This is a genomic window from Streptomyces sp. NPDC057137 (genome assembly GCF_042670825.1).
In the GTDB taxonomy this organism is placed as follows: domain Bacteria; phylum Actinomycetota; class Actinomycetes; order Streptomycetales; family Streptomycetaceae; genus Streptomyces.
The window spans coordinates 1-55,619 of sequence record NZ_JBHUUW010000011.1 but is presented as its reverse complement, the minus strand read 5'-3'; the positions used below and the strand labels follow the sequence as shown (position 1 = coordinate 55,619).

Here is a 55,619-nt window from a genome sequence, read left to right as displayed (position 1 = left end):
GCCAGAGTAGGTGAGCGATCTGCCGTCGTGCTCGACGCGGATGCCGAAGGTGTCGACGGGATGGGCGAGCTTCTCCGTACGGACCGAGAAGGGCCCGATCTCGAAGGAGCCCGGCTTGAGCGTGTGGAAGTCGAAGACCTCGCTCATGGACTTGTCCGTCGGGGTGTCGGCGTGCGCGGTGGTGAGGCGCTGTTCGGTGCCGTCGGGGCCGTAGACGGGGATGGTGTCGCAGCGTCCGCCGTCGTGGCGGTAGTAGCGGACGACGAAGTAGCCGCACATGTCGATGCAGTGGTCGGCGTGGAGATGGCTGAGGAAGATGGCGTCGAGGTCGTAGAGACCACAGTGACGCTGCAACTCGCCGAGGGCACCGTTGCCCATGTCGAGGAGCAGCCGGAAGCCGTCGGCCTCTACGAGGTAGCTGGAGCAGGCCGATCCCACGGAGGGGAAGGAGCCCGAGCAGCCGACGACGGTGAGCTTCATGGAGCGTGAACCTCCGTGGCGTGGAAGGGGGGCGACGGGGGTCGTTCGGTCTGTCGAGCGTAAGGCGCTAAACGGCTGGTCGCTCCTCCACACCGGCCTGTTGTGGGGGAACTCACCTGCTCTGTCACCGGTTCGGGCGGACCTTGTCGCCGGGCGGCGGGCCGGGGATCGCGCCGCGCGGACGCGAGGCGCGGCGGTACGGTCTGGGGCATGGACACGACCTGGTGGGTGGCTCTGATCGTCGTGGTGGTGCTGGCGATGGTCGCCACCCTCGTGGACGGGCGCGGCCGCAGTCCCCGGCCGCCGGGCGCGCGCTTCGGGCGCTCCCGGGAGCGGGGCCGGACGGACCGCAGGCCGCCGCGCGGGCCGGCCGGGACGAAGCCCGGGGGCAAGGCCGGCGGCCGGGGGCCGAAGCCGGGCGAGATCTGGTGGGCGATGGTGCCGTACGAGGACGGGGCCGGGGCGAAGGACCGGCCGTGTCTGGTGCTCTCGGTACGGGGCCGTACGGTGCTGGTCGCGAAGATCACCAGTAAGTTCCACGAGGAGCGTCCCGGCGTGATTCCGCTGCCGCCGGAGGCGGTGGGTGACACGGAAGGACGCCGGAGCTTCTTGGAGACGGACGAGTTGCGGCGGGTGGACACACGGGCGTTCCGGCGCCGGGTGGGACCTGCGGATCCGGGGCTGTGGCGGCAGGTCAGGCATCTGGCGCGCTGATCCACGAAGACCGGCCACCCTCTAGGGCAGCGGCGCCGTCGGGTACTGCGGTGTGACGTACGGGCGTGGATCGTGGCGGGTCAGGGCGATGGCCACCAGCATCGCCGCGCCCGCCGCGAAGGCACTGGTGATGCTCCAGCCGACGGTGGTGTCCTCGTAGTAGTACGAGAGCTGGTCGTACTGGATGCCCGCGAGGTCGCGGATCTGGAGGTACACCGCCATGCCGAGCAGCGCGAGCGCCGCGCCCCGGGCGGCCGGGGTGCCTGCCAGCAGCAGGACGCCGACGACGAGGAACGCCGCGATGAGCGCGCTGTGGTAGTAGGTGAATCCGGCCGAAGTGCCGTACCCGCCACGGGCGTTGATGTTCAGCGCTTCGTGCCACCACTCGCTGAAGGCGCCCCGGCCGCCGCCCGGCACGGCGGCCTCGCTGAACTCCCGCAGGCCGCGGGCGTACCAGAAGCCCTGCAGCGCGCCGATCAGGATGAGCAGGACGCCCGCGGCGCGCCGGCGGCCGGGCACGGGCTCGCGCGGAACGTCGCGCTCGCGGGCCACCAGCAGCAGGATGATCACAGTGACGGCGGCGAGGAACGCGAACACGTAGGTGAGCACGATCAGCGTGCCGTGCTGACTGGCGAACATGACGTCGCGGTACTCGGCCCTGGTCAGGCCGTTGAGCTGGCGGGCGCCGACGCCGAGCAGCACGAACGCGAGGAGCAGGGCGGCGCCGCGCGCGGTACGGCGCAGGGAGAGGGCCGCGATGCCGACGACGAGCAGGGCGACCGTGAGGGCCCATTCGTGGGCGGTGAAGACCAGCAGCGGACGGCGACCCTCGTTCTTGATGAGGCTGTTGATCAGTTCGTCCACGTCGGCCTGCGCGTTGATCGCCGTGTAGACGATCCAGGCGGCGAGGACGCAGGCGAAGACGATGAGCAGGATGCCGGAGGTGACGTACGCGCCGAGGTGGCGGCGGGACGCGCGCCCGTCGGGTTCCGGCGGTGCGAAGGGCTGGGGCGGGCCGAAGCCCGGCGGGCCGTAGCCGTAACCGGGGTCGTGACCAGGGGGGTTGGGGGAACCGGGTGCGTGTCCCGGAGCACCCGGAGCACCCGTGCCGCCCGGACCACCCATACCGCTCCAGCGCTCGTCCATCTCTGTCCCCCGTGGTCGGTGTGCGCGTCGCGTACGTCGATCGGCACCGATCGTCACTCTCGGGAGCGGTGGTGCAACAGTCCCGGGCGGGGACTGTTGCACCACTGTTGCGCCACGGTCAGTGCGAGTGCGGGGGTGAGGGGCTCAGGCCCAGAGCTGGCCCTGAAGGGTCTCGATGGCCTCTTCGTCCGTGGCCGCCGTGTAGACGCCCGTGGAGAGGTACTTCCAGCCGCCGTCGGCGACGACGAAGACGATGTCGGCGCTCTCGCCCGCCGTGACGGCCTTCTTGCCGAGGCCGATGGCGGCGTGCAGGGCGGCACCGGTGGAGACTCCCGCGAAAATGCCCTCCTGCTGGAGGAGTTGGCGGGTACGGGTGACGGCGTCGGCCGAGCCGACGGAGAAGCGGCTCGTGAGGACGGACTCGTCGTACAGCTCGGGTACGAAGCCCTCGTCGAGGTTCCGCAGGCCGTAGACCAGGTCGTCGTAGCGCGGCTCGGCCGCGACGATCTTGACGTCGGGCTTCTGCTCGCGCAGGTAGCGGCCGACGCCCATCAGCGTGCCGGTGGTACCGAGGCCGGCCACGAAGTGGGTGACGGACGGCAGGTCGGCGAGGATCTCCGGTCCGGTGGTGGCGTAGTGGGCGCCCGCGTTGTCCGGGTTGCCGTACTGGTAGAGCATCACCCAGCTCGGGTTCTCGGCGGCCAGCTCCTTGGCGACGCGTACGGCGGTGTTGGAGCCGCCCGCCGCCGGGGACGGGATGATCTCGGCGCCCCACATGGCGAGCAGCTCGCGGCGTTCCTGCGAGGTGTTCTCCGGCATCACGCAGATGATCTTGTAGCCCTTGAGCTTCGCGGCCATGGCGAGCGAGATACCGGTGTTGCCGCTGGTGGGCTCCAGGATGGTGCAGCCCGGGGTGAGCCGGCCGTCCTTCTCGGCCTGCTCGACCATGCGCAGCGCCGGGCGGTCCTTGATGGAGCCGGTCGGGTTGCGGTCCTCCAGCTTGGCCCAGAGCCGGACACCGTCCGACGGGGACAGCCGTGGCAGCCGTACGAGAGGGGTGTCGCCGACGACAGCGAGCGGGGAGTCGTACCGCATCAGAGCGTGGCGGACACGTCGGGCATGGGCGTGTGCCCCGCGCCACCGGCGACGGCCGGGAGGATGGTGACGCTGTCGCCGTCCGCGAGCTTGGTGGAGATGCCGTCCAGGAAGCGGACGTCCTCGTCGTTCAGGTAGACGTTCACGAAGCGGCGCAGCTGGTCGCCGTTGGCGCCGTCGACGATGCGCTCGCGGATGCCCGTGTGGCGGGTTTCGAGGTCGGTGAGCAGGGCCGCGATGGTGTCACCGCTGCCCTCGACGGCCTTGGCTCCGTCGGTGTAGGTGCGGAGGATGGTCGGAATGCGGACCTCGATGGCCATGGCGTGGGCTCCTGTCGGAAAAGAGGCGTGACGGGCGCGCGGCTCTGCCCCCGCGCGGGGGGTGGTGCTCGGGATGGGCGTCCTGCCGCGACTCAGGCGGCAGCGCCGGCCGTACACATGGCGCTGGCGAGTCGGCACAGATCGACGTGCAGGCGCGCCACCAGGAGATCGCCTGGGGTCTTGTCGCTCACGTCGTGGGAAACCATGGGGTCATCGTATCGATTCCCGGTCCGCATCCCGGTATGTGATCTCAACTGATGGACGTTCGGTGTTCGTCAGGTGGACTGGGCCGTCACCCGGGCAGTCGCTCGGGCCGGTGCTCGGGCAGATAGACGACGGTGGGGGCGCCGGTCCGGGGGTGCGGCGTGACCTCCGCCTCGACCTCGTAGACCGTGGCCAGAAGGGCGGGGGTCAGGACCTCCGCCGGGGTTCCCGAGGCGACAACCGTACCCGCTTTGAGTACGTAGAGGCGGTCGCAGTAGTACGCGGCGAGATTCAGGTCGTGCAGGGCCAGCAGATTGATCGTCCCCAACTCCCTTATGAGGGAGAGGACTTCGAGCTGGTGGCGGATGTCCAGATGGTTGGTCGGCTCGTCCAGGACGAACAGCGCGGGCCGTTGGACCAGTGCGCGGGCGACGAGGGCGCGCTGGCGTTCGCCGCCGGAGAGGGACGGGAAGGCGCGCTCCGCGAGCGGGGCGATGCCGACGCGCTCCAGCGCGGCGTCGGCCAGTGCGGTGTCCGCCGCCGTGTCCGCCTCCCAGAAGCGCCGGTGCGGGGAGCGGCCCATGGCGACGACCTCGCGGACGGTCAGTTCGAAGTCGGTCTGTCCGTCCTGCGGGACGGTCGCCACGCGCCGGGCGCGCGCCTTGGCCTTCATGGTGTGCAGGTCGTCGCCGTCCAGCAGCGCCCGGCCGTGGGTGGGGCGCAGCGTGCCGTACACGCAGCGCAGCAGGGTGGTCTTGCCGCTGCCGTTGGGGCCGACGAGGCCGACGGTCTCGCCGGGGGCTGCGGTCAGGTCGACGGCGTCGACGAGGTGCCGGCCGTCGCCGATCCCGTACGACAGCCCCTCGACGCGCAATGCCGCTTTACGAGGGCGCGTAGCGGCGCTCGTACCGGCACTCGTATCGGGGCTCATACCGGGGCTCCTTCGGGGCGGCGGCGCATCAGCCACAGGAAGAACGGGCCGCCGATGAGCGCGGTGAGGACGCCCACGGGGATGTCCTGCGGCGCGGCGACGGTACGGGCGGCGAGGTCCGCGACGACGAGCACGACCGCCCCGCCGAGCGCGGCGACCGGCAGCAGCGGCCGGTGCGACGCCCCGACCACCATCCGCGCGGCGTGCGGCACGAGCAGCCCGACGAAGCCGATGGCGCCGCTCGCGGCCACCATCACCCCGGTGACCAGCGAGGCGAGGACGAACACGGCGGCGCGGAAGCGCGCGGTGTCCAGCCCCAGTACGGTCGCGCCCTCCTCCCCCACCAGCAGCAGGTCCAGCGGCCGGGCGAGCGCCATCAGGACGGCGGTCCCGGCGACGAGGACGACGGCCGGGACGACGAGCGAGCCCCAACGGGCGCTGCCGAGGCCGCCGAGCGACCAGAACAGCGCCTCCTGGAAGTGCTCGGGCCGCGCGGAGACCACCAGGATCAGTGTGGTGAGCGCGGACAGGATGTACGAGACGGTCACCCCGGCCAGCACGAGCCGCCCGCCGGTCATCGTGCCGCCGCGCCGGGCGAGCGCGTAGACGACGGCCATCGCGAACAGCGAGCCGGCGAAGGCGGCGGCCGGCATGGCGACGGTGGTGGTGATCCCGCCGCCGATGCCACCGCCGATGCCGAAGACCAGGACGAGTACGGCGCCGGTGGACGCCCCCGAGGAGATCCCGAGCAGGAACGGGTCGGCCAGCCGGTTGCGTACGAGGGCCTGGAGGACCGTACCGACGACGGCCAGCCCGGCGCCGACGACCGCGCCGAGCAGCACGCGCGGCAGCCGTACGTCCAGGACGATCGTGCGGAAGGGGCTGGGCTCGGCGCCGCCGGTGAGGATCGTGACGACCTCGCCGGGCGGGATGCGGACCGAGCCGAGCGCGAGCCCGGCGACGACGGCGCAGGCGAGGGCCGCGATGAGGCCGCCGAGGACGAGCGCGTGCCTCAGCCGCCGCCGGGCGGGCGGGGTCTGACAGCTCATCGCGGCGCGCCTACTCGCCCGCCTCCGGGTGGAGTTGGTAGGCGAGCCGTTGGACGGCGGCCGGGGCGCGGACGCCGAGCACGGCGTCGGAGAGCGGCAGGACGGCGAAGCGCTTGTTCCTGATCGCCGGGACGTCCTTCAGTACGGGGTCCTCCAGCAGCCGCTTCTTCTTCTGCGCGACGGTGGTGGAGCCGTAGTCGTAGATGACGATCGCCTCGGGCCCGCGCGCCACGACCTGCTCCCAGGTGGCGTCGCCGAAGGACTTGTCGAGGTCGGCGAAGACGTTGCGACCGCCGGCCCGGTCGATCATCTCGTTGCCGATGCCCTTGCCGCCCGCGGTGAACGCGGTCTTGTCGCCGCTGTCGTAGACGAAGACCGAGACCGGCTTCACGTCTTGGAGACCGGCGGCCGTGGTGGCGAGGGTGGTGCGTGCCTCGGCGGTCCACTTCGCGGCGCGGTCGGCGACGCCGAAGGTGCGGCCGACCTCTTCGACCTCGCGGAAGACGTCGTCCATGGAGGTCCTGCCCTCGGTGCAGTTCTCCAGGTTGAGCCGGGTGTCGATGCCGGCGCCCTTGAGGTCGTCGCGGGTGCGGCCGTCCTTGGCGGCGAAGGCGCTGGCGTAACCGCCGTAGACGAAGTCGGGGTTGACGGCGAGGAGTTTCTCCTTGGAGGGGTACTCCTTGGCGACGACCGGGACGCTCTTGTACGCCTTCTCGTAGGCGGGCAGGACCTTGTCGTCCAGCCAGGCGGTGCCGACGAGGGACTTGGTGAGTCCGAGTTCGATCATGATCTCGGTGACGTGCTGGTTCATGGTGACCACGCGCTTCGGGGGTGCCTCGAAGGTGGTCTTCACACCGCAGTTGGTGACGGTGTACGGGAATCCGTCGGCCGGGGCTCCGGCCCTGCGGACGGGGTCCGCGCCGGCTGAGCAGGCGGCGAGCGGGAGCAGCAGCGGAAGCAGGACCGCCGGTATGAGGGCGTGGCGCCGCGAGGACATGACTGGGCCTCCTCCGGGGGATTTCCGCGTCCCCTGGCATGGTGGGAGAAGGGCGACAGGTCAGTTCCTGGCTTCCGGGGCCCCGCTCGCGCGAAGGCCCTGGTCACAGTGGCGGGACCGTGCCGGATTCACACCGGCTTCCTGGGTCCTGCCGCCCTGGATCGCGTCATCTTCTCAGACGACCTCGACCTCTTCCTCCGTGACCTCGCCGTCCACGATGCGGTACGAGCGGAACTGGAAGGGGCCCGCGTCGTCGGTGTCGGCGGTGGAGACCAGGACGTAGTGGGCGCCGGGCTCGTTGGCGTAGGTGATGTCCGTGCGGGAGGGGTAGGCCTCGGTCGCCGTGTGCGAGTGGTAGACGATCACCGGTTCCTCGTCCCGGTCGTCCAGGTCCCGGTAGAGCTTGAGCAGGTCCGCCGAGTCGAACTCGTAGAACGTGGGTGAGCGGGCCGCGTTGAGCATCGGGATGAAACGCTCGGGCCGCCCACTGCCCTCCGGGCCCGCGACCATGCCGCACGCCTCGTCCGGATGGTCCGCGCGTGCGTGGGTGACGATCTGGTCGTAGAGGGCCTGGGTGATGGTCAGCATGAGGTGAAGGATAAGCAGGTGGCCTCCGCGTCTGAGACACGGAGGCCACCTGGTGAGACAGTGCGTGAGACGGCATGTGGGACCGCCGCCGTAAGTGCCCGGCGTCGGCGTCGGCGTCAGTCGGAGACCTTCGCGTACTCCGGCTCGTGCGGGCCCTCCGGATCACGCGGCTCCCGCGCACCGGCCGCCGCGAGTTCCGGGTTACGGCGCTTGAGCAGCGCCCAGCCGCCGCCGAGGAACACCGCCCAGATCGCGCCGACGTACAGCGACACCCGGGCCTCGGAGTCGTACGCGATCAGACAGGTCACGAACGACAGGAACACCAGCGCCACCCAGCTCAGCGCCGAGCCGCCCGGGGCCGGGAACGAGGAGGCGGGCAGCCGCCCGGCGACCACGGCGGAGCGGTACTTGATATGGCTGACGAGGATCATCATCCAGGTCCAGATACCGGCGGCGGTGGCGACCGAGGTGACGTAGAGGAACGCCTTCTCGGGGACGATGTAGTTGAGGACGACGCCGATGCCCATCAGCGCGACGGACGCGGCGATGCCGAACGCCGGCGTCCGGCGGGAGTTGAGCTTGCCCAGGACCTTCGGCGCCTCGTTGTTGGCGGAGAGGTCGCGCAGCATCCGGCCGGTGGAGTACATGCCGGAGTTGCAGGACGACAGGGCCGCCGTCAGCACGACGAAGTTGACGATTCCGGCGCCGAGCGGGATGCCGATCTTGGCGAAGGCGTGTACGAACGGGCTCTCGCCCTCGCTGAATTCGGTCCACTTCACGACGGCGAGGATGACGGTGAGCGCGCCGACGTAGAAGACGATGATGCGCCAAGGCAGCGTGTTGATCGCCTTGGGGAGCGTCTTCTCCGGATTCTCGGACTCGCCCGCCGTGACGCCCACGAGTTCGACGGCGAGGTAGGCGAACATCACGCCCTGGAGGGTCATCAGGCTGGAGCCGATGCCGTTGGGGAAGATGCCGCCGTGCTGCCAGAGGTTGCCGGTGGTGGCGGTCTCGCCCGCGTCCGAGAAGCCGAGGGTCAGCACGCCGAGGCCGATGACGATCATGCCGATGATGGCGGTGACCTTGACCATCGAGAACCAGAACTCGACCTCGCCGAAGATCTTGACGGAGATCAGGTTGACGCCGAAGAGCACCACGAGGAAGACGAGGGCGCTGACCCACTGCGGGATCGAGGGGAACCAGAAGTGGATGTAGATCGCCGCCGCCGTGAGTTCGGCCATGCCGGTCACGATCCACATGAGCCAGTACGTCCAGCCGGTCACGTATCCGAAGAACGGGCCGAGGAACTCGCGGGCGTACTCCGCGAACGAGCCGGAGACCGGCCGGTAGAGGAGCAGTTCGCCGAGTGCCCGCATGATGAAGAAGATCACCACGCCGGCGAGGGCGTACATCAGGATGATGCTCGGCCCGGCCTTGGCGATGTTCGCGCCGGCGCCCATGAACAGGCCGACGCCGATGGCGCCGCCGATCGCGATCATCTGGACCTGGCGGCTGCCGAGTCCGCGTTCGTAGCCCTCCTCCGAGGTCTTTCCGGAGGGGCTTTCCGAGGTGTTGTCGACCTGTGGGGAGGTCATGGTGATGCGCCCTTTCTCCCTGCCTGTGCCGGTGGTCGTGAAGATTTACCACGGGCGGGGCGGCGATCCGCGCAGGCCGCTGTGGCGCGGCCCACAGGAAGAAGGGGACGAATCACACCCCGAATCGCAAAGCATGCGGAGGCGGAGATCCGATCGTTATGCGGAGTTGAGCCTCAATTGAGGAAACGGAAGGTGTCCGTCCGAAGATGATGTGAGGGCGCCGTGGAGGCCCTGTGACGGGCCTCCCCCACGTGGCCGGCGGACCGTCAGGGCATCATCGTCTCGACGAGCGACTCCTGGAGCGCCCCGAGCCACAGGTACGCCATCACCATCGGCTTGCGCGGGTCGGAGTCCGGCAGCCGGTACAGGCCCTCGCCGTCGTCCTCGTCGGAGACGTCCAGCCTGTTGCCGATCGTCAGCCGCAGGTCGTTGAGCGCGCCGAGCCAGTGCCTGCAGTCGTCGGGCGCCAGCTTCAGTACGGCTCCGCCCTCGCCGGCGGCGGAGAGCGCGTCCAGTGTGCGGACGAGCGCGATTCCGTCCTCGCGCTTGCGGGTCCGCAGGTCGTTCTCGGTGAAGCGTCTGAACTCGGAGGCGTACTCGCGCAGTTCGTCGTCGGTGTCGTCGCCGAAGCCGTACGCGTCCGGGAAGAGCCGGGCGAGCGCGGGGTCGGACGGCGGCTTGCTGGGGCCCTCCGCGAAGAGCGCGGCGAGGGGGTCCTCGCCCTTGGCCGGTTCCTCGCCGGGGCCGATCAGCTCCAGGAGTTGTACGGCCAGGGAGCGCAGGATGGAAATCTCGACCTCGTCGAGCGCGACGGCGGCGCCACCGCCGGGGATCGCCTCGAACTGCCCGGCCATCAGTTGCGGTCCTGGGAGAGCGTGGCCCACAGGCCGTATCCGTGCATCGCCTGCACGTCGCGTTCCATCTCCTCGCGGCTGCCGCTGGAGACGATGGCGCGGCCCTTGTGGTGGACGTCGAGCATCAGCTTGTGCGCCTTGTCCTTGGAGTAGCCGAAGTACGTCTGGAAGACGTACGACACATAACTCATGAGGTTGACCGGGTCGTTGTGGACGATCGTCATCCACGGCACGTCAGGATCCGGGACGGTGAACGTCTCCTCGGCCGACTCGGGAAGTTCGATCTCTGTCGGGGCAACACTCACGGTTCGGGACGACCTTCTTCTCCGCCGGGGGCCCCGGGGTGCGCCCCGGGATGCACAGCCTCACAGCCCCATGCTGCCACCAGGTGGGGCCTGTCGCACAAACGGCGGTCTGAGCGCTCGTTAGATCTCGTCAGTTTGACGAGATCTCCTGTAGCATCGTCGGCATGAACTCTGCGGACCTTGAGAAGGGCCTGGCGAAGGACGAGGGCGGCCGTAGGCTCGGCGTTCCGTCGACCGCGCTCTTCACCGACCAGTACGAGTTGACGATGCTCCGGGCGGCACTTCGGGCGGGGACGGCCGAGCGCCGCTCCGTCTTCGAGGTCTTCACCCGGCGCCTGCCCGAGGGACGGCGCTACGGAGTCGTCGCGGGCACCGGCCGGGTGCTCGACGCCGTCGAGAACTTCCACTTCGACGAGGACGTCATCGGCTTCCTGCGCGAGCGGGGGATCGTCGACGGGCCGACGCTCGACTGGCTGGCCGACTACCGCTTCGGCGGCGACATCTGGGGTTACCGCGAGGGCGAGATGTACTTCCCCGGGTCGCCGATCCTGCGCGTCGAGGGCTCCTTCGCCGAATGCGTGCTGCTGGAGACCGTGATCCTGTCGATCCTCAACCACGACTCGGCGATCGCCGCCGCCGCGTCCCGGATGTCGGCCGCGGCCGGCGGGCGACCGCTGATCGAGATGGGCGCGCGCCGCACCCACGAACTGGCCGCCGTCGCCGCCTCGCGCGCCGCGTACGTGGGCGGCTTCGACACCACGTCCGACCTGGCGGCCGGGTTCCGCTACGACATCCCGACGGTGGGCACCAGCGCGCACGCCTTCACGCTGCTGCACGACAACGAGCGGGACGCGTTCCAGGCACAGGTCGACGCGCTCGGCAGCGGTACGACGCTGCTCGTGGACACCTACGACGTGGCCGAGGCGGTCCGTACCGCCGTGGAGGTCGCCGGGCCCGAGCTGGGCGCGGTGCGTATCGACTCCGGCGACCTGCTGCTCGTCGCGCACCGGGTGCGGCAGCAGCTGGACGAGCTGGGCGCGGTGAACACCCGGATCGTGGTCACCTCCGACCTGGACGAGTACGCGATCGCCTCGCTGGCCGCGGCGCCCGTGGACGCGTACGGGGTCGGCACCCAGCTGGTCACCGGCAGCGGGCACCCCACCTGCTCGATGGTGTACAAACTCGTCGCCCGTGCCCACTCCGCCGATCCGAAGGCGCCGCTGCACGCGGTGGCGAAGAAGTCACTCGGCGGCAAGACGTCGATCGGCGGCCGCAAGTGGGCGGCGCGGCGGGTGGACGCCGAGGGGTACGCGGAGGCCGAGGTCGTCGGCACCGGTCCGGTCCCCGCCGACCTGCTGGACCGGCAGCTGCTGGTGGAGCTGGTCAAGGGCGGCGAGGTCGTCGCGCGCGAGCCGCTGGACGCGGTCCGCGACCGGCACGTGGCGGCGCGGGCGGGGCTGCCGATGTCGGCGATCCAGCTGTCGCGCGGCGAGCCGGTCATCCCGACGGTCTACATGTGACCGGCGGGGGTCCGCATGTGACCGGCGTGCCGGTGATTCACGGACGTGAGGTGTGGGAGGCATGAACGGACAGCGACCGGGAACGCCAGGCTGCGAGAGGCCAACCACAGCGGGACGCCCTAGGCTCGGTCGCCCCCGCACGCTCCCCACCGAAGGACACCCGCCATGCACCGCGCACTGATAGTCGTGGACGTTCAGAACGACTTCTGCGAGGGCGGCAGCCTCGCGGTGTCGGGCGGCGCCGACGTGGCCGCCGCCATCACCGATCTGATCGGGCAGTCGACGGCCGGTTACCGCCACGTGGTCGCGACGCGTGATCACCACATCGACCCGGGTGACCACTTCTCCGCGCGCCCCGACTTCGTGCGCTCGTGGCCGGTCCACTGCGTGGCGGGCACGGAGGGGGTGGGTTTCCACCCCAACTTCGCGCCGGCCGTCGCCTCGGGGTCGATCGACGCCGTCTTCGACAAGGGCGCGTACGCGGCGGCGTACAGCGGCTTCGAGGGCGCCGACGAGAACGGTGTGACGCTCACGGACTGGCTGCGGGCGCGCGAGGTGGCCGAGGTGGACGTCGTCGGCATCGCGACCGACCACTGCGTACGGGCGACGGCCCTGGACGCGGCGCGTGCGGGGTTCACCACCCACGTACTGCTGGACCTGACCGCGGGCGTCGCCGAGGAGACGACGGAGCGGGCCCTGGAGGAGATGCGCGCGGCGGGCGTACGGCTGACCGGCAAGCCGGTGGTGTAGGGCCTACCTGTAGGCCCTACCGGTAGAGCGTGCCGGTCCCCGCGAGGTGCCGGCTACGCGGCGCTCATGTCGCTCCCGCTGCCCGTCCGCCGCTCCGGTCGCGGCGCCGCGAACAGCCCCGGCAGGGTGGCCGCCGAGGGCGCCGCAGGGAGGCCTGTGAGGCCGTGGCGCGGCTCGGGTGGCCCGTACCGCCGCGCGGGGCGCAGCAGGGCCCGTATGGGCTGCCAGAGCTCTTGCGCGCACTCCGGTGTGGCCCGCCAGAGCAGGCCGTCCGGATGGTGCAGCACCGCCGTGATCTCGTCCGGTGTCGGCGGTTCCGCGTTGCCGCGGAGATAGACGGCGCGCAGTCCGAGATTCCGCAGCCTGGTCAGGGCGCGGGCCCGGTTCATCGCATGGACCAGAATCCGGACCGTACGGCCTTCGGCCGCCGGGCTGGGCACGGTCAGTGCCACCACCACGGTGCCGTTCGGGAGCCTGCTGAAGCCTCCACCTGCCATGTGTCCTCAATCCCCCCGTGAGACGTCGTGTCAATAAGAGTCGGTAGGACGCACCTAAACACGATCGGCCGCCGCCCCGCTAGGGGGCGACGGCCGATCATGGCTTGACCTGCGACGATGTCCGTTACTTGGTCGAGCGGTCGACCTTCACCGTCATCGTGGAGCCACTGAGCGGCTCGCTCACGATGGAGATCTTGGTGTTGGTGTCAGGAACGACGACACCACCGGTCGGGTTCTCCTCGTACCAGTACGTGCCCTTGCGGTCGTCGAAGACCGACTTGCCGGCCTGCGGCAGGATCCACTGCGCCTTGTCGGCGTTGTGGAGCCGGAAGAGGTCGGTCGGGAACTTGCTGAACGACGAGTCGAACGTCTGGATCTTGTTACGCATCACCGTGCCGTCGGCCCACTTCAGGGGCTTGGCGTGCGCGTCGACCGGCAGGATCAGACCCTTGCCGGGGTGGGCGCTGGTGTTGTTGTCCTTCTGCGAGGTGTCCCAGAGCCAGACCATGAGGCCGTTCTGGTACGCGTAGTGCTCGACCCAGCCGTCCTTCGGCGCCTTGAAGCCGAAGTTGTACGGGCCCGACTTGAGGGTCTTGTCGTAGCTGACGTACTGCCGGTTCTCCGCGATGTAGAACTGGTCGTAGTCCTGGGTGAACGACTCACCGATGCGCGAGAAGCCCTTCGCCGTCCAGCCGGCGTCGTCCGCCTCGGCGTTGTCGCTGAAGACCGGGGCGCCGTCGGCGACGACACTGATCGTGTCGGCCGCGAAGCCCTTGCCGCCCGCGCCGCCGTCCGTCTGGTAGCGGAAGCGGACGTCGACCTTCTTGCCCGCGTAGGCGTCCAGCGAGTAGACGAGCTTCTTGTGGCCGCCGGACGGACCGGTCAGGGCCGGCTTGTCGCCCGCGTCACGCGTGATGGCCTTGCCGTCGGCGGTGCCGTCGACCGGGGTCCAGTTGGCGCCGCCGTCCTCCGACACCTCGGCGTACAGGTAGTCGTAGTTGGCCTCGATGTCCCACCAGCCGTCCAGTTCCAGCGACGCCTTGGCCTTGCCGGTGAGGTCGACGGAGCGGGTGAGGGTGTTCTTGAGGTCGTCACCCATGTCGCTCCACCACTGCTTGGAGCCCTCGGCGGGCTTCACGACAGTCGTGGTGACCGGCTTCTTCGGCAGCTCGACGACGAGTGCCTGCGGGTTGTCCGTGTTGTACGCGGACACGCCCAGCTTGTGGGTCGACGCCGTCGCGGCCTTGGCCTCGTCGTAGTCGAGCCAGCCCAGCTGAAGCTTGTCCCAGGCGGTCATGTCGCCCGGCAGGTCGCCGATCTCGCCCTTGCCCCGGCCGAGCCAGGAACCGGCCGACATCAGGGTCCAGAAGCCGGTGGAGTTCTCGCCGCCGCCCGAGGTGTCGTACAGGTCGGGCAGGCCGAGGTCGTGGCCGTACTCGTGCGCGAAGACGCCGAGTCCGCCGTTCTCCGGCTGCATCGTGTAGTCGCCGACCCAGATGCCGGTGTCGCCGATCTGCGTGCCGCCGGACTTGTTCTCCGCGGGGCCCGTCTTGCCGGCGTCCGTGCCGTAGGCGTACCAGCGGTGCGCCCACAGGGCGTTCTCACCCTCGGCGCCGCCGCCGGCCGACTCGTCCTCGCCCGCGTGGACGATCTGGAAGTGGTCGATGTAGCCGTCGGGCTCGTTGAAGTTGCCGTCGGCGTCGAAGTCGTAGCGGTCCCACTCGTCGTACGACGCGAGGTCGGCCTTGATCTCCGCGTCCGTACGGCCCTTGGCCTTCTGGTCGGCGGCCCAGGCGGTGGTGCCGTCGCGTACCGCGTCCCAGACGTTGGCGCAGTTGGAGTCGCCGCAGTAGTTGGAGCCGTAACGGGCCTCGTTGTACTTGACCTTGACCCAGTCGGAGACCTCACCGTCGACCGAGTAGCGGCCGGACGAGGTCTTCTCGTAGTAGGTCTTCAGCGACTCCTTCGGCTGGCCCTTGGAGTCCTTGCCCTCACCGAAGTAGAGGTCCTGGAAGTGCTGCTGGTTGTAGTCGGCCTGCCAGGCGGTGGAGTTGTCCACCTTCTCGTCGGGCTCGGCTATCTCGTTGTGCTGCGGGCCGGGTTCGCCACCGTACTTCGTGATGGGGGCCTCGGGGCCGTCCGCGCCGTCCGGGTCGTACGTGGTGGTGTCGTCGACCTCGTCGCCGAACTCCACCAGGATCGTGAAGATCTTGTCGGTCTTCTCGCGGCCCAGCTCGACGTACTTCTTGTCGTCGAGCTTGACGACGTTGGAACCGCCGCGCTTCATGATCTTGGCGTCACCGGCGACGACCTGCTCCAGGGCGGCCTTGCGCTGCTGCTCCTGCTGCTTGCTGAACGGACCTTCGAGGTCGTGCTCGACATGGCCCTTCTGCGGCGCCGGATCGCGGCGCTCGATGCTCGCCGGACCTGCTGTGGTGTTGCCCTCGGCCTGCGCCGGGGCGAGCGTCGAGGCCGTCGCGGCCGCCGTGGCGAGGGCCACGAACACCGCGGACGCTCTGATCGCCCGTCGATTGATGGTCACTTGATGTTGTCCTCTCCCCGCACCCGGTGTCCGCGGACCGGATGTGTGGGGATCCGCGCGCGGGGTGCGCGTCACAAGTGACGACATTCGACCGGAGTTGAAGGAGAAAAGACAGCCCTTGACTTGCACAGGCCAAGTGCACTATGCACGAGTTCAGTTCCGGTATCCGGACGTCACGCTGATGTATCGGTGGGTGTCCCGCGGACCGGACGGTGGGCGCACCGATGTGTCATATAGCGGGGGCGTGTGACTCCGTGCGCCCCCCATGCTCCGGCGTCGTGGGTTAGGTCACGCTTACTGTCGGTTCCTGCCGGGCATTCACCGTCGTAGGGTCGTTTGACAGTGCGACTCAGCGCAGACACGCGAGACACCCCCAACACCCCCGAAATCACTCCCGATTGCCCCGAGGGACGGATACAGCCATGCCGCGTCCGACTGCCGCACAGCTTGCCTACGGTTCCGCCACCGTCGTCCTCGCCACACTCGCGATGCTGCTGCTCTCCGGCGTCACGTCGGTCGTCGGCATCGCGGTGATCGCGCTCGTCGCCCTCTGTTTCGGCCTTCTGGTGTCGGTCAAGGCCGTGCGGCCACGCCGTTCGCAGGTGGCACACCCGGTCGGTGCGAGCCGTACGGATCACGCCGGCGCCTCCTCTGTCTCGTCCGTCCCGGGCCCGGCCAGGTCGGCGTCCGCCGCGGAGGCCCGGATCCCGGCGTCACTGCGCCGCTGACACCACGACCGTCTTCGCCGCCTTGTCGTGCAGCCCCTGCCGGTAGGGGCGGTCGAGCAGGATCAGGATCAGCAGGAGCAGCGGCCAGAAGCAGGCGCAGCAGACCAGTGCGGGGACCCACAGCACGACGGCCCGCAGGAACGAGGCACGGGATTCGGGCACCCGCCCGTCGTTGAGCATCGCAACGCGGGTCTTGAACAGCTTTTTACCAAGGGTCTGGCCGCCCCACTGCGTCATCACCGTGTCGTAGCCGACATACGCCACGATCGTGATGATCCGGAACACCCACTGGCCGCCGCCGTTCATGCCGTTGACCGTGTCGTCCCAGCTGTTGGACTCGTCCGACCAGCGGCCGTAGACATTGAACGGGATGCTGATCAGGGCGAGCGGGATCGCGACGATGATCCAGTCGACGATGCGCGCGAGGATGCGCTTGCCCATGGACGCGAGCGGCGGCATCCCGCGGAGCGGATCGTTTCCGCCGTACGGGTCACCGGGGGGTGGTGGAGCCGATCCGCCGTACGGGTCACCGGGGGGTGGTGGAGCCGATCCGCCGTACGGGTCACCCGGGGGTGGCGGGTTGGCGCCGCCGTACGGGTCACCGTGACGAGGCGGCGTACCGCCACCCGGAAGCGGGCCACCGGGCGAGGGCGGCCCGTCGGGCGGCGGCTGCTTGCGGAACGGGTCGTCGTCGGGCGGCTGACCGGGCGTCGGCTGATCGTTACTCATGGGGGCAGTGCACCGCGCCGTACGGATGCCCGCAACGGATCAACGGCCGTTCGGAGGAGCCGCCGCCCACGCCCGCCGTCCCATGGGTGACCCGGTGTCAGCCCCTCGGCGCCTTCGCCGCTCCCGCTCAGCCCCGCCGGCTCAGTCCCTCCCGCTCAGCCCGCGACGAACGTGTGCGCCACCTTGTCGTGCCAGCACTGCCGCCACGGCCGGTCGAAGACGCACCACAGCACGTTCAGTACGCCGACGACGAGCACGCCGAGCACCCCGTACACGAGCCAGCGGCGCAGTGCCGAGCCGAAGGACGGGGCCTCGAACGACTCGATGTCCCGCACCTCCAGACCGCACAGCTTCTTGCCGAGCGTGCGGCCCCACTTGGCGGTGGGCAGCGCCTCGTACAGGACGCCGATGACCAGCAGAGCGGCGAGCACCCCGCCGAAGTAACCGGCCGTCGTGCCGTCGATCAGCCAGACGGTGACGGTCTCGCCGGTCTGCTTCGCGGCCTCGACCTTGTCGTCGATGTGCGCGAGCGCCTTGGACACCAGAGGTACGGAGACGGCCCCGACGATCCCCAGGAGGACGACGCTGTCGATCAGCCGGGCGGCGAACCGCTTGCCGAGCGCGGCGGGGCGGGCCGCCGCCTGGGCCTGGGCCGCCCGCAGGAACGGGTCCTCGACCGGCGGCTTCCACGGCACGACCGGCTGCCCGGCGGCGGGGTCGCCGGCGGACGGTCCGGACGGCGAGTGCGGTGCGGGCTGGGCGAGTTGGTGCACCTGCTGCGCCCAGGAGGGCGAGCCACCGCCGGGGCCGGGGGCGAGCGGGCCCGCGGCGGGGGGCTGCATCGAGCGGGACGGGAGGTTGTCGGGCTGCTGCGGGGCCTGAGGCGCGTGAGGTTGGGGTGCCTGGGGTGCCTGGGTCTGCGGCGGGACGGGTGCCGGGCCTGCGGCGCGGGGCCGCAGGGCGCGGATGGCCATGGTGCCCTCGGTCTGCCCCGTACGCCCGGTGGCCTGTCCGCCCTGCGGGGCGCCGCCGACCGGGCGGATGGTGACCGTGCCGTCGGTGGGCGGCTCGCCCTCGTCGTTACGGGGGGTCCGGCTCTCGTCCCGGTCCCCGCGTCCGGGCCGCGGGAGGCGGATCGCGACCGTGCCCTCCCTGGGAGGTGAGTCGTCGTCACCCCGGCCCGCCCCCGGGCCGGGTCCCAGGGACCGTACGCCGGGCAGCGCGCCGCCCGTGGGATCGGCCGACGGGTCCGACGCCTGGCCGGGCACCCGGGGGTCGCGCGTGTCACGGGCGTACCGGGGGTCCCTGGCGTCTTCCGGTTCCGGCGCGCCCGTGGGACCAGGTTCCTGCCGGCCCTCGCCCCAGGAGACCCGGGCGTCGCGCTCGCCGCCGAAGCCGGTCTGCCTGCGGGTGTCGGCCTGCCAGACGGAGGCCGGTTCCTGCCGGGGCTCCTCGGCGGGGTCCTCGTCGAAGAACATCGGCCCGGTCTCCTCGACCGCCGGGGTCGCCGGTTCCGGGGTCCGCCGGGCCGCCGGCGGAGGGGCCGCCGCGGGCACCCCGTGGGGCGCCTCCGGCATGGCCTCACCGGCCCCCGGCGCCGGCCGGCTGGTACCGGGTACCCAGGACCCGCCGTTCCAGTACCGGACGTATCCGGGGATGGACGGGTCCGGGTAGTAGCCGGGGGAAGGGCTGCCGTCTCCGGTTGCCGAGGTCGGGGCGCTCATCACCGTGGTCCCGTATCTCTTCGATGGGCTCAATTCAAGGGTCCACATCTATCAGACCACCGCATGGCCCAGGGTCCATCCGGCCGTTTGGACCTCGATTCGGTCACGAAAGAGTCACGGTAAGTCGCGGGAGCAAGTTCTTGCCCGAAGTCGCGTAATGGCGGCGGGAGTCGACGCTCTCCATCGGTACGGCCCACTCCCGGGCGTCGTACGAGGAAGGGAAGCACCTGATATGCACACCGTGGTGGAACGCGAGCTGGAGCTCAATCTGGTGCTCTCGCCCGAGCGCAGCATCCCCGTCCCTGCCCGGCTGACGTACCGCACGGAGGATCCGTACGCGGTGCACATCAGCTTCCACATCAGCTCGGACACCCCGGTCAACTGGACGTTCGCACGCGAACTGCTGGTCGAAGGGGTGTTCCGGCCGTGCGGTCACGGTGACGTACGGATCTGGCCCACGAAGGTCGACGGCCGCAGCGTCCTGTGCGTGGCGCTCTCCTCCCCCGACGGCGACGCGCTCCTGGAGGCCCCTTCGTCGGCGGTGTCGGCGTGGCTGGAGCGGACGTTGCGGCTGGTGCCACCGGGCACCGAGACGGACCGGCTGGGGATCGACGACGGGCTGGCGCGGCTGCTCGCCCCGATGCCGGCCGACGATCTGTGGCTGCGGGACCCGTGGCCGTCCGACGAGTCCGCGGACGGCGAGTCCTGACGCCCGCCGCCGGAGCCGCTTCTCGTGCTCTCAGTCGATGACGTAGGTGCGGGTGATGAATTCGATCGAGTGGCCGTCGGGGTCGTCCAGATAGACCCCGCGGCCGCCGAAGAGATGGTTGATCCGCTGCGGCTTCTCGTGCATCGGCCCGGCCCAGTAAGGGAGTTCGCGCTCCTTCACGCGCCCGAAGATCTCGTCGAACTCGTCCTCGGACACCAGGAAGGCCAGATGCTGGCTGACTATCTCCGAGGGCGCGTCGAGATAGTCGAGGGTGACCCCGCCGTCGAGCGGCAGGCTCGCGAACGGCCCGAAGGACTTGGGCTCGGGCTCGCCGATCAGCTCCGCGAGGAAGCGCGCGGAGGCGAACCGGTCGCGGCTGTGGACGATGGTGTGGTCAAGACGGGCGGGCACGGAAACCTCCCGGGTCGAAGTGCGGTCACCTGCGACCGACGTCGCTTTCACGGTAGGCCGCCGCGCCCGGCCGGGCCATCGGACTTTGGCCGTACGACGTGTGTCGCCCGACGTACTCCGCACGCCGTACGACCGGCCCGGCCGGAACTCGCCGGATCAGAACAGCTTTCCGGGGTTCAGGAGGTCCAGCGGGTCGAACGTCCTCTTGATGCCGCGCTGCAACTCCATGCCGACCGGCCCCAGTTCGCGGGAGAGCCACTCCTTCTTCAGGACACCGACACCGTGCTCGCCCGTGATGGTGCCGCCCAACTCCAGCCCCAGCGCCATGATTTCGTCGAACGACTCGCGGGCGCGCCGGGACTCGTCCGGGTCCGAGGCGTCGAAGCAGACCGTGGGGTGGGTGTTGCCGTCGCCCGCGTGGGCGCAGACGCCGATCGTGAGGTCGTACTTCTCGGCGATGCGGTCGATGCCGGCGAGGATCTCGGCGAGGCGCGAGCGCGGGACGCACACGTCGTCGATCATCGTGGTGCCCTTGACCGCCTCCAGCGCGACGAGCGCCAGCCGCCTTGCCTGGAGCAGCAGTTCGGACTCGGCGGCGTCGTCGGCGGGGACGACCTCGGTGGCGCCGGCCGCCGTACAGAGTTCGCCGACGGCGGCGAGGTCGGCCACCGGGTCCGCGGTGTCGAAGGCGCAGAGCAGCAGCGCCTCGGTGGTCTCGGGAAGGCCCATGTTCGCGAGGGAGTTGACGGCGCGGACGGTGGTGCGGTCCATCAGCTCCAGCAGGGACGGGGTGTGGCCGCGCTCCATGATCTGGCAGATGGCGTCGCAGGCGTCGGACGCGGAGGCGAACTCGGCCGCCAGGACGAGCTGCCCAGGCGGCGCGGGCTTCAGCGCGAGAACGGCCTTGACGACGATGCCGAGGCTGCCCTCCGAGCCGACGAACAGCCGGGTGAGGTCGTATCCGGCGACGCCCTTGGCCGTGCGGCGGCCGGTGGTCAGGAGACGGCCGTCGGCGAGGACGACGTCCAGGCCCAGCACGTACTCGGCGGTGACGCCGTACTTCACACAGCACAGCCCGCCGGACGCGGTGCCGATGTTGCCCCCGATGGTGCACGTCTCCCAGCTGGAGGGATCCGGCGGGTAGTAGAGCCCGTGTTCACCGACGGCGCGGGAGAGCACCGCGTTGATGACGCCGGGCTCGACGACCGCGATCCGGTCGACCGGGCTGATCTCCAGGATCCGGTCCATCTTGATCAGGGACAGCACGATGCAGCCGTCCGAGGCGTTAGCCGCGCCCGACAGTCCCGTACGGGCGCCCTGCGGCACCACGGGGACGCGCAGGGCCGTCGCGGTGCGCATCACGTGCTGGACCTGCTCGACGGTGCGCGGCAGTACGACCACCGCCGGGGAGCCCGCCTCGCAGAAGCTCGCCATGTCGTTCGCGTAGGAGGCCGTGATGTCGGGGTCGGTGATCAGGGCTTCGGCGGGCAGACCGGCTCGCAGCTCCGCGAGGAGGTCGCCGGTGGCGACGGGGGCCGGAGAGACGGGGGGCGCGTCCGCGACGAGATCATCCATGGTCCCAGCGTGGCACTCCGGGGCCATCGGTGTGAACCCGTCTGCGATCCACATCCACAAGGCCGGGTGTGGTCTTCGTATTGACGCACAGTAATCACATGAACGCCAAGAACACCATGAACACGCAGCACATGAGGCACATCAGAAGGGCCGCGCTGGCCACCGGTGTGGGGGCGGTCCTCGTCGCGGGCGTCCTTGTGTTCGTACCGGACAGGGATCAGGGGCCGGGCCCCGAGGCGCGGGCCCGTGCCGCCGTCGGCGCGGGCGCGCCCGCCTCGCTGCCGGACGTGGCGGCGCTGATCAGGGACCGGGAGGCGTGGCTGCGGGAGAACCCGAAGGACGCGGGGTCCTGGGCGGTGCTGGGCGCGGCGTACGTGGAGCGCGGCGGGCTGCGGGCGGACACGGCGTACTACCCGAAGGCCGAGCAGGCGCTGCGCCGCTCGCTCAAGGTCACACCGGGTGAGCGGCGCAACCCGGCGGCGACGACGGGCCTGGCCTCGCTGGCGAACGCGCGGCACGACTACGCGGCGGCCAGGAAATGGGGCGAGGCGGTACGGAAGGCGGACCCGGCCCGCTGGACGACGTACCCGGTCCTGATCGAGGCGTACAACGGGCTCGGCGACTACCCGGCGGCGGGCAAGGCCCTGGACAAGCTGCGGGCGCTGCGCCCCGGCACGCCCCGGGTGCTCTCCGTGTCCTCGGCGGTCTACCACGACCGGGGGTGGCGCGAGGACGCGGCGGCCAAGGCGGACGAGGCGCTGACGAAGGCCGGCACGCCCGCCGAGAAGGCGGGTGCGCTGCACGCTCTCGGCGGGCTCGCGTGGGAGCGGGGCGAGCCGAAGGAGGCGCTGCGGTACTACGACGCGGCGCTGAAGGTGGCGCGGGACCACCATCCGTCGCTGGCGGGCCGGGCGCGCGTCCTTGTCGCGCTGGACCGGGCGGACGAGGCCACCCAGGACTACCAGGCGGCCATCGCGGAGCGCCCGCTGCCCGAATACGCCCTGGAACTGGGCGAGTTGTACGACTCGCTGGGGCTGGACGGGGACGCGCGGAGCCAGTACACGCTGCTCCGGGACCGTACGACGCGGGCGCGGGCCGACGGGGTGAACGAGGAACTGCTGCTGGCCCGCTTCGAGTCCGATCACGGGAATCCCCGGGCGGCCGTGGAGCGGCTGGAGTCGGAGTGGCGGCGCGGCCACCGGAGCATGCGGGTGTCCGACGCGCTGGGGTGGGCGCTGTTCCGGGCGGGTGAGCCCGGAAAGGCGCTGCCGTACGCCAAGAGGGCGACGGAGCAGGGGATGCGGAGCGCGCTGTTCTCGTACCACCAGGGTGAGATCGAGCGAGCCCTGGGGCTGGACGGCCCGGCGCGACGCCATCTGGAGGAGGCGCTGCGGACGAACCCGCGCTTCTCGCCGCTGCTGGCGCCGAAGGCCCGTGAGGCGCTGGACGCGCTGGGCGAGTTGCCCGACGGCGGTCCGAAGGACGTGTACGGGAACGGCGAGTACACGCCGCTGTCGCCCGCCCCCAGCGCGCCGCCGAGAGGTACGGCGCCGTCGGCGGCGACACCGTCCGCGCCGCCCGCGCGGTCGGCGGCACCGTCGCAGCCGTCGGGCCCCTCCGTCCCGCCCGTCGCGTCGGTGCCGTCCGCGTCGTCGGCCCGTTCGGGGTCCGTATCCACGCCGACCGTGCCCGTATCGGCATCAACTGCCGCCCGAAACTGAATAATCGCCTCCGCTGGGCCCGCGACTGGGTCCTGAGGCCCTGCGTCTGGGCCCGGTCTCGTCCTTAGTCTCCATTTCGCTCGGGGAAATGGTTGACGGCTTGGGCGAGGAGTCCGGATGAACGGCACGGAGTGCGCACAGCGGTCACGACGCCGGCACGACAGAGGTCAGGGCGGTGTCGAGTACGTCGCCATGATCGGCGTCGTCGCCGCGATCATCGGGGCCATCCTGGCGCTGGCCGTCCCCGCCGACACGGCCGTGGGTCTTCAGGACGCGGTGTGCCGGATCGTCAACGCGGGTGACGGCGGTGAGGGCTGCGACTCCGGCGACGGGGGCGAGGACGACGGCGGAGGAGGCGGCGGAGGAGGCGGGGACATACCCGAGGCCCCGCCGGGCGACCCCTTCCAGCCCGCCAAGTGCCTGCTCGCCCAGGATCAGACCAAAACCACGGTCGTCGTCCAGATCGCCTTCATCAAGATCAGCGGCTCCGAGCAGGTCAAGCTCCAGCAGTGGTCCGACGGCACCGTCACCCTGGAGCGCGTCGGCGAAGGCGGCATCGGCGCGACGGCCAGCATCTCCGCCGGTATCCCCGGTCTGAAGGACTGGGGCGGCAGCGCCTCGCTGAGCGGCAGTTATATGAAGGGCAGCGGCAGCGGCGGCCAGTGGCTGTTCAACGGCAACAAGACCGGCGACTCGCAGAAGGACCTGGAGCTGAACCTGGAGGACGCGAAGAAGTTCGCCGCGTACCTCAAACAGAATGACGGTTGCCGCTACCAGAGCGGCTACAACCCCGGGGCGAATATGGGCGCCTGCCAGTCGGACGCGGCTTCCAAGAAGCCCGACCTGCCGCCGGAGCGGGCGCCGGACGTCGACATCACCAAGACGAGCACCGAGGTGTCGGGCGGGGTCAGCTTCGGCAAGTCCTTCACGAAGGGCAAGGGCGGCAAGGACAAGGACGGCAAGCCCACCGACCTCGGCAGCATCTCCGGCGAGTTCGGCACCGGCACCATGACCGAGGACGTCGTGGTCATGCGCGCCAACACCGGCCCCGACGCCGGCAAGATCACCTTCGTCTACACCTTCAGCGTCGACGCCAAGGGCGGCGAACTCGCCCAGGGCAAAGCCACCCGCATGCAGCAGGTCGCCGTCACCTACGACGCCAAGACCTTCGACCAGGAGGAGAAGGACGGCAAGGAGCACCGCCCGGAGAAGCTGGTGATCACCACCAGCGAGGAGAACGGCGCGGGCGGCGGCGTCCAGGTCGGGGCCGGTGCCAACGTTCCCGGTACGCCGGTGACCATCGACGTCGGCGGCGGTGGCGGCAACATCAAGTCCCAGATCCACACCGAGTCCGCCGAGGTCGTGCTGGACAACGACGGCGACAGCAAGATGGTCGAGGACTGGCTGCGCGGCCGAGGCGACTTCCCCGCCGGCGACGCCCTGCCGACCCCCTCGGACGCGGCGGAGGCGCTGGGCAGCGACGCGGGACCGCTGGAGCGCCTGCTCCACGACAAGGGCAAGCTCTCCCGGCTGGACTACAACGCCAACACCGACTGGTGGAACGCCTCACTCGGCATCGGCTTCGGTGTCGCGGCCGGACAGTTGACGCTCGGCTTCAAGCTCTTCGGCATCGACATCACGCACGAGGAGAAGAACCAGACCATCACGGGCGACCCCACGTACGCCACCGGGCCCAAGAACGGCGGCGCGCGGCCCTGGGTGGAGTGGACGAACTGCACGAAGACGAAGCCGATCACCTAGGGCGGAGCCGACCACCTGGGCCGGGTAGGTGAAACCCCACCCCGAAGACTCCGGTCAGGCCCATGGTGGGGGTGGGAGGCCCGTTCCTACGGTTGGTCCATGCCGATCACGAAGCGCCGCCGCCCCACCGCCCGCCGTACGGCCACTGCCCGCCGTACCGCCACCGCCGTCTCGCTCGCGCTCCTCGCCGGGAGCCTCGCCGCCGTCGCCCCCGCCCAGGCGAGGGCGACGGCCGGTCCCCGGCCCGCTCCCCCGCCCGCCTCCCTGCAGCGGGACGCCGACGCGCTGCGCGACGCCGGGGTCACCGGGGTGTCGGCCAGGCTGCGGACACCCGACGGGGCGACGCACGTCGTCCGCAGCGGTGTCGGCGATCTCCGCACCGGGCGGCCCGTACCGCGCGACGGGTACGTACGGATCGGCAGCACCACGAAGGCGTACGTCGCGACGGTGCTGCTCCAACTCGTCGGCGAGGGGCGGGTGTCGCTCGACGACACCGTGGACCGGTGGCTGCCGGGGGTGGTCGACGGCCGGGGGAACGACGGGCGGAAGATCTCGCTGCGCCAACTGCTCCAGCACACCAGCGGACTGCCGGACTACATCGCCGATGTCGTACCCGACCCGACCGCTCGCGGGTACTACGAGAACCGCTCCACGACCCATACCTCCGAGGAGCGCGTCGCCTTCGCGATGAGTCACCCGCCGTCCTTCGAGCCGGGCGCGCGCTGGGAGTACTCCAACGTCAACTACGTCCTCGCGGGCATGGTCGTCAAGGCCGTCACCGGCCGCCCCTGGGACCAGGAGGTACGGTCCCGGATCCTGCGGCCCCTGGGACTCACGCGCACGTCCACGCCGGGTGACCGGCCGTATCTGCCGAAGCCGCACGCCCGTAACTACCAGCAGTTCGAGGCGGGCGGGCCGCTCGCCGACACCACCCTCGCGTATCTGCCCTTCGACGGGGACGCCGACGGATCGATGATCAGTACGACGGCGGAGACGGACCGGTTCTTCACGGCGCTGCTGCGCGGGAAGCTGCTGCCCCCCGCCCAGCTGGCCGAGATGCGCGGGACCGTACCGGTGCCGGACGAGCAGGGCGCTCCCCCCGGCACGCGCTACGGACTCGGTATCCAGTGGACGCCGCTGTCCTGCGACGCGGGCGACACGAGCGGCGGAGGCGGTGCGGGCGGCACCGGCGGCTACTGGGGCCACGGCGGCACCGGATTCGGCTCCGTACTGTTCCCCGCCGTGACGGCCGACGGCCGCTCCGCCGTCACGGTCTCCGCGCACAGCCGGCCGGGGGACCAGAACACCTCGGAAAGCCAGATCCGGGGCATCACGGACCTCATCGACCACGCCCTGTGCGCCACGGACGGGCACCGAACGGACATCGGACGCGGTGCCGTCACGCTGCCGTGACGACCTGGTTAACCCGGCCCCTGGCGAGGAGACATCCGGCACCTCCGATGGCAAGATCGGCGCAACTCACACACCATGTGGCCTGTTGTCCGTCCCCCGCCCTGGAGGCGTCTTGTCCCCGCGCACCGTGTTGCCCGTCATAGCCACCACAGCCGCACTCGTCGTCATGACGGGTTGCACGAGCACCAAGTCCTCCGGGTCCGACGGCTCGACGGTGGAGCTGGTGAACTCCGGAAAGCTCACGACCTGCACCCATCTGCCGTACGAGCCCTTCCAGTCCCGCCAGGACAACAAGATCGTCGGCTTCGACGTGGACCTGGTGGATCTGGTCGCCAAGGAACTCAAGGTCACCCAGGAGATCGTCGACACGCCGTTCGAGGGCATCCAGACGGGTGAGGACCTCAACGCCCGTAAGTGTGACGTCGCCGCCGCCGGCATGACGATCACCGACGTACGGGAGGAGAACCTGGACTTCTCCGCCCCTTACTTCGAGGCCACGCAGGCGCTGGTCACCAAGAAGGGCTCCTCCTTCGACTCCCTGGCCGCCCTCAAGGGCAAGAAGCTGGGCGTCCAGCAGGGCACGACGGGCGAGGAGTACGCGAAGAAGAACGGGAAGGACATCGAGACCGTCCAGTTCGAGGATCTCGCACTGCTGCTCACGGCCGTGAAGACCGGCCAGGTCGACGCCGCCGTCAACGACAACGGTGTCCTCTTCGAGTACGTGCGGAAGAACCCGGACACCGCGGTCACGGCCGAGTTCGAGACGGGCGAGCAGTACGGCGTCGGGGTGCGTACCGGCAACGACGCCCTGCGCAAGGAGATCGACAAGGTGATCAAGGCGGCCCAGTCGGACGGCCGTTACGACGCCATATACAAGAAGTGGTTCCCCGCCGCTCCCAAGAGTTAAGGAACCACCACCGATGTCCATGTCCCGCCGACAACGGACCCGCGTCATCCGGGGCGTTCAGTACGCCGTCCTGGTCGTGGTGCTGGTCGTCATCGCCCTGGCCGCCGACTGGGGCGAGATCCAGAGAGCCTTCTTCGACGTCGAGGTCGCCAAGGCCCAGTTCCCCGACATCATCACGACGGCGCTGGTCAACACCGTCATCTACACCCTGCTCGGCTTCGGGTTCGGGCTTGCGCTGGGGCTGCTGCTCGCACTGATGCGGCTGTCGCAGGTGCCGCCGTACCGCTGGCTGGCCGTCGTCTACATCGAGTTCTTCCGTGGCATCCCGGCGCTGCTCGTCTTCATCGCGCTCGGGTTCGGTGTGCCGCTCGCCTTCCAGGTGGCGCTCAACCAGTACGTGACCGTGATGCTGGCACTGGGCCTGGTCGGCGCCGCCTACATGGCGGAGACGATACGGGCGGGCATCCTGGCCGTGCCCAAGGGGCAGACGGAGGCGGCGCGTTCGCTCGGTATGTCGCAGAGCCGGGCGATGATCTCGATCGTCATCCCGCAGGCTCTGCGGATCGTGCTGCCGCCGCTGACCAACGAGTTGATCCTGCTGACGAAGGACTCGTCGCTGGTCTATCTGCTGGGCCTGTCCCTGTCCCAGTACGAGCTGGCCAAGTTCGGCCGGGACGCCCTGAACCAGAACCGCAGCCTCACGCCGATCCTGATCGCCGGTCTCTGCTATCTGGTCATCACCCTGCCGCTCGGCCATCTGGTCCGGCGGCTCGAAGCGCGTACGGCAAGGGCGAGGTGAGCGCGGTGGAGGAACCGGAGAAGGGACCGGGGAAGAAAGCGCCCGCAGAAGCGCCCCCCGGGACAGAGGCACCCGCGGAAGCACCCGCGATCGAAGTACGCGGTCTGCACAAGTCGTTCGGCACGCTGGAGGTACTCGCCGGCATCGACTTCACGGTCGCGCGCGGCGAGGTGGTCTGCGTCATCGGCCCGTCGGGTTCGGGCAAGTCGACGCTGCTGCGCTGTGTGAACCGGCTGGAGGAGCCGACGTCGGGCACGGTCCTGGTGGACGGCGCCGAGGTCACCGACCCGGACGTGGACATCGACAAGGTGCGCCGCGGCATCGGGATGGTCTTCCAGTCGTTCAACCTCTTCCCGCACCTGACGGTCCTGCAGAATCTGACGCTCCCTCAGCGTCGGGTGCTGGGACGCGACAAGACGGAGGCGGCGCAAGTCGCCCGCGAGCGGCTGGCCCGCGTCGGTCTGACCGACAAGGAGTCGTCCTACCCCGCCCAGCTGTCCGGCGGACAGCAGCAACGGGTCGCCATCGCACGGGCGTTGGCGATGGACCCGCAGCTCATGCTCTTCGACGAGCCGACGTCCGCGCTCGACCCGGAACTGGTGGGCGACGTCCTCGCGGTGATGCGCTCGCTCGCCGACGAGGGGATGACGATGCTCGTCGTCACGCACGAGATGAGCTTCGCCAAGGAGGTGGCCGACCGGGTCGTCTTCATGGACGGCGGGGTCATCGTCGAGCAGGGCAGCCCGGAGCATGTGATCGGCGCGCCGAGCCATGCCCGTACGAAGTCGTTCCTGTCCCGCGTGCTGGATCCGGCGGCGGCGCACATCAGTTCGACCGACGACTGAGGACAGACGCGCGGCCCCACGGTGAACTCCCGTGGGGCCGCGCCTCGTTCCACGTACATCAACGCGTACAGCTACACGCACAGCAGCACGTACAGCCGGCTACGCGTCAGAGGTTGCCGCGCTTCTCCTGCTCCCGCTCGATCGCCTGGAACAGGGCCTTGAAGTTGCCCTTGCCGAAGCCCATCGAGCCGTGCCGCTCGATCATCTCGAAGAACACGGTCGGCCGGTCCTGGACCGGCTTGGTGAAGATCTGCAGCAGATAGCCGTCCTCGTCACGGTCCACGAGGATCTTCAGCTCGCGCAGGGTCTCGACCGGCACCCGGGTCTCGCCCGCCCACTCGCCGAGCGTGTCGTAGTACGAGTCGGGGGTGTCGAGGAACTGGACACCGGCGGCCCGCATCGTGCGTACGGAGCTGACGATGTCGTTCGTCGCGAGCGCGATGTGCTGGACGCCCGCGCCGCCGTAGAACTCCAGGTACTCGTCGATCTGCGACTTCTTCTTCGCGATCGCCGGCTCGTTGATCGGGAACTTCACCTTGAGGGTGCCGTCCGCCACGACCTTCGACATGAGGGCGGAGTACTCGGTGGCGATGTCGTCGCCCACGAACTCCTTCATGTTCGTGAAGCCCATGACCTTGTTGTAGAACGCCACCCACTCGTTCATCCTGCCGAGTTCGACGTTGCCCACGCAGTGGTCGATCGCCTGGAAGGTGCGCTTCTCCGGGGCCGCGACCAGCGGAGCGGCGGTGGCGTAGCCGGGCAGGTACGGGCCGTCGTAGCCGGTCCGCTCGACCAGGGTGTGGCGGGTCTTGCCGTACGTGGCGATGGCGGCGAGCACGACGGTGCCGCTCTCGTCCTTGAGCTCGTACGGCTCCTGGAGGCCGGTGGCGCCGTTCGCGGTGGCGTAGGCGTACGCGGCGCGGGCGTCCGGCACCTCGATGGCGAGGTCGACCACACCGTCGCCGTGCTCGGCGACGTGGTCGACGAGGAAGCGGCCCCACTCCGAGGACGCCTTGATGACGGACGTGAAGACGAAGCGGGCCGCGCCGTTCGTGAGCACGTAGCTCGCGGTCTCGCGGCTGCCGTTCTCCGGGCCCGAGTAGGCGACCAGCTTCATGCCGAACGCCGTCGAGTAGTAGTGGGCCGCCTGCTTGGCGTTGCCGACGGCGAAGACGACGGCGTCCATCCCCTTGACCGGGAAGGGGTCGGCGTCGCGCGCGGTGGACGGGGCGGAATCGAGGTTCACCGAGGTATCTGCCATGACGGCAGCGTCTCCCCGTTCCGCAAGGTGCGCAACAGTTCGCGCTTTCACTGGGCAGTCTGTACAGCGGGGGGCGAGGATGACCGGACTATCTGCACAGGATGACCACCGGAACGGCTGGCACCGGAACGGCCACCGGAACGGCCACCACCGACCGCCTCAGGAGGCGCCATGGGAATCGACGGGCTCGACGGCAGGCTCATCGTCCTGCTGGCACGGGAGCCGCGCATCGGGGTGCTGGAGGCGTCACGCCGGCTGGGGGTGGCGCGCGGGACCGTACAGGCGCGGCTGGACCGGCTGCAGACGAACGGTGTCATCCGGGGATTCGGCCCGAACGTCGATCCGGCCGCTCTCGGCTACCCCGTAACGGCGTTCGCAACCCTGGAGATCAAGCAGGGACAAGGATCGGATGTTCGAGCGCATTTGAGCAGCGTTCCAGAGGTCCTCGAACTGCATACCACCACCGGAACCGGGGATATGCTCTGCCGACTCGTCGCTCGTTCGAACGCCGATCTCCAACGGGTGATCGACCGGGTTGTCGGTTTCGCCGGGATCCAGCGGGCCTCCACGGCGATCGTCATGGAGAACCCCGTTCCGCTGCGGATCATCCCGCTGGTGGAGCAGGCCGCACAGGACACCGACGGCGACCGACCGGACCGGCCCGACCGGTCCGACCGACCGGAGCGACCCGACTGACCCGATCCATCAGAGAGGAGCGCCGTGGACTTCTGGGACTACCTGGCCAACCGCCACCAGCAGTTGCTCACCGACTCGTTCCAGCACGCCAGCGCCGTCTTCCAGTGCATGGTGATCGCCACCGTCCTTGGTGTCGCCATCGGCGTACTGACCTACCGCAGCCCCTGGGGCGGCAACCTGGCGATCCTGTCCACCGCCTCCATCCTGACCATCCCCTCGCTGGCCGCCATCGGCCTGCTCATCCCGCTGGTCGGTCTCGGCGTCGCGCCCACGGTGATCGTCCTGACGCTGTACGGGCTGCTGCCCATCGTCCGTAACGCCGTGGTCGGACTGCGCGGCGTGGATCCGGACCTGGTGGACGCCGCCAAGGGCATCGGCATGTCACGTACCGCCCGGCTGCTCAAGGTCGAGCTGCCGCTCGCCTGGCCGCCGATCCTCACCGGGATCCGGGTCTCCACCCAGATGCTGATGGGGATCGCCGCCATCGCCGCGTACGCGTCGGGCCCCGGCCTCGGCAACGAGATCTTCCGTGGGATCGCCTCGCTGGGCAGCGCCAACGCGATCAACCAGGTGCTCGCCGGGACGATCGGCATCGTCATCCTCGCCCTGCTCTTCGACGCCGCGTATGTCCTGCTCGGCCGACTCACCATCCCAAGGGGGATCCGTGTCTGAGACCTCTGACCCGAAGACGGCCGAGGCGACCAGTGAGGCCGCCGGCCAGGCCACGAGCGGTGTCGCGAGCGCTGTCACGAGCGGTGTCACGAGCGCTGTGACAAACGCCTCCACCGGCTCCAACGGCTCCACGAGCGGCGCCACCATCCAGCTCGACGGCCTCACCAAGCGGTATCCGGGCAGTCCGAACCCGGCCGTGGACAACGTCTCCATGGAGATCAAGGCGGGCGAGACCGTCATCCTCGTCGGCCCGTCCGGCTGCGGTAAGTCGACCACCCTCAAGATGATCAACCGGCTGATCGAGCCCTCGTCCGGGCGGATCAGGATCAACGACGAGGACGTCACCGACATGGACCCGGTGAAGCTGCGCCGCCAGATCGGCTACGCGATCCAGTCGTCCGGCCTCTTCCCGCACATGACGGTCGCCGAGAACATCGCGCTCGTACCGAAGATGGTCGGCTGGTCCAAGTCGAAGGTGAAGGACCGCGTCGAGGAGATGCTCGATCTGGTCGGGCTCGACCCGCGCGAGTTCCACGGCCGCTATCCGCGCCAGCTCTCCGGCGGCCAGCAGCAGCGCGTGGGCGTGGCGCGGGCGCTCGCCGCAGACCCGCCGGTGCTGCTGATGGACGAGCCGTTCGGCGCCGTCGACCCGATCACGCGTGACCATCTCCAGGACGAACTGATCCGTCTCCAGCACGAGTTGCACAAGACGATCGTGTTCGTGACGCACGACTTCGACGAGGCGATCAAGCTCGGCGACCGGATCGCGATCCTGCGGGAGCGCTCGCACATCGCGCAGTTCGACACCCCCGAGGCGATCCTCACCAACCCCGCCGACGACTTCGTGTCGGGCTTCGTGGGCGCGGGCGCGGCGCTGAAGCGGCTGAACCTCACGCGCGTACGGGAGGTGGAGATCGCCGAGTTCCCGACCGTGACGGTCGAGGACCCGCTCCAGTCGATCTTCAACAAGCTGAGCAGCGGCCCGCACAACGAGCTGCTGATGCTGGACCGGAAGAACCGCCCGTACAAGTGGCTGCGCCGCGGCGACCTGTCGCGCGCCAAGGGCTCGCTCGCCAACGCGGGCCAGCTGGTGCACGACACGGTGACCAGGGACGCCACCCTCCACGACGCGCTGGAGGCGGTCCTGACCGACAGCGGCGGGCGGGTCGCGGTGACCGGCAGGCGCGGCGAGTACATCGGCGTCGTCGACATGCAGACGCTGATGACGTCCGTCCAGGAGATGCTGGAGGCGGACCGGCTCACCGCCTTCGAGCACCAGCACGAGCTGGCGGAACAGCGTCGGGAGCGCTCCGGCCAGAGCCAGGGGCAGGGCCAGGGGCAGGAGCCGGCGCCGGAGAACGGTGCGGGCGCATGACATCTCCCGCGCAGAAACAGCGCCCACCGGGCGAGTACGACGTCAAGGGACACGCCTTCCGGGACGAGGAGTCGGAGCCGGCCGTGCCGCCCGCCGCCCCGAAGCGCCGGATCACCTGGGCCAAGCTGGTGACGGTGCCCGCCGTGATCGCGGTCGTCCTGCTGCTGACGTTCGTGTGGATCACGAATGTCTCGCTCGACTCGATCGCCAGGAACTCGCTCGCCGGCGGCAATGTGCAGCTGCGCCTGTGGCAGCACGTCGAACTGACCGCGATCTCCACCTTCTGGGTGCTGATCATCGCGATCCCGCTCGGCATCGCGCTGACCCGGCGCGGCCTGTCGAAGGCGGCGCCGGCGGTGACCGCCCTGGCCAACATCGGCCAGGCGACCCCGGCCATCGGGCTGCTGGCGCTGCTGGTGATCTGGCTGGGCATCGGCCCGTCGACGGCGATCGTCGGCATGGTCATCTACGCGGTGCTGCCGGTGCTCGCCAACACCGTGGCGGGTCTGAAGGCCATCGACCCGCAGCTGGTGGAGGCGTCGCGCGGCATAGGGATGTCGGCGCTCGGGACCCTGAGCAGGGTCGAACTCCCGCTGGCCGTACCGCTGATCCTGGCGGGCGTACGGACGGCGCTGGTACTCAACGTGGGTACGGCGACCCTGGCCACCTTCGGCGGCGGCGGCGGGCTCGGTGACCTGATCACCTCGGGCATCCAGACGCAGCGCATGCCGGTCCTGATCCTCGGCTCGGTGCTCACGGTGACGCTGGCCCTGCTGATCGACTGGCTGGCCTCGCTGGTCGAAGTGGTCCTCACCCCGCGCGGACTGGAGGAGCGCTGATGCGCACCATGCGACACCGGAAACTCGTGACGGGCGGGGTGGCTCTGCTGCTGAGCGCCGCCACTCTCAGCGGCTGCGGCCTCAAGAGCGGCTCCCCGATGGTGGACGACGTCGTCCCCGGCTCGGTGGGCCGGGGCGAACCCCTCAAGGGCGCCTCGCTGACGGTCACGTCGAAGAACTTCAGCGAGAACATCATCCTCGGCCAGATGATCGGCCTGATCTTCAAGGCGGCGGGCGCGGAGGTCCTGGACCGGACGAACCTGCCGGGCTCGATCAGCGCGCGCGAGGCGATCGTCAAGGGTGACGCGGACGCGATGTACGAGTACACGGGCACGGCCTGGATCACGTACCTCGGCAACGCGAAGCCGATCGTCGACTCGCAGAAGCAGTGGACGGCGGTACGGGACGCGGACCGCTCGCACGACGTGAGCTGGCTCCTGCCGTCCACGCTCAACAACACGTACTCGCTGGGCATCAGCAAGAAGAACAACGCGAAGTACAAGCTCAAGACGATGTCGGACGTCGCCGCGCTGTCGAAGAAGGAGCCGGGCGCGGTCACGATCTGTGTGGAGAACGAGTTCGCGTCGCGGGACGACGGGCTGCCGGGGATGGTGAAGGCGTACGGGATGAACATCCCGGCGTCGAGCGTGAAGAAGATGGACGCCGGCATCATCTACACGCAGGTGTCGAAGTCCAACTCCTGCCTGGTGGGAGAGGTGTTCACGACGGACGGCCGGATCAAGTCGCTGGATCTGGACACGGTCTCCGACGACAAGCGCTTCTTCCCGAACTACAACGCGGCGCCGGTGATCCACAGCTCGACGTACAAGAAGTACCCGGAGATCGCGGGTCTGCTCGACCCGCTGAGCAAGCGGCTGAACACCGGGATCGCGCAGGAGCTGAACGCGAAGGTGGACGTGGACGGCCAGGATCCGCACGAGGTGGCGAAGGACTGGCTGATCAAGGAGGGCTTCATCAAGGAGGGCTGAGCCCTTCGGCGACGCCCCGCCAGACTTACAAAGAAGTAGTTGCAAAGAAACCCTTGCAACTACTTCTTTGCATGTCTACGCTCAACCCATGCCCGAGAACCCCGAGGTACCCGACGCAGCCGAGCCGGACGTCCGCACCCTGGACCCGCGCTCGCTGCGCGGCCTCGCCCATCCCCTGCGGATGCGACTGCTGGTCACCCTGCGGCACCACGGCCCGGCCACCGCGTCCCAACTCGCCGAGCGGCTGGGCGAGTCGAGCGGTGCCACCAGCTATCACCTGAGGCAGCTCGCGACCCACGGGTTCGTCGCGGACGACCCCGAGCGGGGCAAGGGCCGGGAGCGCTGGTGGAAGGCCGCGGACAAGGGCGTCATGCTCGGCAACGCCCTGCACAACGACCCGAATCCCGAGGTACGCGGGGCGGTGAACACCTTCATCCACGAGGTCGCCTCCATCCACGACCAGGAGCTGAGCACCTGGCTGGGCACCATGCACGACTGGCCGGATACCTGGGCGGCAAAGTCCGACTTCAGCGACTTCACGCTACGGCTCACCCCCGAACTGCTGGCCGAACTGGACGGCCGGGTGCACGACTTGATCAACAGCTATCGGAACCTCGCGGTGCCCGAGGACGACGAGTCCGCGGCGCAGGTGCGGATCCATCTGCACGCCTTCCCGCTGAAGAAGCCCCACACCCCGGACGCCTGAGCACCACCACTTCCTGACCACCACTCCCGCACCCTGACACACGGTGCGCGAAGGGACGATTTGTCATGTCATTTTCCGATGTGCACCTCCAGCTCCACTCCATACGCGCGACCGAACTGCACGCCGAAGCAACCGCCTACCGCCGCCCCCTGCGACCACAGCTGCGACTCCGACTGGGCTGGCTCCTGGTCGAGTTGGGCCTGCGGCTCGTCGAACAGCCCCGACCGGCCCGTATCCGCCCCGTATGAATGCCGCACCGGTACGGCGGTGGCCACTCACCGCCGTACTGACCGCCAACGCGATCTCCGCCACGGGCCGGACGCTGAGCATGATCGGCATCCCCTGGTTCGTGCTCCAGACCACCGGCAGCGCCGGCCGCGCGGGAGTGGTGGCCTTCTGCGCCACCCTCCCGGTGGTGGTCTCCGCGCTGATCGGCGGCCCGGTCATCGACCGGATCGGCCGGCGCCGCGTCTCGATCGCGTCGGACGTGCTGTGCGCGCTGTCCGTCGGGGCGATCCCCCTGCTGCACCGCGCCGACGCGCTCCCGTTCTGGACGCTCTGCGCACTGGTGGCGCTGCACGGCCTCGCCCACACCCCGGGCGACACGGCCCGCTACGTCCTCGTCCCCGACCTCGCCGAACACGCGGGCACCTCACTCGCCCGCGCCGCGAGCCTCTTCGACGCGGTCGAGCGCGGCGCCCGCATGCTCGGCGCGGCACTCGCGGGCCTGGTGATCGCACTGCTCGGCGCCGAAGTCGCCCTGCTGCTGGACGCGTTGACGTTCGTGCTGTCGGCGCTGCTGATCGGCGCCGGGCTGCGTGGCGTACGGGGAGCGGAGCCGGTCAAGGACATGGCACCGGTGTCGCTCCGCGCGTACGTCTCCGAACTGCGCGAGGGTTACGCCTACTTGGCCCACACCCGGCTGCTGGCGGCGGTCGTCCTCATGGTGATGTTCATGAACGGCATCGACCAGGGCTGGAACGCGGTCCTGCTCCCGGTCCACGCCGAACAGAACCTCGGCGGCGCCGCCGAACTGGGCCTGATCACGGCGGTGTTCGGGGCGGGCGGCCTACTGGGAGCCCTGCTGTACGGCGCCGTCGGCCATCGCTTCCGACGCCGCACGGTCCTCACCGTCGCCGTCCTCCTCGTCGGCGCGCCACGCTTCGCGGTGGCGGGCCTCACCGACTCCACGGTGGCACTCGCCGTGGTCATGGGCGCGGCGGGAGTGGCGGGCGGCACGATCAACCCGATCCTGACGACGGTGACGTACGAACGCGTCCCGGACGAACTCCGCAGCCGGGTGGCGGGCGCGATGACCGCGGGCTGCGAACTGACCATGCCCCTGGGCGGCCTGACGGCGGGTCTGCTGGTGGAGGGCACCGGCCTGCCCCCCGCGCTGCTGCTGATGGGCGGCGTCTACCTACTGGCGACACTGAGCCCGCTCCTGCTCCCGGTCTGGCACGGCCTGGACACCGCCGCGGGCCCGGCCGACAGTGACGACGTCAGCAGCCCGGCACCTTGCCCCCCTGTTCCAGCGCCTTCAGTGACGACACCGCGTCCTTCAGGGCCCTGACCGGGATCAGCCGCATGCCGTCGGGGAGTTCGGACTGGGCGTCGGCGCATTCCGCCTCCGGGACCAGGAAGACCGTCGCGCCGTCGCGGGCCGCCGCCTGGGTCTTGAGGGAGACGCCGCCGACCGCGCCCACCGTGCCGTCCGTCTCGATCGTGCCGGTGCCCGCGATGTCCCGGCCGCCGGTGAGGTCGCCGCCCGAGCCGTCGCCGTCGAGCATGTCGACGATGCCGAGGGCGAAGAGGAGGCCCGCGCTGGGGCCGCCGACGTCGGCGAGGTGGAGGGTGACGTCGACGGAGTCCGGCTTCCGGCCGAGTTGGCCGAGGGCCGCGTCGACGGCGGAGTTCTGCGACTTCACCATCGCGTCGGTGTTGTGCTTCTGGATCTCCTTGTCGGACTGGCCCGCCGGGTAGACGGAGTCGCGCGGCAGTACGGCGCGGTCGGTCCGGATCCAGCCGTCGAGGACGTCGGCGAAGTCGACGTCGGTGGACGGTCCCGTCGCCAGGATCGTCGTCATCCGCAGCTGCCCCTCCGTCTCGCGGGTCGGCGCGCCCTTGATCGAGATGACGGGGGTGTCCTTGTAGTCGCCGAGAACGTTCGCGGTCAGGCCGGGCTGGGCCACCGCGTACGGCAACGGGGCCACTCCGACGACGACGAGCAGCGCGACGATCGGGACCGCCGAGAGGGCGAGGGTGCGGGGGCGCGAGAGGCCGGCGAGACGAGAGAGCACGGTGTCAATCTATCGGCCGGTGCTCGGGCCGGTTCCACGCCCCGGTTCAGCGCAGGGCGTCGGCCACCTCGCGTGCGGCGTCGACCACGCGCGGACCCACCCGTTCCGGCACCGAGTCGGCGAGCATCACGACGCCCACGCTGCCTTCGAGCCCGGTCACCCCGACGAGCGCGGCGGCGGCGCCGCTGGCGCCCGCCTCCAGTTCGCCGTGGGTCAGCGTGCACCGCGCCTCGGTGTACGAGCCCTGCCGGGCGGCCAGGATGGCCTTGCCGGCGGCGCCCCGGTCCAGCGGGTGCCGGAAGCCGGCGCGGTACGCGACGTGGTAGTCCGTCCAGGTCGGCTCCACGACGGCCACGGCCAGCGCCTCGGCGCCGTCCACGAGCGTGAGATGGGCGGTGGCCCCTATGTCCTCGGCGAGCGAGCGCAGGGCGGGCAGCGCCGCTTCCCGTACGAGTGGGTGCACCTGGCGGCCCAGGCGCAGCACCCCGAGGCCCACTCGGGCGCGTCCGCCCAGGTCTCGGCGGACCAGCGCGTGCTGTTCCAGGGTGGCGAGGAGTCGGTAGACGACGGTGCGGTTGACGCCGAGTTTGTTGGACAACTCGGTGACGGTCAGCCCGTGGTCGGTGTCGGCGAGCAGCTTGAGGACGCGCAGTCCTCTGTCGAGCGTCTGGGAGGTCTCTGCGGTCACGACGCCCTCTCCTTCGGAGTTTCGGAGTGAGTGACGACGGTCCTCTCACAGAAGCTGCGACACCGGTCCCATCGGCGACGCACGGAGAGGCCGCCGGCAGGCAGGCCATGGCGCACCGGCTGCGCTCCGAGGCGGCGCTGCCACGGCGCGTATGTATTGCCGGGACATTAGCGATCCGTACCGCTCAGCGGAAGACCTCGTCCAGAATCCGGTCATGGGTGGTCAGTTGCTCCCCGTTCGCGTCACAACAAGCGTGGAAAAGGGACTCACGCTGACTATTCGTATGATTTCCCATGAATGGACGCGCGTAGAAACGCCCCGGAGGCGCCGCAGGGGCGTCTCCGGGGCGGAGAAGAAGGGCGGAAAAGAGAGGCGGGAAAAAGACGTTCGTGCTCAGCGCATCCGGGTCGCCCACTCCTGGACCTGTCTGATCCGCTCGCGAAGCTGACCCCCGGTGGCCTCCGCGCTGGGGGGCCCGCCGCACACGCGGCGCAGCTCCGTGTGGATCACTCCGTGCGGTTTGCCGCTCTGGTGGACGTACGCGCCGACCATCGTGTTGAGCTGCTTGCGCAGTTCGAGCAGCTCCCTGTGGGAGACCACGGGCCGCCGGTCGGCCGGCAGCTCCAGCAGATCCGCCTCGGAGTCGGGCTTCTTGCGGCTGTGCGCGATCTGCCGGGCCTGCCGCTTCTGGAGGAGCATCTGGACCTGGTCGGGCTCCAGGAGGCCGGGGATGCCGAGGTAGTCCTGCTCCTCCTCGCTGCCGGGGTGCGCCTGCATGCCGAACTCGGCGCCGTCGTACAGCACCCGGTCGAAGACCGCGTCGGACTCCAGCGCCTCGAAGGGCAGCGCGTCCTGCTCGCCGGTGTCCTCGTCGAGTTCGCGCTCGGCCTCCGCCATCTCCTTCTCGGACTCGGCGTACGGGTCCTCCTCGCCCTCCTTCTTGGGCTTGTCGAGGACGTGGTCGCGCTCGACCTCCATCTCGTTGGCGAAGCCGAGGAGGTTGGGGATGGTCGGCAGGAAGACGGACGCGGTCTCGCCGCGGCGCCTGGACCGGACGAAACGGCCGACGGCCTGGGCGAAGAACAGGGGCGTCGAGATGGTGGTGGCGTACACGCCGACGGCGAGGCGCGGCACGTCGACGCCCTCCGACACCATGCGGACGGCGACCATCCAGCGCTCCTCGCTCGCGCTGAAGTCGTCGATGCGCTTGGAGGCGGCGGCCTCGTCGGAGAGCACGACGGTCGCCTTCGTCCCGGTGATCTCGCGGATGAGCTTGGCGTACGCGCGGGCCGAGTCCTGGTCGCTGGCGATGACCAGACCCCCGGCGTCGGGAATGCCCTTGCGAACCTCGGTCAGCCGCTGGTCGGCGGCGCGCAGCACGTTGGGCATCCAGTCGCCGCGCGGGTCGAGCGCGGTGCGCCAGGCCTGCGAGGTGGCGTCCTTGGTCATGGGCTCGCCGAGCTTGGCGGCGATCTCGTCACCGGCCTTGGTGCGCCAGCGCATGTTGCCGCTGTAGCTGAGGAAGATGACGGGGCGCACGACGCCGTCGCCGAGCGCGTTGCCGTAGCCGTACGTGTAGTCGGCGGAGGAGCGGCGGATGCCGTCGTTGCCCTCCTCGTACGCCACGAAGGGGATCGGGTTGGTGTCCGACCTGAAGGGCGTACCGGTCAGCGCGAGGCGCCTGGCGGCCGGCTCGAAGGCCTCAAGACACGCCTCACCCCAGGACTTGGAGTCACCGGCGTGATGGATCTCGTCGAGGATCACCAGGGTCTTGCGCTGCTCGCAGCGGTTGCGGTGGAGCATGGGGCGTACGCCGACGCCCGCGTACGTCACGGCGACCCCGTGGTACTCCTTGCTCAGCGCCCCCGCGCTGTAGTCCGGGTCGAGCTTGATCCCTATCCGCGCGGCGGCGTCCGCCCACTGCTTCTTCAGATGCTCGGTCGGCGCGACGACGGTGATCTGCTGCACGACGTGGTGGTGCAGCAGCCAGGACGCCAGGGTCAGCGCGAAGGTGGTCTTCCCGGCGCCGGGTGTCGCGACGGCGAGAAAGTCACGCGGCTGCTCCTGGAGATAGCGCTCCAGCGCCTTCTCCTGCCAGGCGCGCAGCTTGTTGGCGGTGCCCCAGGGGGCGCGGCCGGGGAAGGCGGGTGAGAGGTGGTGGGAGGCGGTAGTAGTCACGGTCTCCGGTTCACAGGCGCTCGGGGATGCACGGGCTGGACGTCTGGGCGCGGGCTCAGATACGACAACCGGGCCACCCTACCGGCGCCCCGGCCCGATCCTCGTACGAACAAGCCGGGGTCGGCCAGGTGCGACCCGGGTCACATCGGGGAGCGTCAGCACCTACCGCGCCCGCACCCGCGTCGCCACCCAGACCCCCGCCAGGGCCACCGCCGCCATCGGGAGGAACACCGCCGTGAAGGCCGCCGGGTGGGAGGCGGCGGGTGAGGTGAGGTCGTGGGCGCCCACCGCGCCGCCGCCCAGGGCCGCGAACGCCGCGCCGCCCGCCGCCAGCAGCAGGACGTTCGACAGGCCGTCGGATATCTGGAGCGCGGCGGAGTTCGTGCCCGCCTCCTCAGGAGGTGAGAGTTTCAGCAGCAGCACGCTCGTGGACGCGATCACCGTGCCCATGCCGAGGCAGCCGACCGCCCAGGCGACGCCCAGGGTCCAGACCGGGACCGAGTCGATCAGGACGCTCGGGGCGGCGGCGATGGCGGCGGCGACCAGGACCATGCCGCCCATCAGGAGCCGTTCGCGGTGCGGCTCCATGCGGGGGCGGGACTGGATGTACGAGCCGAGCGCCCAGGTCGCGCCGCCGACGGCCAGTGAGAGGCCCGCCATCGTCGGGGACAGGCCGCGCTGGGTGACGAGCATCAGCGGTACGAAGCTCTCCGCCGCGATGAAGGAGCCCGCCGCGACGCCGCGCAGCAGGACGACCGACGGCATGCCGCGGGCGGCGCGGTAGGTGCCGCGCGGCAGCAGGCCGAGGACGGCGGGCACGATCAGCGCGGCGCCGGCCACGCCGGGGAGCAAGGACCACCAGTTCAGGTCCTGGCCCGCGTACTGGAGCAGACCCGCGCCGAGCGAGATCGCCAGCGCCAGCCGGATCCGGCGCCGGTCGAAGGCCGGTACGGGCACAGCGGCGCCTGGGGGCTGGGCGGGCCCGGCCGCCATCTGCCGGATCGCGGGCAGCGCGGTCGCCAGCGGCAGCACCACCAGTACCGGGATGCCGATGAAGACCCAGCGCCAGCCGAGGTGTTCGGTGACCGTGCCGGAGGCGAGCGGACCGACGACCGAGGGGATCACCCAGCTCGCGGCGAACGCGGCCATGATCGCGGGCCGCAGCCGCTCCGAGTAGGCGCGGCTGACCACGACGTACAGCGCGACGATCACCAGCCCACCGCCGAGCCCCTGGACCGCCCGGCCCGCGATGAACAGCCACATCGCGCCCGCCGTGCCGGAGAGCAGCAGGCCGACCGCGAAGGCGCTGATCCCGGTGACGAGCGGCCGGAGCGGGCCGCTGCGGTCGGCCCACTGCCCGGAGAGCACCATCGCGAAGAGGCTGGTCGTGAAGTACGCGGAGAAGGCGAACGCGTACAGCGAGACGCCCCGCAACTCGCGCGCGGCGACCGGCATCGCCGTACCGACCGCCGTGGCCTCGAAGGCGATCAGCAGGACGACACAGATGATGCCGATGCTGAGCGCACGGTGGGTCTTGCCGAGGATGCCGTCCTGGCCGCCAGGGTCGACGGCATGGTGCGAGGTGACATCGGCGGCTTCGACGGCGACGGCGGCGTCGCTCGGTTCCAGGGCGGTCATGGGCTCAGCGTAAGGGGCGTAGACCCGGTTGAACCCTGTCGCTGGTCGGTGCGGGCCTCGTCCCTTGGTCGTACGACCATGAACGGCGTATGGCAGTCACGTTGCGGGGTGCCCGGCGCCCTTGAGGGCCGTACGCCGCCCCGCTTACGGTCGAGTCATCAGCACGCACGGCCGTGTGCCCGAGTGGTTCAGGGGCTCGACTGCAAATCGAGTTACGTGGGTTCGATTCCCGCCACGGCCTCTTCAGGAAGCCCTTGAGAAGTCCCGGAAAAGCCCCGGAGAAGTCCCTTTCGAAGCCCTCACCGAAGTTCCTTCGGGGAGGGCTTCGCTCATCCCGCCGTCACCACAGCCGACTGCGGCCTGATCGGCAGCCGGTTGACCGGGCGGCCCGTCGCCGCGCGGACCGCCGCCGCGACCGCCGCCGGGGACGTCACGACCGGCGCCGCGCTCACCGGCTTCGCGCCGAACGGGGCCACCACGTCGCGCTCCTCGACCAGTTTCACGATCCGGATGTCCGCCGCGTCCAGGGACGTCGGCAGCGCGTAGCCGGTGAGGTCGGGGCGGCGTACCAGACCGCGGGTCGTACGGAGGTTCTCCGTCAGGGCCGTACCGATCCCCTGGGTGACGCCCGCCTCGATACGGGTCGCGAGCTGCGCCGGGTTGAGGACCCGGCCGACGTCCTGCGCGACGGCCATCTCCACCACGCGGATCGAGCCGAGTTCGATGTCGACGTCCACGACCGCGCGGATGGCGCAGAAGGCGAGTCCGACGAACGCGTCGCCCTGGCCGGATTCGTCCAGCGGTTCGGTGGGGTGCGGGCGGCACTGGGCCGTGGCCCACAGTTCCTTGCCGTCCATCGCCTCGGTGACGGTGGTCGACAGCACACCGTCGTAGGAGGTGATCTTGCCGTCGGTGATCTGGAGCAGTTCCGTCGACATGCCGAACTTGTGCGCCAGCGGCTGGAGGAGCTGCGTACGGACCATCTTCGCCGCCCGTTCGACCGCGCCGCCGGAGACCCAGGTGTGGCGGCCGTGCGTGGCGGGGCCCGCCGGGGGCTGGTCGGTGTCGACCGACGCGACGTGGACCTCTTCGATGCCGAGCGTCTCCTGGACGATCTGGCGGGCGAGGGTGGAGAAGCCCTGGCCGGTCTCGACGGCCGCGCAGATGACCGTGGCGACGCCGTCGTGGACCTTGACCGTGGCCGTGGAGACCTCGTCGGCGCCCTCGGCGCCGAGCATGTGGACCATGCCGAGCGCGTAGCCCACGCCGCGGCGTACGGCGCCGGGCTCGCCCGCGCCCTCGGGGCCGCCCGGCAGCAGCCAGGACGACTCGGGGACGTCCTTGGGGAGCGCGGGGAGCGGGAAGTCCCGTACGGCGCGCAGCAGTTCCGCGACGGGCGCCGGGCAGGTCACCGTCTGGCCGGTGGGCAGGATGTCGCCGGTCGCCAGCGCGTTGCGCAGGCGCAGTTCGGCGGGGTCGATGCCGAGCTTGGCCGCCAGCTTGTCCATCTGGCCCTCGTACGCGGCGCAGACCTGCATCGCGCCCTCGCCCCTGACGTGGCCGGACGGCGGGTTGTTGGTGCGTACGGCCCAGCCTTCGATGAAGGCGTGCGGGACGATGTACGGGCCGCAGGCGAACGCCACGGCCGCCGCGAGGGATTCGGACGAGGCGTCCGCGTACGCGCCCGCGTCGAGCAGGATCTGCGCCTCGACCTTGACGAGGCGGCCCTCGCTGTCGGCGTGGTGGCGGTAGCGCAGCAGGGTCGGGTGCCGGTGGGCGTGTCCGAGGAAGGACTCCTCGCGGGTCGCGGCCAGCTTCACCGGGCAGCCGGTGTGCAGCGCGAGCAGCCCGAGCGGGATCTGGAAGCCGGGGTCCTCGCGGTCGCCGGTGGCGCCGGGGACGCCGGTGACGACGACCTTGACCTGGTCCGGGTCGAGGCCGAAGCAGGCGGCGGCCAGATCGCGGTCGGTGTGCGGGTCGGTGGAGCCGGTGTAGATCTCCACGCCGCCGTCGGGGCGCGGTACGGCGAGTCCGGCCTCGGCGCCGATGGGGGCCGGGTCCTGGCGGCCGATGCGGTACAGGCCCTCGACGACCACGTCGCCCATGAGGTCGGGGTCGCCGTAGCGCAGCGGGATGTGGCGGATCAGATTGCCGTCGGGGTGCAGCGGTTCGGCCTCGAAGGCCTTCTCCGGGTCGGTGACGGGATCGAGGATCTCGTACTCGACGGCGATGGCGGCGGCGGCCATACGGGCGGTGTCGGGGTGGTCGGCGGCGACGGCGGCGATGGCCTCGCCGTGGTGGCGTACGACCTCGGAGGCGAAGACGGGGCGGTCGGCGACGAGCCGTCCGTAGGAGGGGTCGCCGAGGACGTCGAGATGGGTCACCACGGCCCGTACACCGGGCATTTCGGCGGCGGCGGCCGTGTCGATCGACAGGATGCGGGCGTGCGGGTGCGGTGAGCGCAGGAGGGCCGCCCACAGCAGCCCTTCGGCCCAGAGGTCGGCGGCGTACGGGAACGTGCCCTCGGTCTTGGCGCGGGCGTCGGCCGGTGGGAGTGAGGCGCCGAGACCCAGCGCGGGCGGCTCCTGCCGGGGGCCGTCGAGTGCCTGGGTCTCGGTGGCCGCGTCGTTGCTCACGCCATGCCTCCGTCGTGCGGGTCGAGAGGTGCGGGGTGGGCGCCGCCGGCGCCCGGTGGTGCCTGGTGCGGGATACGGGCCTCGTCGACGGCCTCGGCGCTCGCCGCGCGCTCGGCGACGACCTCGCCGACGGCGTCGAGCACGCCCCGGTATCCGGAGCAGCGGCAGAGGTTGCCGCACAGCGCCTGGCGGGTCTCCAGCTCGCTGGGGTCGTGGTTGCCTTCGAGCAGGTCGTGGACGGTCATGGCCATGCCGGGGATGCAGAAACCGCACTGCACGGCGCCGCAGTTGGCCAGGGCGCGCTGGACGTCGGACGGTTCGCCGTCGGCGGCCAGGCCCTCGACCGTACGGACCTCGGAACCGGCCGCCGTGGCCGCCGGGACGAGGCAGGAGGCGACGAGCCGGCCGTCGACCTGGACGTTGCAGGCGCCGCACTCGCCCTGCGAGCAGCCGTCCTTGGCGCCGGCGAGGCCGAGGCGCTCGCGCAGCACGTAGAGCAGCGACTCGCCGATCCAGGCGTCGGTGACGGGGCGGTCGCCGCCGTTGACGCGCAGGACGTAGGAGTTGGCGGGGTGTTCGGCGCTGTCGTTGCTGGTGGTGAGGGGGGCGGGTGCGGGTGCGGGTTCCGGTTCGGGCTCGGGTGCCGCTTCCGCTTCCGGGGTGGCGGCGGGCTCGGGCGCGAGTTCCGCCTCCGCCTCCGTCGCGGCGTCCGCCACGGGCCCGGTCTCGGGCGTCGCGTCCAAGTCCGTGACCGCGACCGGCTCCGCGACCGGCTCGACCAGTTCGACGGCCTCGGGCGCGAACTCGGGCGTCGGTTCCGGTACGGGCTCCGCCAGGGGCTCCGGAACCGGTTCCGGTTCGGTCGCCCACGGCGCGCGCGCACCACCCGGAAGTGTGGCGGGCGGCGCACCGCCCGACCACTGCGAGGTGGTGGGCATGGACGTCGTGAACTCGCCCGATTCGTCGGGAAGCTCGTCCCCGATGACCGGGATCACCCACTGCCCGGTGAGCTGCGACGGGGCCGGGGGGCCCGGCTCCGTACGGGAGTCGGCACCACCGACACCACCGGCCGCGCCGGCGGGCTCGGCGGCGAAGGACCACTGCCCGGTCGCCTGCGGATCGTGCGGCACGTCCGGACCGGCGGCCCCCTGCGGGGCGTACCCGTACGGATCGGGCTGCGCCTGCGGCGTGTGCGCCGCCCACTGGCCGCCGCCCGCCGGACCCATGCCGCCGTCCGCCTGCGCCTGTCGCTGGTCGATCGTCGGTGGTACGTACCCGTGTCCGCGCGCCGCGAGCGGGGCGGCGGCCCTGTCCTCGGGCGGCAGTTGGACGAACGCGGTCGCCTCGGCGTCGTACTCGCCGCCCTGCGGGATCGGCTGCCACGCGCCGCGCCCTTGCGGGTGCCCCTGCGCGGGGTCCTGTCGACGCCCCTCCGGAGTCCCGGAGTTCTCGTTCTCGTCGGTGGTCACGGCAGCGCCCTCCCCAGTGCTCGTCGAGCCAGGGTGGCGACGGTACGCCTCAGGTGAAGCACGGCGGGCGGCAGGGCGGGCGGCTCGCTCCCGTCCGCCGCCGGAGCCGGGTCGGGGATGCAGGCCGCGGCGACGTACTCCCCGAAGGCCGCCAGCGCCTCGGGCGCCAGCCCGCGGTCGGCGTCCCAGTCGATCAGCGAGGCGATCCAGCGCTCGGCCTCCAGCGGGCGCAGCGGCATCGGCGCGATGGCGCCGACCGCGCAGCGCACGCCGCGGCGCGCCGGGTCGAGCACGACGGCGACGGACGCGGTGGCCCGGCCGGGGCCGGTGCGTCCGGTGGCCTTGAGGTAGACCTGCGGGGCGTGCAGCAGGGGAACCCGTACGAAGCCGATGAGTTCGGCGGGCGCGAGCATCTCGCGGCCCGCCAGCAGATGTGAGACGGGGATCTCACGGCGCGCGCCGCCGGGGCCCGCGACGACGAGGTCCGCCTCCAGGGCCGCCAGGACGGGCAGTGAGTCGCCGGTGGGGGCCGCGCTGGCGATGTTCCCGCCGAGGGTGCCCGCGTTACGGATCTGAGGCGGTCCCGCGGCGCGTGAGGACGCGGCCAGCGCGGGGATGAGGGCGGCGAAGTCGGGCCGCCCCATGCGCGCGTGGGTGAGTCCGGCGCCCAGCAGGGCGTGTCCGTCCTGGTAGTGCCAGCCGCGCAGTTCGCTGATCCGGCCGAGGCCGACCAGGCCGGCCGGTCTGAGGAGGCCCTTGTTGACGGCGGCCATCAGATCGGTACCACCCGCGACGGGCACGGCGGCAGGCATGGCGCTCAGCGCCGCCACGGCCTCGTCGAGCGAGGCCGGCAGCGTCACGGACTGCGCCGTCTGCGGTGCGTGCGTGGTCAACCCAGCTGCCCCTTCCCGGTGTCCCGGCTGTCCGCCTGTGTTGGCCGTACCGTACGTGCTCACAGGCCGGACGAGGCAACTCTGGCACATCTTCCGGGCCTACCGGTCCGAGGGTCCATGAAGCACGCATCCGCCCCTGAACGAGGGGAAGGTCCGTTTTCACGCCTCTTCACCGACACATACGAAATGCCATTGTTCGGCACTCCTTGTACGCCTTATTCGTACGGACAGCCCCGGTCGGGGGGTCACACGTTCGGGGGTGCTCCCTCGATCGGACGTCCGAGAACGGCCGAATCCCCGTTCGGTCCCGGGCGCTTCTGCCAGGGCAACGGACCGCCGGGCGGCCGGTAATCGACCCCCAGGGCGTCAAGGCGCTTGTAGTGCGCGGTCATTCGCCGTTCGAAATCGGCGAAGTCGCGGTCCGGGGACTCGGGCAGTGCGGACCAGGCCACCTCGGCGAAGGCGGCGAGTCTCGGGAAGACCTGGTAGTCGACGCGGGAACGGTCCTGCATCACCTCGGTCCACACATTGGCCTGGGTGCCCAGGACATGGGCGGCGTCGGCGCCGGTCAACTCCGGTGGTACGGGCTCGAAGCGGTAGACGTCCTCCAGCGTGCGGACGTATCCGATGGGCATCGGCTCGTCGGCGCCCGCCGCCTGACGGTGGTCCAGATACACCTGCTGCTCGGGGCACATGACGACGTCGTGGCCGGCCTTGGCGGCCGCGATCCCGCCGGCGTATCCGCGCCAGGAGGAGACGGCGGCGCCGGGCGCGAGCCCGCCCTCCAGGATCTCGTCCCAGCCGATGAGGCGCCGGCCGCGCGCGGAGAGCCAGCCGTCGAAGTGCCGGATGAACCAGGACTGCAGCTCGTCCTCGTCGGCCAGGCCGAGTTCGGCGATCCGCTCCTGGGCGGCGGGTGAGCGCTTCCACTGGTCCTTGGGGCACTCGTCGCCGCCGATGTGGATGAACGGCGATGTGGCGGCCGGGAAGAGGTCGAGCAGCTCCTCGAAGACGCCCTCGAAGAAGCGCAGGGTGTTGTCGGTGGGGGCGAGCACGTTCGGGTTGACGCCCCAGGTGTCCCAGACGTCCAGCGCGGAGGTGTCGACGACGTCGGTGTTGCCCAGCTCCGGATACGCGGCGATGGCGGCCTGCGAGTGGCCGGGAATGTCGATCTCGGGGACGACGGAGATGTGCCGCTCGGCGGCGTACGCGACGATCTCGCGGATGTCGTCCTGGGTGTAGAAACCGCCGTGCGGCTTCTCGTCCCAGAGGTCCGAGAACCGGTGGCCGTACTTGGTCCGGGACCGCCACGCGCCGATCTCGGTCAGCTTCGGGTGGCGCTTGATCTGGACGCGCCAGCCCTGGTCGTCGGTGAGGTGGAAGTGGAAGACGTTCAGCTTGTGCGCGGCCATCAGGTCCAGGAAGCGCAGCACGCCGTCCTTGGGCATGAAGTGCCGTGACACGTCGAGCATGACGCCGCGCCAGCCGAAGCGCGGGTGGTCCTCGATGACCTGACGGGGGATCTCCTGCCGTACGCCGGGGGACACGGGCGAGCGGCGGAAGGCCTTGGGGCCGAGGAGCTGACGGAGCGTCTGGGCGCCCCAGAAGACGCCGGCCGCGCTGCCGCCGTGGATCTCGGCGCCCCACTCGGCGGTGATGTCCAGCCGGTACGCCTCGGGGGCCATGGACTCGTCGATGCGCAGCGACACGGCGTTGCTGCCGCCGGCCGGGCCGGGGGCGAGCGGCAGCCCCAGCGCGGCCCCGAGGGTGGCGCGCAGCCAGCGCTCGGTGCTCTCGGTCCCGGGGGCCGCCCAGAGCGTGGTGGCCGAATCGGGGACGAAGCCACCGCTCTGCGGGCCTTCGACACTGACGGGCGCCGGGATCAGGTCCATCACGTGAATCCTCAGTCCTCGTTCGGCTGGCATATGCCGGAGTCAATGGGTCTTTGAGCGTCCCGCTGGACACTAGGCCCGGCCCGGACGAACGGACAAGTGGTCTCAACCAATCGGTGATCAGGCACACGTGTACGCCCCATCAGCCCGCGCACCCCCGTCTACCCGCTCACGCCCCGCGTACGCGAACGGCTCCGGAGCGCGCTCGACGCGCGCCCCGGAGCCGTTCACAGCCCGTCCGGTCGTTCTTCCCGAAGACACGAGGACGAACGACAGGACCTAACTCTTGCCCTTGCCGCTCTTGTCCTTGCCGCCCTTGTCCTTGTCCCCGCCGGGACCCATGGACTCGTAGATCTCCTTGCACATCGGACAGACCGGATACTTCTTGGGGTCACGCCCCGGTACCCAGACCTTCCCGCACAGTGCCACCACCGGAGTGCCGTCGAGGGCACTCGCCATAATCTTGTCCTTCTGGACGTAATGGGCGAAGCGCTCGTGGTCGCCGTCGCCGTGCGACACCTTGGGTGTCGGCTCCACGAGGGTGCCCGTACCTGCCCCGCGCTCGGGCTCAAGAGTGCTCATAACCGCCAAGGGTACCCACGCTCGGGCCATCCCGAGGGCCCCGGGACCCAGCACTCCGCAGCCGGCCGCTCACGCGTCGCGCCGACGCAGCGTCACGAGCCCTCCGCAGAGCGCCGCGGCCGTCCAGACCAGCAGCACACCGAGCCCGCCCCAGGCGCCCACGTCGATCCGGTCGTCGGGCACGACCCGCAGGATCTGGGCCCCGGCGACATTGGGCAGGTACTGGGCGACGGAGCCGACGCCGGGCAGATTCGCGAGGATGTCGGAGACGATGAAGAACAGCGGGACGAGGATGCCGAGGGCCAGGACGGTACTGCGCAGCATCATCGTGACACCGGCGGAAATCAGACACAGCAGCGTCAGATAGACGGCGAGCCCGACGATGGCGCGCACCGCGCCCGGGTCGTCGAGCGCCGCGTTCTGCCGCTCCCCCATCGCCGTCTGGGCGGCGGCGAAGGTGAGGAAGGCGGTGGGCAGGGTCACCGCGAAGGCCGTCACGGCGACGGCGGTGAACTTCGCGGCGCCGAACACGCCCCGGCGCGGTACGGCGGTGAGCGAGGCGCCGACGGTCCCCGCCGAGTACTCGGCGCCCACCGCGAGCACCCCGAAGCAGACGAGCGCGAGCTGGGCGACGGACGTGCCGGCGAAGCCGTAGCCGACCGGGTCCCAGTCGGGAGTGGCGCCGAAGTCGTCGTAGTTGCCCTTGATCACCGAGCCGTAGAGGGTCCCGATGCCGATCGAGAGGGCCACGACGGCGGCCAGGTTCCACCAAGTGGAACGGAGCGTACGGAGCTTGAGCCCCTCGGCCGACAGCGCGGCGACGAAGATCCGCCGGACAGGACCTGGCCCGCCGCGTACCGCGCTCATCGCGCACCGCCCGACGTCAGCCGCATGAACGCCTCTTCCAGCGAGCCGGCGGGCCCCGCGTACGTACGGACGATCTCGGCCACGCCTCCCTCGGCGAGGAGCCTGCCGTGCCCGATCACCACCACGTGGTCGACGGTCAGCGCCGCCTCGCTCATCAGGTGCGAGGAGACCAGCACGGTCCGCCCCTCGGCGGCCAGCTCACGCATCAGGGTGCGGATCCAGACAATGCCCTGCGGGTCGAGCCCGTTCACCGGCTCGTCCAGCAGCAGCACGCCCGGATCGCCGAGCAGCGCGGCGGCGATCCCGAGCCGCTGCACCATGCCCAGCGAGAACGTCCGTACGCGGCGGTCGGCGACGCCGTCGAGGCCCGCCATGCCGATCACCTCGTCCACGCGGCTGTCCGGAATGCGATGGGTCCTGGCGAGACAGCGCAGCTGGGCGCGGGCCGTCCGTCCGCCGTGCACGGACGAGGCTTCGAGCAGCGCCCCCACGGTGCGCAGCGGATCGCGCATCCGTACGTAGGGCCGCCCGTCGATCAGGGCGTGGCCGCGGGTGGGGCGGTCGAGGCCCAGCATCATGCGCAGCGTGGTGGACTTGCCGGCGCCGTTGGGGCCGAGGAAGCCGGTCACCCGGCCCGGTTCGACCGTGAAGGACAGCGCGTCGACGGCGGTCGTGGAGCCGTGGCGTTTGGTCAGGTCAGACACTTCGATCATGCGCCGTACGGTGCCGCCCGCGCCGCCGTCGGCGCGTCGGGCCGGGGACGGAACGCGCCGTCTCCCTCTCGGGAGGGAGGCGGCGGCCGGCCCGCCACCTCTACGGTCGGAGCATGACCGCCGACAGCCGCGTCGGGCGCGACGCGCTCGTCGTTCTCGTGTACGCCCTGCTGCTCGCCTCCACCGGCAGTCCCGCCCCCGCCACGCCGGGCGCGGAGGCGGCCGGCGGCCCGGAGGTGCCGCTCTGGCTCCGGCTGTCGCTGGTGGCCGCCGCGACCCTCCCGGTGGCGCTGCGCGGGCTCGCGCCCCTGCCCGTCTTCTGCTGGGTGACCGGGGTGTCCGCCGTCGCCGTGGTCTGCGACGCCCTCTGGGACCCGCTCCTGCCGGCCGCGTTCGCGCTCTACACGGTCACCGTGACGCGCGAGGGCCGCCGTTGGTGGGAGCGGTGGCTGCCCGGCCTGGCGATCCTCCCCCTGGCCGTGGCCGGACTCCTCGCGCCGGCGGGCCGCGCGGACGCCTACTGGTGGTCGGCGGGCCCCGGCCAGCTGCTGCTCGGCTTCGCCGCGCTGCTGGCCGCCGGAGAGCTGGGCCGTGCCGTACGGGAGCGGCGCGCCCTGGTCCTTCGGACAGGGCAGCAGATGGCGCAGCGCGCCGTCACGGAGGAGCGGCTGCGGATCGCCCGGGAGCTGCACGACGTGGTGACGCACTCGATGGGTCTGATCGTCGTCAAGGCGGGCGTGGCCAACCATGTCGTACGGACCCGGCCCGAGGAGGCACACGACGCGCTGCGGATCATCGAGGCCACCGGCCGGGGGGCGCTCACCGAGATGCGGCACATGCTCGGGGTGCTGCGCTCCGACACCACCGGCGAGCGCCTGCCCGCCGCGCTCGGCCCGGTCCCGGGACCCGGCGCCCTGCCCGAACTGGCGCGCGGGGCGGGCGCGGAGCTGACCGCCGAGGGGCTCGACGGGCTGCCGGAGGGGGCGGGGCTGGCCGTCCACCGGATCGTGCGGGAGGCGCTGACGAACGTGCTGCGGCACGCGGGCCCCGAGGCGCCCTGCCGGGTGCGGGTCACGGCCGCCGACGGCGTGATCCGTATCGAGGTCGTCGACGACGGACCGCCCGCCGAGACCGTCGGGCGTCCCCGGCACGAGATCCGGCAGGGCGAGGGCCACGGCCTGGTGGGCATGCGCGAGCGCGTCGCGCTGTACGGCGGCACGTTCACCGCCGCGCCCCGGGACACCGGCGGCTTCGCGGTGCGCGCGACCCTGCCGTACGCCGCGACGCCCGCCGACGCGCGCGTGGAGACCGCCCGATGATCCGGGTGCTGGTCGCCGACGACCAGGCTCTGCTGCGCGGCAGTCTGCGGCTGCTCGTGGACGCCGAGCCCGGTCTGGTCGCCGTCGGCGAGGCGGCGGACGGCGCTGAGGCGGTCCGGCTGACCGCCTCGACGTGCCCCGACGTGGTGCTGATGGACGTACGGATGCCGGGCCTGGACGGCATCGAGGCGACCCGGCTGATCTGCGCGCCACCACAAGCCCCGCCACCACAACTCCCGCCGGACGACGGACCGCGACCGCGCGTACTGATCCTGACCATGTTCGACCTGGACGAGTACGTGTACGGCGCGCTGCGCGCGGGCGCCAGCGGCTTCCTCCTCAAGGACACCCCGCCCGCCGAACTGCTCGCCGCGATCCGCGTGGTGGCGGCCGGCGAGGCGCTGATCGCCCCGGCGGTCACGCGCCGGCTGATCGCCGAGTTCGCCCGCAGACCCGGCCCGGCGCGGCGCGACAGCGCGGGGCTCGCCGGGGTGACGGATCGCGAGCGCGACGTGCTGGAGCTGGTCGCGCGCGGTCTGACGAACACGGAGATCGCCCGGCGCCTGTTCGTCGGCCTGTCGACGGTGAAGACCCATGTGAGCCATCTGCTCACGAAGTTCGGGGCGCGGGACCGGGCGCAGCTGGTGATCGTCGCGTACGAGACGGGCCTGGTCACCGCCGGAATCGCGGACCCCGGCCCGCCGTCCGCCGGGGTGGCGCGTCAGTTGAGCGAGGGGTCGTCCGGATAGGTGGCCACCATGGCGAGTTCGCTGCGCTGGCGGCGCAGCACCGCGCGCCACAGGCTCTCCGGGCGCGGCGACGACACGTCTCCGGGCTCCGACTCGACCACGTACCAGGCGCCTTCGGTCAGTTCGTCCTCCAGCTGGCCGGGGCCCCAGCCCGCGTACCCGGCGAAGATCCGCAGCGAGCCGAGCGCCCGCGCGAGCAGCTCGGGCGGTGTCTCCAGATCGACGAGGCCGATCGCGCCGTGCACCCGTCGCCAGCCGAGCGGCCCCTCGTCGCCGGGGATGACGGCGAGGCCGAGCGCCGAGTCCAGGGAGACCGGCCCGCCCTGGAAGACGACGCCGGGGTCGCCGGCCAGCCCGCCCCAGGACTCCAGGATGTCCCCGACGTCCACGGGGGTGGGCCTGTTGAGGACCACGCCGAGCGACCCCTCCTCGTCATGGTCGAGCAGGAGCACCACCGCGCGGTCGAAATTCGGATCCGCCAGGGCCGGAGTCGCGACGAGCAGCCGCCCTGTGAGCGAGGACACCTCGGTCATGCGAGACATGATCCCGCACATTCGCCTTCCTTGGGGCCCGCGCGGCAGAGTGTGCGTGATCGCAGCTCAGGCGCACGGCGGCACGGGGAGCGCAAGGACGCGCCGTAAGTGGCACCGAAGTGCGCACAAACGGAAAGGTGACTCAACGCAAGGGGTGGCGAACAGAAAGTGTTCTGTCACCTTCCCTACGGCTCCAAGGTGCCCGATGCCTTACGGGACAGGGGCGTAAGCCCCTTACCCTTTTGCTTTGGCCCCCTGTCCGACGACTCCCGGAACGCGAGATTCATGACCGGCACAGACGATGTAATGCTTGTCCACGGCGGAACCCCGCTGGAGGGCGAGATCCGCGTCCGCGGCGCGAAGAACCTGGTGCCGAAGGCCATGGTCGCCGCCCTTCTCGGCAGCGGGCCCAGCAGACTGCGCAACGTGCCCGACATCCGTGACGTACGGGTCGTCAGAGGGCTGCTCCAACTGCACGGTGTGACCGTGCGCCCCGGTGAGGAACCCGGCGAGCTGATCCTCGACCCGTCGCACGTCGAGAGCGCCAACGTCGCCGACATCGACGCCCACGCGGGCTCGTCGCGCATCCCGATCCTGTTCTGCGGCCCGCTGCTGCACCGGCTGGGCCACGCCTTCATCCCGGGCCTCGGCGGCTGCGACATCGGCGGCCGGCCCATCGACTTCCACTTCGAGGTGCTGCGCCAGTTCGGCGCGACGATCGAGAAGCGCGCCGACGGGCAGTACCTGGAGGCCCCGCAGCGGCTGCGCGGCACGAAGATCCGGCTGCCGTACCCCTCGGTCGGCTCGACCGAGCAGGTGCTGCTGACGGCCGTTCTGGCCGAGGGCGTCACCGAGTTGTCGAACGCCGCGGTGGAGCCGGAGATCGAGGATCTGATCTGCGTGCTCCAGAAGATGGGCGCGATCATCTCGATGGACACCGACCGGACGATCCGGATCACCGGTGTCGACAAGCTCGGCGGCTACAACCACCGCGCCATTCCGGACCGGCTGGAGGCCGCCTCCTGGGCTTCGGCCGCGCTGGCGACCGAAGGCAACATCTACGTACGCGGCGCCCAGCAGCGGTCCATGATGACGTTCCTGAACACCTTCCGCCGCGTCGGCGGGGCGTTCGAGATCGACGACAAGGGCATCCGCTTCTGGCACCCGGGCGGCCCGCTCAACGCGATCGCCCTGGAGACCGACGTACACCCCGGTTTCCAGACCGACTGGCAGCAGCCGCTGGTGGTGGCGCTGACGCAGGCGGCCGGCCTGTCCATCGTCCACGAGACGGTGTACGAGTCGCGCCTGGGCTTCACGTCGGCGCTCAACCAGATGGGCGCGCACATCCAGTTGTACCGGGAGTGCCTGGGCGGCTCGGACTGCCGCTTCGGCCAGCGCAACTTCCTGCACTCGGCCGTCGTGTCGGGCCCCACGAAGCTCCAGGGCGCCGATCTGGTCATTCCCGACCTGCGCGGCGGCTTCTCGTACCTGATCGCGGCGCTGGCGGCGCAGGGCACCTCACGGGTGCACGGCATCGACCTGATCAACCGCGGCTACGAGAACTTCATGGAGAAGCTGGTCGAGCTGGGCGCGAAGGTCGAACTGCCCGGCCGCTCCCTCGTCTGACGTTCCGTCCGTGTGCGCGCGGATCTCCGCACGCACACGGCGGACAGGCACACCGGCCAGACGGAAGGGCGGCCACCCCGGTCGGGGTG

General features: G+C 70.8%; 51 protein-coding genes, 1 tRNA gene, 2 pseudogenes and 1 riboswitch (1 of these 55 running past the window's edge). Of the genes and pseudogenes, 23 read left to right on the top strand and 31 right to left on the bottom strand.

Annotated elements, in window-relative coordinates:
* Positions 1–480: the 5' portion of an MBL fold metallo-hydrolase gene (locus tag ACFT9I_RS12160; RefSeq protein WP_382563313.1), read on the bottom strand. 273 nt of this gene lie to the left of the window's left edge; 480 of the gene's 753 nt are visible here — the first part of the coding sequence; the start codon lies at positions 478–480; its stop codon lies off the left edge, out of view.
* Positions 481–690: 210 nt separating this feature from the next.
* Here ACFT9I_RS12160 and ACFT9I_RS12155 point away from each other — a divergent pair, with 210 nt between their 5' ends.
* Entirely contained in the window at positions 691–1,194 is a 504-nt protein-coding gene (locus ACFT9I_RS12155) for a type II toxin-antitoxin system PemK/MazF family toxin (protein ID WP_382563312.1), read from the top strand.
* A 21-nt stretch (positions 1,195–1,215) separates the two neighbouring features.
* Here the strand turns inward: ACFT9I_RS12155 and ACFT9I_RS12150 are convergent, their stop codons facing one another.
* From ACFT9I_RS12150 to clpS, 11 genes are all read right to left on the bottom strand, one after another.
* Positions 1,216–2,340, bottom strand: a complete 1,125-nt coding sequence (locus ACFT9I_RS12150; protein ID WP_382563310.1) for a hypothetical protein — start codon at positions 2,338–2,340, stop codon at positions 1,216–1,218.
* 144 nt (positions 2,341–2,484) lie between these two features.
* The gene (locus ACFT9I_RS12145) at positions 2,485–3,435 is read right to left on the bottom strand and encodes a PLP-dependent cysteine synthase family protein (RefSeq protein WP_382563308.1); all 951 of its coding nucleotides are present in this window, start codon (positions 3,433–3,435) and stop codon (positions 2,485–2,487) included.
* Entirely contained in the window at positions 3,435–3,755 is a 321-nt protein-coding gene (locus tag ACFT9I_RS12140; RefSeq protein WP_382563307.1) for a MoaD/ThiS family protein, read from the bottom strand. Before ACFT9I_RS12140 ends, ACFT9I_RS12145 begins: the two co-directional genes overlap by 1 nt.
* 92 nt (positions 3,756–3,847) lie before the next feature.
* Positions 3,848–3,961 carry a putative leader peptide gene (locus tag ACFT9I_RS12135; protein ID WP_354608293.1) on the bottom strand — a complete coding sequence of 38 codons (114 nt, stop codon included), beginning with the start codon at positions 3,959–3,961 and terminating at the stop codon, positions 3,848–3,850.
* 86 nt (positions 3,962–4,047) lie between these two features.
* Positions 4,048–4,890: an ABC transporter ATP-binding protein gene (locus ACFT9I_RS12130; protein ID WP_382563305.1), complete on the bottom strand. Its 843-nt coding sequence runs from the start codon at positions 4,888–4,890 to the stop codon at positions 4,048–4,050.
* Positions 4,887–5,939: a FecCD family ABC transporter permease gene (locus ACFT9I_RS12125; protein ID WP_382563303.1), complete on the bottom strand. Its 1,053-nt coding sequence runs from the start codon at positions 5,937–5,939 to the stop codon at positions 4,887–4,889. Before ACFT9I_RS12125 ends, ACFT9I_RS12130 begins: the two co-directional genes overlap by 4 nt.
* A gap of 10 nt (positions 5,940–5,949) precedes the next feature.
* On the bottom strand, positions 5,950–6,936 hold the full coding sequence (locus ACFT9I_RS12120; RefSeq protein WP_382563302.1) for an ABC transporter substrate-binding protein: 987 nt from the start codon (positions 6,934–6,936) through the stop codon (positions 5,950–5,952).
* 40 nt (positions 6,937–6,976) lie between these two features.
* A riboswitch (cobalamin riboswitch) is annotated at positions 6,977–7,111 on the bottom strand.
* Positions 7,111–7,524, bottom strand: coding sequence for a Mov34/MPN/PAD-1 family protein (locus tag ACFT9I_RS12115; RefSeq protein WP_382563300.1), 414 nt, complete (start codon positions 7,522–7,524; stop codon positions 7,111–7,113). Its footprint overlaps the riboswitch before it by 1 nt.
* 116 nt (positions 7,525–7,640) lie before the next feature.
* The gene (locus tag ACFT9I_RS12110) at positions 7,641–9,119 is read right to left on the bottom strand and encodes an amino acid permease (protein WP_382563298.1); all 1,479 of its coding nucleotides are present in this window, start codon (positions 9,117–9,119) and stop codon (positions 7,641–7,643) included.
* A gap of 266 nt (positions 9,120–9,385) precedes the next feature.
* A complete protein-coding gene (locus ACFT9I_RS12105) occupies positions 9,386–9,973 on the bottom strand; it encodes a DUF2017 domain-containing protein (protein ID WP_382563296.1) in 588 nt (195 codons plus the stop codon).
* The gene (gene clpS / locus ACFT9I_RS12100; protein WP_382563294.1) at positions 9,973–10,278 is read right to left on the bottom strand and encodes an ATP-dependent Clp protease adapter ClpS; all 306 of its coding nucleotides are present in this window, start codon (positions 10,276–10,278) and stop codon (positions 9,973–9,975) included. The genes ACFT9I_RS12105 and clpS overlap by 1 nt, the downstream gene beginning before the upstream one ends.
* Before the next feature lie 164 nt (positions 10,279–10,442).
* On the opposite strand from clpS, the gene ACFT9I_RS12095 reads away from it, so the two are divergent.
* Both ACFT9I_RS12095 and ACFT9I_RS12090 read left to right on the top strand, forming a co-directional pair.
* The gene (locus ACFT9I_RS12095) at positions 10,443–11,798 is read left to right on the top strand and encodes a nicotinate phosphoribosyltransferase (RefSeq protein WP_382563293.1); all 1,356 of its coding nucleotides are present in this window, start codon (positions 10,443–10,445) and stop codon (positions 11,796–11,798) included.
* Between the two features lie 165 nt (positions 11,799–11,963).
* The gene (locus ACFT9I_RS12090; protein WP_382563292.1) at positions 11,964–12,548 is read left to right on the top strand and encodes a nicotinamidase; all 585 of its coding nucleotides are present in this window, start codon (positions 11,964–11,966) and stop codon (positions 12,546–12,548) included.
* 194 nt (positions 12,549–12,742) lie between these two features.
* Here the strand turns inward: ACFT9I_RS12090 and ACFT9I_RS12085 are convergent.
* Together ACFT9I_RS12085 and ACFT9I_RS12080 are read right to left on the bottom strand one after the other, a co-directional pair.
* Positions 12,743–13,045 (bottom strand): annotated as a pseudogene (locus ACFT9I_RS12085) (hypothetical protein); the annotation flags it as partial.
* A 124-nt stretch (positions 13,046–13,169) separates the two neighbouring features.
* Entirely contained in the window at positions 13,170–15,587 is a 2,418-nt protein-coding gene (locus ACFT9I_RS12080) for an immune inhibitor A domain-containing protein (protein ID WP_382563290.1), read from the bottom strand.
* Between the two features lie 422 nt (positions 15,588–16,009).
* Between ACFT9I_RS12080 and ACFT9I_RS12075 the strand changes: the two genes are divergently transcribed.
* A complete protein-coding gene (locus tag ACFT9I_RS12075; protein ID WP_382563288.1) occupies positions 16,010–16,315 on the top strand; it encodes a hypothetical protein in 306 nt (101 codons plus the stop codon).
* Here ACFT9I_RS12075 and ACFT9I_RS12070 read toward each other — a convergent pair.
* The gene (locus ACFT9I_RS12070) at positions 16,301–17,044 is read right to left on the bottom strand and encodes an RDD family protein (protein ID WP_382563286.1); all 744 of its coding nucleotides are present in this window, start codon (positions 17,042–17,044) and stop codon (positions 16,301–16,303) included. The two genes, ACFT9I_RS12075 and ACFT9I_RS12070, sit on opposite strands and share 15 nt — an antisense overlap.
* Positions 17,045–17,199: 155 nt before the next feature.
* A complete protein-coding gene (locus ACFT9I_RS12065) occupies positions 17,200–18,768 on the bottom strand; it encodes an RDD family protein (RefSeq protein WP_382563284.1) in 1,569 nt (522 codons plus the stop codon).
* A 232-nt stretch (positions 18,769–19,000) separates the two neighbouring features.
* On the opposite strand from ACFT9I_RS12065, the gene ACFT9I_RS12060 reads away from it, so the two are divergent.
* The gene (locus ACFT9I_RS12060; protein WP_382563282.1) at positions 19,001–19,477 is read left to right on the top strand and encodes an SsgA family sporulation/cell division regulator; all 477 of its coding nucleotides are present in this window, start codon (positions 19,001–19,003) and stop codon (positions 19,475–19,477) included.
* A 30-nt stretch (positions 19,478–19,507) separates the two neighbouring features.
* On the opposite strand, the gene ACFT9I_RS12055 is transcribed toward ACFT9I_RS12060, so the two are convergent.
* A complete protein-coding gene (locus ACFT9I_RS12055) occupies positions 19,508–19,888 on the bottom strand; it encodes a VOC family protein (protein ID WP_382563280.1) in 381 nt (126 codons plus the stop codon).
* A 156-nt stretch (positions 19,889–20,044) separates the two neighbouring features.
* Positions 20,045–21,463 carry an FAD-binding oxidoreductase gene (locus ACFT9I_RS12050; RefSeq protein ID WP_382563278.1) on the bottom strand — a complete coding sequence of 473 codons (1,419 nt, stop codon included), beginning with the start codon at positions 21,461–21,463 and terminating at the stop codon, positions 20,045–20,047.
* Between the two features lie 98 nt (positions 21,464–21,561).
* Between ACFT9I_RS12050 and ACFT9I_RS12045 the strand changes: the two genes are divergently transcribed.
* From ACFT9I_RS12045 to ACFT9I_RS12020, 6 genes are all read left to right on the top strand, one after another.
* The gene (locus ACFT9I_RS12045; protein ID WP_382563276.1) at positions 21,562–23,184 is read left to right on the top strand and encodes a hypothetical protein; all 1,623 of its coding nucleotides are present in this window, start codon (positions 21,562–21,564) and stop codon (positions 23,182–23,184) included.
* A 117-nt stretch (positions 23,185–23,301) separates the two neighbouring features.
* Positions 23,302–24,945: a hypothetical protein gene (locus ACFT9I_RS12040; protein WP_382563274.1), complete on the top strand. Its 1,644-nt coding sequence runs from the start codon at positions 23,302–23,304 to the stop codon at positions 24,943–24,945.
* Positions 24,946–25,044: 99 nt separating this feature from the next.
* Positions 25,045–26,358 carry a serine hydrolase domain-containing protein gene (locus ACFT9I_RS12035; protein ID WP_382563272.1) on the top strand — a complete coding sequence of 438 codons (1,314 nt, stop codon included), beginning with the start codon at positions 25,045–25,047 and terminating at the stop codon, positions 26,356–26,358.
* A gap of 112 nt (positions 26,359–26,470) precedes the next feature.
* Positions 26,471–27,265, top strand: coding sequence for an ABC transporter substrate-binding protein (locus ACFT9I_RS12030; RefSeq protein ID WP_382563271.1), 795 nt, complete (start codon positions 26,471–26,473; stop codon positions 27,263–27,265).
* Positions 27,266–27,278: 13 nt separating this feature from the next.
* Positions 27,279–28,064 (top strand): amino acid ABC transporter permease, encoded by a 786-nt coding sequence (locus ACFT9I_RS12025; protein WP_382563269.1) that lies wholly within the window; start codon positions 27,279–27,281, stop codon positions 28,062–28,064.
* A gap of 89 nt (positions 28,065–28,153) precedes the next feature.
* Positions 28,154–28,909: an amino acid ABC transporter ATP-binding protein gene (locus ACFT9I_RS12020; protein WP_382563500.1), complete on the top strand. Its 756-nt coding sequence runs from the start codon at positions 28,154–28,156 to the stop codon at positions 28,907–28,909.
* Positions 28,910–29,015: 106 nt separating this feature from the next.
* Here the strand turns inward: ACFT9I_RS12020 and hppD are convergent, their stop codons facing one another.
* Complete coding sequence (gene hppD / locus ACFT9I_RS12015; RefSeq protein WP_382563267.1) at positions 29,016–30,170, bottom strand: 4-hydroxyphenylpyruvate dioxygenase; 1,155 nt, start codon at positions 30,168–30,170, stop codon at positions 29,016–29,018.
* A gap of 171 nt (positions 30,171–30,341) precedes the next feature.
* Here hppD and ACFT9I_RS12010 point away from each other — a divergent pair, with 171 nt between their 5' ends.
* The 8 genes from ACFT9I_RS12010 (at position 30,342) to ACFT9I_RS11975 (ending at position 37,020) form a co-directional block, all read left to right on the top strand.
* Positions 30,342–30,866: an Lrp/AsnC family transcriptional regulator gene (locus ACFT9I_RS12010; protein WP_382563265.1), complete on the top strand. Its 525-nt coding sequence runs from the start codon at positions 30,342–30,344 to the stop codon at positions 30,864–30,866.
* 24 nt (positions 30,867–30,890) lie between these two features.
* Positions 30,891–31,538, top strand: coding sequence for an ABC transporter permease (locus ACFT9I_RS12005; protein ID WP_382563263.1), 648 nt, complete (start codon positions 30,891–30,893; stop codon positions 31,536–31,538).
* A gap of 97 nt (positions 31,539–31,635) precedes the next feature.
* Complete coding sequence (locus ACFT9I_RS12000) at positions 31,636–32,913, top strand: betaine/proline/choline family ABC transporter ATP-binding protein (protein WP_382563498.1); 1,278 nt, start codon at positions 31,636–31,638, stop codon at positions 32,911–32,913.
* Positions 32,910–33,752, top strand: a complete 843-nt coding sequence (locus tag ACFT9I_RS11995) for an ABC transporter permease (RefSeq protein ID WP_382563262.1) — start codon at positions 32,910–32,912, stop codon at positions 33,750–33,752. The genes ACFT9I_RS12000 and ACFT9I_RS11995 overlap by 4 nt, the downstream gene beginning before the upstream one ends.
* A gap of 8 nt (positions 33,753–33,760) precedes the next feature.
* The gene (locus tag ACFT9I_RS11990) at positions 33,761–34,741 is read left to right on the top strand and encodes a glycine betaine ABC transporter substrate-binding protein (protein ID WP_382563496.1); all 981 of its coding nucleotides are present in this window, start codon (positions 33,761–33,763) and stop codon (positions 34,739–34,741) included.
* 88 nt (positions 34,742–34,829) lie between these two features.
* Complete coding sequence (locus tag ACFT9I_RS11985; protein ID WP_382563260.1) at positions 34,830–35,447, top strand: ArsR/SmtB family transcription factor; 618 nt, start codon at positions 34,830–34,832, stop codon at positions 35,445–35,447.
* Positions 35,448–35,512: 65 nt separating this feature from the next.
* Positions 35,513–35,695, top strand: a complete 183-nt coding sequence (locus tag ACFT9I_RS11980) for a hypothetical protein (RefSeq protein WP_382563258.1) — start codon at positions 35,513–35,515, stop codon at positions 35,693–35,695.
* A complete protein-coding gene (locus ACFT9I_RS11975) occupies positions 35,692–37,020 on the top strand; it encodes an MFS transporter (protein WP_382563256.1) in 1,329 nt (442 codons plus the stop codon). Before ACFT9I_RS11980 ends, ACFT9I_RS11975 begins: the two co-directional genes overlap by 4 nt.
* On the opposite strand, the gene ACFT9I_RS11970 is transcribed toward ACFT9I_RS11975, so the two are convergent.
* From ACFT9I_RS11970 to ACFT9I_RS11955, 4 genes are all read right to left on the bottom strand, one after another.
* Positions 36,950–37,747, bottom strand: coding sequence for a S16 family serine protease (locus ACFT9I_RS11970; protein ID WP_382563254.1), 798 nt, complete (start codon positions 37,745–37,747; stop codon positions 36,950–36,952). The genes ACFT9I_RS11975 and ACFT9I_RS11970 overlap by 71 nt on opposite strands.
* Before the next feature lie 46 nt (positions 37,748–37,793).
* Positions 37,794–38,435 carry an IclR family transcriptional regulator gene (locus ACFT9I_RS11965; RefSeq protein WP_382563253.1) on the bottom strand — a complete coding sequence of 214 codons (642 nt, stop codon included), beginning with the start codon at positions 38,433–38,435 and terminating at the stop codon, positions 37,794–37,796.
* Between the two features lie 393 nt (positions 38,436–38,828).
* Positions 38,829–40,613 carry a DEAD/DEAH box helicase gene (locus ACFT9I_RS11960; protein ID WP_382563251.1) on the bottom strand — a complete coding sequence of 595 codons (1,785 nt, stop codon included), beginning with the start codon at positions 40,611–40,613 and terminating at the stop codon, positions 38,829–38,831.
* 162 nt (positions 40,614–40,775) lie between these two features.
* Positions 40,776–42,251, bottom strand: coding sequence for an MFS transporter (locus ACFT9I_RS11955; protein ID WP_382563249.1), 1,476 nt, complete (start codon positions 42,249–42,251; stop codon positions 40,776–40,778).
* Between the two features lie 169 nt (positions 42,252–42,420).
* Here ACFT9I_RS11955 and ACFT9I_RS11950 point away from each other — a divergent pair.
* A tRNA-Cys gene (locus ACFT9I_RS11950) sits at positions 42,421–42,492 on the top strand.
* Positions 42,493–42,580: 88 nt separating this feature from the next.
* Here the strand turns inward: ACFT9I_RS11950 and ACFT9I_RS11945 are convergent.
* The 7 genes and pseudogenes from ACFT9I_RS11945 to ACFT9I_RS11915 all read right to left on the bottom strand — a co-directional run.
* Positions 42,581–44,887 carry a xanthine dehydrogenase family protein molybdopterin-binding subunit gene (locus tag ACFT9I_RS11945; RefSeq protein ID WP_382563247.1) on the bottom strand — a complete coding sequence of 769 codons (2,307 nt, stop codon included), beginning with the start codon at positions 44,885–44,887 and terminating at the stop codon, positions 42,581–42,583.
* Positions 44,884–46,356 (bottom strand): 2Fe-2S iron-sulfur cluster-binding protein, encoded by a 1,473-nt coding sequence (locus tag ACFT9I_RS11940; protein ID WP_382563245.1) that lies wholly within the window; start codon positions 46,354–46,356, stop codon positions 44,884–44,886. Before ACFT9I_RS11940 ends, ACFT9I_RS11945 begins: the two co-directional genes overlap by 4 nt.
* Positions 46,353–47,249 carry an FAD binding domain-containing protein gene (locus ACFT9I_RS11935; protein ID WP_382563243.1) on the bottom strand — a complete coding sequence of 299 codons (897 nt, stop codon included), beginning with the start codon at positions 47,247–47,249 and terminating at the stop codon, positions 46,353–46,355. Before ACFT9I_RS11935 ends, ACFT9I_RS11940 begins: the two co-directional genes overlap by 4 nt.
* 245 nt (positions 47,250–47,494) lie before the next feature.
* A complete protein-coding gene (locus ACFT9I_RS11930) occupies positions 47,495–49,141 on the bottom strand; it encodes a beta-N-acetylhexosaminidase (RefSeq protein ID WP_382563241.1) in 1,647 nt (548 codons plus the stop codon).
* Positions 49,142–49,420: 279 nt separating this feature from the next.
* The gene (locus ACFT9I_RS11925; RefSeq protein WP_031231446.1) at positions 49,421–49,723 is read right to left on the bottom strand and encodes a DUF3039 domain-containing protein; all 303 of its coding nucleotides are present in this window, start codon (positions 49,721–49,723) and stop codon (positions 49,421–49,423) included.
* 69 nt (positions 49,724–49,792) lie between these two features.
* Positions 49,793–50,590, bottom strand: coding sequence for an ABC transporter permease (locus ACFT9I_RS11920; RefSeq protein WP_382563239.1), 798 nt, complete (start codon positions 50,588–50,590; stop codon positions 49,793–49,795).
* A gap of 53 nt (positions 50,591–50,643) precedes the next feature.
* Positions 50,644–51,303: pseudogene (locus ACFT9I_RS11915) on the bottom strand (ABC transporter ATP-binding protein); the annotation flags it as partial.
* Positions 51,304–51,416: 113 nt separating this feature from the next.
* Here ACFT9I_RS11915 and ACFT9I_RS11910 point away from each other — a divergent pair.
* The gene (locus tag ACFT9I_RS11910; RefSeq protein WP_382563238.1) at positions 51,417–52,622 is read left to right on the top strand and encodes a sensor histidine kinase; all 1,206 of its coding nucleotides are present in this window, start codon (positions 51,417–51,419) and stop codon (positions 52,620–52,622) included.
* Positions 52,619–53,371, top strand: coding sequence for a response regulator (locus tag ACFT9I_RS11905; RefSeq protein WP_382563236.1), 753 nt, complete (start codon positions 52,619–52,621; stop codon positions 53,369–53,371). Before ACFT9I_RS11910 ends, ACFT9I_RS11905 begins: the two co-directional genes overlap by 4 nt.
* Here ACFT9I_RS11905 and ACFT9I_RS11900 read toward each other — a convergent pair.
* Positions 53,344–53,904 (bottom strand): YqgE/AlgH family protein, encoded by a 561-nt coding sequence (locus tag ACFT9I_RS11900; RefSeq protein ID WP_356590037.1) that lies wholly within the window; start codon positions 53,902–53,904, stop codon positions 53,344–53,346. The genes ACFT9I_RS11905 and ACFT9I_RS11900 overlap by 28 nt on opposite strands.
* Positions 53,905–54,189: 285 nt before the next feature.
* Between ACFT9I_RS11900 and murA the strand changes: the two genes are divergently transcribed.
* Positions 54,190–55,530: a UDP-N-acetylglucosamine 1-carboxyvinyltransferase gene (gene murA, locus ACFT9I_RS11895; protein ID WP_356590035.1), complete on the top strand. Its 1,341-nt coding sequence runs from the start codon at positions 54,190–54,192 to the stop codon at positions 55,528–55,530.
* Positions 55,531–55,619: the final 89 nt, after the last annotated feature.

Bases quoted from the DNA above. Each gene is read 5' to 3' on its own strand.
- ACFT9I_RS12155 (WP_382563312.1), top strand. From the start codon at position 691: ATGGACACGACCTGGTGGGTGGCTCTGATCGTCGTGGTGGTGCTGGCG.
- ACFT9I_RS12150 (WP_382563310.1), bottom strand. From the start codon at position 2,340: ATGGACGAGCGCTGGAGCGGTATGGGTGGTCCGGGCGGCACGGGTGCT.
- ACFT9I_RS12145 (WP_382563308.1), bottom strand. From the start codon at position 3,435: ATGCGGTACGACTCCCCGCTCGCTGTCGTCGGCGACACCCCTCTCGTA.
- ACFT9I_RS12140 (WP_382563307.1), bottom strand. From the start codon at position 3,755: ATGGCCATCGAGGTCCGCATTCCGACCATCCTCCGCACCTACACCGAC.
- ACFT9I_RS12135 (WP_354608293.1), bottom strand. From the start codon at position 3,961: ATGGTTTCCCACGACGTGAGCGACAAGACCCCAGGCGATCTCCTGGTG.
- ACFT9I_RS12130 (WP_382563305.1), bottom strand. From the start codon at position 4,890: ATGAGCCCCGATACGAGTGCCGGTACGAGCGCCGCTACGCGCCCTCGT.
- ACFT9I_RS12125 (WP_382563303.1), bottom strand. From the start codon at position 5,939: ATGAGCTGTCAGACCCCGCCCGCCCGGCGGCGGCTGAGGCACGCGCTC.
- ACFT9I_RS12120 (WP_382563302.1), bottom strand. From the start codon at position 6,936: ATGTCCTCGCGGCGCCACGCCCTCATACCGGCGGTCCTGCTTCCGCTG.
- ACFT9I_RS12115 (WP_382563300.1), bottom strand. From the start codon at position 7,524: ATGCTGACCATCACCCAGGCCCTCTACGACCAGATCGTCACCCACGCA.
- ACFT9I_RS12110 (WP_382563298.1), bottom strand. From the start codon at position 9,119: ATGACCTCCCCACAGGTCGACAACACCTCGGAAAGCCCCTCCGGAAAG.
- ACFT9I_RS12105 (WP_382563296.1), bottom strand. From the start codon at position 9,973: ATGGCCGGGCAGTTCGAGGCGATCCCCGGCGGTGGCGCCGCCGTCGCG.
- ACFT9I_RS12095 (WP_382563293.1), top strand. From the start codon at position 10,443: ATGAACTCTGCGGACCTTGAGAAGGGCCTGGCGAAGGACGAGGGCGGC.
- ACFT9I_RS12090 (WP_382563292.1), top strand. From the start codon at position 11,964: ATGCACCGCGCACTGATAGTCGTGGACGTTCAGAACGACTTCTGCGAG.
- ACFT9I_RS12075 (WP_382563288.1), top strand. From the start codon at position 16,010: ATGCCGCGTCCGACTGCCGCACAGCTTGCCTACGGTTCCGCCACCGTC.
- ACFT9I_RS12070 (WP_382563286.1), bottom strand. From the start codon at position 17,044: ATGAGTAACGATCAGCCGACGCCCGGTCAGCCGCCCGACGACGACCCG.
- ACFT9I_RS12065 (WP_382563284.1), bottom strand. From the start codon at position 18,768: ATGAGCGCCCCGACCTCGGCAACCGGAGACGGCAGCCCTTCCCCCGGC.
- ACFT9I_RS12060 (WP_382563282.1), top strand. From the start codon at position 19,001: ATGCACACCGTGGTGGAACGCGAGCTGGAGCTCAATCTGGTGCTCTCG.
- ACFT9I_RS12050 (WP_382563278.1), bottom strand. From the start codon at position 21,463: ATGGATGATCTCGTCGCGGACGCGCCCCCCGTCTCTCCGGCCCCCGTC.
- ACFT9I_RS12045 (WP_382563276.1), top strand. From the start codon at position 21,562: ATGAACGCCAAGAACACCATGAACACGCAGCACATGAGGCACATCAGA.
- ACFT9I_RS12040 (WP_382563274.1), top strand. From the start codon at position 23,302: ATGAACGGCACGGAGTGCGCACAGCGGTCACGACGCCGGCACGACAGA.
- ACFT9I_RS12035 (WP_382563272.1), top strand. From the start codon at position 25,045: ATGCCGATCACGAAGCGCCGCCGCCCCACCGCCCGCCGTACGGCCACT.
- ACFT9I_RS12025 (WP_382563269.1), top strand. From the start codon at position 27,279: ATGTCCATGTCCCGCCGACAACGGACCCGCGTCATCCGGGGCGTTCAG.
- hppD (WP_382563267.1), bottom strand. From the start codon at position 30,170: ATGGCAGATACCTCGGTGAACCTCGATTCCGCCCCGTCCACCGCGCGC.
- ACFT9I_RS12010 (WP_382563265.1), top strand. From the start codon at position 30,342: ATGGGAATCGACGGGCTCGACGGCAGGCTCATCGTCCTGCTGGCACGG.
- ACFT9I_RS11995 (WP_382563262.1), top strand. From the start codon at position 32,910: ATGACATCTCCCGCGCAGAAACAGCGCCCACCGGGCGAGTACGACGTC.
- ACFT9I_RS11990 (WP_382563496.1), top strand. From the start codon at position 33,761: ATGCGACACCGGAAACTCGTGACGGGCGGGGTGGCTCTGCTGCTGAGC.
- ACFT9I_RS11985 (WP_382563260.1), top strand. From the start codon at position 34,830: ATGCCCGAGAACCCCGAGGTACCCGACGCAGCCGAGCCGGACGTCCGC.
- ACFT9I_RS11980 (WP_382563258.1), top strand. From the start codon at position 35,513: ATGTCATTTTCCGATGTGCACCTCCAGCTCCACTCCATACGCGCGACC.
- ACFT9I_RS11975 (WP_382563256.1), top strand. From the start codon at position 35,692: ATGAATGCCGCACCGGTACGGCGGTGGCCACTCACCGCCGTACTGACC.
- ACFT9I_RS11955 (WP_382563249.1), bottom strand. From the start codon at position 42,251: ATGACCGCCCTGGAACCGAGCGACGCCGCCGTCGCCGTCGAAGCCGCC.
- ACFT9I_RS11930 (WP_382563241.1), bottom strand. From the start codon at position 49,141: ATGGACCTGATCCCGGCGCCCGTCAGTGTCGAAGGCCCGCAGAGCGGT.
- ACFT9I_RS11925 (WP_031231446.1), bottom strand. From the start codon at position 49,723: ATGAGCACTCTTGAGCCCGAGCGCGGGGCAGGTACGGGCACCCTCGTG.
- ACFT9I_RS11920 (WP_382563239.1), bottom strand. From the start codon at position 50,590: ATGAGCGCGGTACGCGGCGGGCCAGGTCCTGTCCGGCGGATCTTCGTC.
- ACFT9I_RS11910 (WP_382563238.1), top strand. From the start codon at position 51,417: ATGACCGCCGACAGCCGCGTCGGGCGCGACGCGCTCGTCGTTCTCGTG.
- ACFT9I_RS11905 (WP_382563236.1), top strand. From the start codon at position 52,619: ATGATCCGGGTGCTGGTCGCCGACGACCAGGCTCTGCTGCGCGGCAGT.
- ACFT9I_RS11900 (WP_356590037.1), bottom strand. From the start codon at position 53,904: ATGACCGAGGTGTCCTCGCTCACAGGGCGGCTGCTCGTCGCGACTCCG.
- murA (WP_356590035.1), top strand. From the start codon at position 54,190: ATGACCGGCACAGACGATGTAATGCTTGTCCACGGCGGAACCCCGCTG.